This is a genomic window from Parabacteroides sp. KHUB-03, assembly GCF_056640975.1.
Genome location: NZ_CM153257.1, coordinates 1477843 through 1535513, shown reverse-complemented (window position 1 = coordinate 1535513; position 57671 = coordinate 1477843). Strand labels below are relative to the sequence as shown.

The 57671-nt window shown below is 39.3% G+C and carries 52 protein-coding genes (2 of these 52 only partly in view); 18 read left to right on the top strand and 34 right to left on the bottom strand.

Annotation, left to right across the window (positions count from 1 at the left end):
* On the top strand, nucleotides 1-478 hold the 3' end of the coding sequence (locus ACYIB7_RS06650; RefSeq protein WP_480338367.1) for an Lcl domain-containing protein. 1661 nt of this gene lie to the left of the window's left edge; 478 of the gene's 2139 nt are visible here — the last part of the coding sequence; the start codon falls outside the window, past its left edge; it ends in the stop codon at nucleotides 476-478.
* 272 nt (nucleotides 479-750) lie between these two features.
* Here the strand turns inward: ACYIB7_RS06650 and ACYIB7_RS06645 are convergent, their stop codons facing one another.
* Genes ACYIB7_RS06645 through ACYIB7_RS06630 form a run of 4 tightly spaced genes read right to left on the bottom strand, consistent with a single transcriptional unit; the run spans nucleotide 751 to nucleotide 4610 of the window.
* A complete protein-coding gene (locus tag ACYIB7_RS06645) occupies nucleotides 751-1701 on the bottom strand; it encodes a tRNA-dihydrouridine synthase family protein (protein WP_103984343.1) in 951 nt (316 codons plus the stop codon).
* Nucleotides 1701-2366, bottom strand: coding sequence for a lipoyl(octanoyl) transferase LipB (lipB, locus tag ACYIB7_RS06640; RefSeq protein ID WP_103984342.1), 666 nt, complete (start codon nucleotides 2364-2366; stop codon nucleotides 1701-1703). Before lipB ends, ACYIB7_RS06645 begins: the two co-directional genes overlap by 1 nt.
* Complete coding sequence (gene mtgA / locus ACYIB7_RS06635; protein ID WP_103984341.1) at nucleotides 2312-3106, bottom strand: monofunctional biosynthetic peptidoglycan transglycosylase; 795 nt, start codon at nucleotides 3104-3106, stop codon at nucleotides 2312-2314. The genes lipB and mtgA overlap by 55 nt, the downstream gene beginning before the upstream one ends.
* A gap of 13 nt (nucleotides 3107-3119) precedes the next feature.
* A complete protein-coding gene (locus tag ACYIB7_RS06630) occupies nucleotides 3120-4610 on the bottom strand; it encodes a xylulokinase (protein ID WP_103984340.1) in 1491 nt (496 codons plus the stop codon).
* 164 nt (nucleotides 4611-4774) lie between these two features.
* Here ACYIB7_RS06630 and ACYIB7_RS06625 point away from each other — a divergent pair, with 164 nt between their 5' ends.
* Together ACYIB7_RS06625 and ACYIB7_RS06620 are read left to right on the top strand one after the other, a co-directional pair.
* The gene (locus ACYIB7_RS06625; RefSeq protein WP_480338366.1) at nucleotides 4775-6595 is read left to right on the top strand and encodes a TrkH family potassium uptake protein; all 1821 of its coding nucleotides are present in this window, start codon (nucleotides 4775-4777) and stop codon (nucleotides 6593-6595) included.
* Between the two features lie 14 nt (nucleotides 6596-6609).
* The gene (locus tag ACYIB7_RS06620) at nucleotides 6610-7296 is read left to right on the top strand and encodes a potassium channel family protein (RefSeq protein WP_103984338.1); all 687 of its coding nucleotides are present in this window, start codon (nucleotides 6610-6612) and stop codon (nucleotides 7294-7296) included.
* Nucleotide 7297: 1 nt separating this feature from the next.
* Here ACYIB7_RS06620 and ACYIB7_RS06615 read toward each other — a convergent pair whose 3' ends face one another.
* Complete coding sequence (locus ACYIB7_RS06615) at nucleotides 7298-8581, bottom strand: hemolysin family protein (RefSeq protein ID WP_103984337.1); 1284 nt, start codon at nucleotides 8579-8581, stop codon at nucleotides 7298-7300.
* Nucleotides 8582-8906: 325 nt separating this feature from the next.
* Between ACYIB7_RS06615 and pheS the strand changes: the two genes are divergently transcribed.
* From pheS to ACYIB7_RS06595, 4 genes are all read left to right on the top strand, one after another.
* Nucleotides 8907-9926, top strand: coding sequence for a phenylalanine--tRNA ligase subunit alpha (gene pheS / locus ACYIB7_RS06610; protein ID WP_103984336.1), 1020 nt, complete (start codon nucleotides 8907-8909; stop codon nucleotides 9924-9926).
* Between the two features lie 68 nt (nucleotides 9927-9994).
* Nucleotides 9995-10381 carry a fluoride efflux transporter CrcB gene (crcB, locus tag ACYIB7_RS06605; RefSeq protein ID WP_103984350.1) on the top strand — a complete coding sequence of 129 codons (387 nt, stop codon included), beginning with the start codon at nucleotides 9995-9997 and terminating at the stop codon, nucleotides 10379-10381.
* Nucleotides 10382-10383: 2 nt separating this feature from the next.
* On the top strand, nucleotides 10384-11022 hold the full coding sequence (gene nth, locus ACYIB7_RS06600) for an endonuclease III (protein ID WP_103984335.1): 639 nt from the start codon (nucleotides 10384-10386) through the stop codon (nucleotides 11020-11022).
* 5 nt (nucleotides 11023-11027) lie between these two features.
* Nucleotides 11028-11918 (top strand): hypothetical protein, encoded by an 891-nt coding sequence (locus ACYIB7_RS06595; protein WP_103984334.1) that lies wholly within the window; start codon nucleotides 11028-11030, stop codon nucleotides 11916-11918.
* 5 nt (nucleotides 11919-11923) lie between these two features.
* Here the strand turns inward: ACYIB7_RS06595 and ACYIB7_RS06590 are convergent, their stop codons facing one another.
* Nucleotides 11924-12685, bottom strand: a complete 762-nt coding sequence (locus tag ACYIB7_RS06590; RefSeq protein WP_103984333.1) for an MBL fold metallo-hydrolase — start codon at nucleotides 12683-12685, stop codon at nucleotides 11924-11926.
* On the bottom strand, nucleotides 12685-13698 hold the full coding sequence (gene murB, locus ACYIB7_RS06585) for a UDP-N-acetylmuramate dehydrogenase (protein WP_103984332.1): 1014 nt from the start codon (nucleotides 13696-13698) through the stop codon (nucleotides 12685-12687). The genes ACYIB7_RS06590 and murB overlap by 1 nt, the downstream gene beginning before the upstream one ends.
* Before the next feature lie 218 nt (nucleotides 13699-13916).
* Between murB and ACYIB7_RS06580 the strand changes: the two genes are divergently transcribed.
* Nucleotides 13917-14207 carry an HU family DNA-binding protein gene (locus ACYIB7_RS06580; protein ID WP_099462968.1) on the top strand — a complete coding sequence of 97 codons (291 nt, stop codon included), beginning with the start codon at nucleotides 13917-13919 and terminating at the stop codon, nucleotides 14205-14207.
* Nucleotides 14208-14292: 85 nt separating this feature from the next.
* Nucleotides 14293-14946, top strand: coding sequence for a uracil phosphoribosyltransferase (gene upp, locus ACYIB7_RS06575; protein ID WP_103984349.1), 654 nt, complete (start codon nucleotides 14293-14295; stop codon nucleotides 14944-14946).
* Nucleotides 14947-15015: 69 nt separating this feature from the next.
* Here upp and ACYIB7_RS06570 read toward each other — a convergent pair whose 3' ends face one another.
* The 3 genes from ACYIB7_RS06570 to lpxZ all read right to left on the bottom strand — a co-directional run bounded on the left by ACYIB7_RS06570 (nucleotide 15016) and on the right by lpxZ (nucleotide 21522).
* Complete coding sequence (locus tag ACYIB7_RS06570) at nucleotides 15016-18474, bottom strand: 3-keto-alpha-glucoside-1,2-lyase-like domain-containing protein (protein WP_480338365.1); 3459 nt, start codon at nucleotides 18472-18474, stop codon at nucleotides 15016-15018.
* A 32-nt stretch (nucleotides 18475-18506) separates the two neighbouring features.
* A complete protein-coding gene (locus ACYIB7_RS06565; protein WP_099462971.1) occupies nucleotides 18507-19763 on the bottom strand; it encodes a Gfo/Idh/MocA family oxidoreductase in 1257 nt (418 codons plus the stop codon).
* 484 nt (nucleotides 19764-20247) lie between these two features.
* Entirely contained in the window at nucleotides 20248-21522 is a 1275-nt protein-coding gene (gene lpxZ, locus ACYIB7_RS06560; RefSeq protein ID WP_200817985.1) for an LpxZ family protein, read from the bottom strand.
* Between the two features lie 206 nt (nucleotides 21523-21728).
* Between lpxZ and ACYIB7_RS06555 the strand changes: the two genes are divergently transcribed.
* From ACYIB7_RS06555 to ACYIB7_RS06540, 4 genes are read left to right on the top strand one after another with little or no spacing between them, the layout of a single operon-like run.
* Nucleotides 21729-22427, top strand: coding sequence for a nucleotidyltransferase family protein (locus ACYIB7_RS06555; protein WP_103984330.1), 699 nt, complete (start codon nucleotides 21729-21731; stop codon nucleotides 22425-22427).
* A gap of 15 nt (nucleotides 22428-22442) precedes the next feature.
* Nucleotides 22443-23300, top strand: coding sequence for an ATP-grasp domain-containing protein (locus ACYIB7_RS06550; protein ID WP_480338364.1), 858 nt, complete (start codon nucleotides 22443-22445; stop codon nucleotides 23298-23300).
* A gap of 30 nt (nucleotides 23301-23330) precedes the next feature.
* On the top strand, nucleotides 23331-24248 hold the full coding sequence (locus tag ACYIB7_RS06545; protein ID WP_103984328.1) for a CDP-alcohol phosphatidyltransferase family protein: 918 nt from the start codon (nucleotides 23331-23333) through the stop codon (nucleotides 24246-24248).
* A 5-nt stretch (nucleotides 24249-24253) separates the two neighbouring features.
* On the top strand, nucleotides 24254-24973 hold the full coding sequence (locus ACYIB7_RS06540) for an HAD family hydrolase (RefSeq protein WP_480338363.1): 720 nt from the start codon (nucleotides 24254-24256) through the stop codon (nucleotides 24971-24973).
* 102 nt (nucleotides 24974-25075) lie between these two features.
* On the opposite strand, the gene ACYIB7_RS06535 is transcribed toward ACYIB7_RS06540, so the two are convergent.
* From ACYIB7_RS06535 to ACYIB7_RS06465, 15 genes are all read right to left on the bottom strand, one after another.
* Complete coding sequence (locus ACYIB7_RS06535) at nucleotides 25076-25705, bottom strand: outer membrane beta-barrel protein (protein ID WP_103984326.1); 630 nt, start codon at nucleotides 25703-25705, stop codon at nucleotides 25076-25078.
* Between the two features lie 31 nt (nucleotides 25706-25736).
* On the bottom strand, nucleotides 25737-26387 hold the full coding sequence (locus ACYIB7_RS06530; RefSeq protein ID WP_099462976.1) for a DUF4136 domain-containing protein: 651 nt from the start codon (nucleotides 26385-26387) through the stop codon (nucleotides 25737-25739).
* Between the two features lie 186 nt (nucleotides 26388-26573).
* Complete coding sequence (locus tag ACYIB7_RS06525) at nucleotides 26574-26948, bottom strand: endonuclease/exonuclease/phosphatase family protein (protein WP_234999421.1); 375 nt, start codon at nucleotides 26946-26948, stop codon at nucleotides 26574-26576.
* Between the two features lie 38 nt (nucleotides 26949-26986).
* On the bottom strand, nucleotides 26987-27190 hold the full coding sequence (locus tag ACYIB7_RS06520) for a hypothetical protein (protein ID WP_234999420.1): 204 nt from the start codon (nucleotides 27188-27190) through the stop codon (nucleotides 26987-26989).
* Between the two features lie 82 nt (nucleotides 27191-27272).
* Nucleotides 27273-27953: a YiaD family glycine zipper/OmpA-like lipoprotein gene (locus tag ACYIB7_RS06515; RefSeq protein ID WP_103984325.1), complete on the bottom strand. Its 681-nt coding sequence runs from the start codon at nucleotides 27951-27953 to the stop codon at nucleotides 27273-27275.
* Between the two features lie 46 nt (nucleotides 27954-27999).
* Nucleotides 28000-28326: a hypothetical protein gene (locus tag ACYIB7_RS06510; protein ID WP_099462979.1), complete on the bottom strand. Its 327-nt coding sequence runs from the start codon at nucleotides 28324-28326 to the stop codon at nucleotides 28000-28002.
* 77 nt (nucleotides 28327-28403) lie between these two features.
* The gene (locus ACYIB7_RS06505) at nucleotides 28404-29108 is read right to left on the bottom strand and encodes a DUF169 domain-containing protein (protein ID WP_103984324.1); all 705 of its coding nucleotides are present in this window, start codon (nucleotides 29106-29108) and stop codon (nucleotides 28404-28406) included.
* Nucleotides 29109-29232: 124 nt separating this feature from the next.
* Nucleotides 29233-31821, bottom strand: coding sequence for an ATP-dependent chaperone ClpB (gene clpB / locus ACYIB7_RS06500; RefSeq protein ID WP_103984323.1), 2589 nt, complete (start codon nucleotides 31819-31821; stop codon nucleotides 29233-29235).
* A 341-nt stretch (nucleotides 31822-32162) separates the two neighbouring features.
* Entirely contained in the window at nucleotides 32163-32432 is a 270-nt protein-coding gene (locus tag ACYIB7_RS06495) for a hypothetical protein (RefSeq protein ID WP_480338362.1), read from the bottom strand.
* 145 nt (nucleotides 32433-32577) lie between these two features.
* Nucleotides 32578-34209: a RagB/SusD family nutrient uptake outer membrane protein gene (locus ACYIB7_RS06490; protein WP_103984321.1), complete on the bottom strand. Its 1632-nt coding sequence runs from the start codon at nucleotides 34207-34209 to the stop codon at nucleotides 32578-32580.
* Between the two features lie 21 nt (nucleotides 34210-34230).
* Nucleotides 34231-37626: a SusC/RagA family TonB-linked outer membrane protein gene (locus ACYIB7_RS06485; protein WP_480338361.1), complete on the bottom strand. Its 3396-nt coding sequence runs from the start codon at nucleotides 37624-37626 to the stop codon at nucleotides 34231-34233.
* Nucleotides 37627-37800: 174 nt separating this feature from the next.
* A complete protein-coding gene (locus tag ACYIB7_RS06480) occupies nucleotides 37801-38790 on the bottom strand; it encodes a FecR family protein (RefSeq protein ID WP_103984320.1) in 990 nt (329 codons plus the stop codon).
* Between the two features lie 76 nt (nucleotides 38791-38866).
* Nucleotides 38867-39388, bottom strand: a complete 522-nt coding sequence (locus tag ACYIB7_RS06475; protein WP_234999419.1) for an RNA polymerase sigma-70 factor — start codon at nucleotides 39386-39388, stop codon at nucleotides 38867-38869.
* A 232-nt stretch (nucleotides 39389-39620) separates the two neighbouring features.
* Nucleotides 39621-40640: a linear amide C-N hydrolase gene (locus ACYIB7_RS06470; protein ID WP_234999423.1), complete on the bottom strand. Its 1020-nt coding sequence runs from the start codon at nucleotides 40638-40640 to the stop codon at nucleotides 39621-39623.
* A 108-nt stretch (nucleotides 40641-40748) separates the two neighbouring features.
* The gene (locus ACYIB7_RS06465; RefSeq protein ID WP_103984318.1) at nucleotides 40749-41351 is read right to left on the bottom strand and encodes an HU family DNA-binding protein; all 603 of its coding nucleotides are present in this window, start codon (nucleotides 41349-41351) and stop codon (nucleotides 40749-40751) included.
* A gap of 414 nt (nucleotides 41352-41765) precedes the next feature.
* Between ACYIB7_RS06465 and ACYIB7_RS06460 the strand changes: the two genes are divergently transcribed.
* Both ACYIB7_RS06460 and yaaA read left to right on the top strand, forming a co-directional pair.
* On the top strand, nucleotides 41766-42398 hold the full coding sequence (locus tag ACYIB7_RS06460) for a chloramphenicol acetyltransferase (protein WP_103984317.1): 633 nt from the start codon (nucleotides 41766-41768) through the stop codon (nucleotides 42396-42398).
* A gap of 94 nt (nucleotides 42399-42492) precedes the next feature.
* A complete protein-coding gene (gene yaaA, locus ACYIB7_RS06455) occupies nucleotides 42493-43257 on the top strand; it encodes a peroxide stress protein YaaA (protein ID WP_480338360.1) in 765 nt (254 codons plus the stop codon).
* 14 nt (nucleotides 43258-43271) lie between these two features.
* On the opposite strand, the gene ACYIB7_RS06450 is transcribed toward yaaA, so the two are convergent.
* On the bottom strand, nucleotides 43272-43562 hold the full coding sequence (locus tag ACYIB7_RS06450) for a nitrous oxide-stimulated promoter family protein (protein ID WP_394340858.1): 291 nt from the start codon (nucleotides 43560-43562) through the stop codon (nucleotides 43272-43274).
* A gap of 250 nt (nucleotides 43563-43812) precedes the next feature.
* Between ACYIB7_RS06450 and ACYIB7_RS06445 the strand changes: the two genes are divergently transcribed.
* Entirely contained in the window at nucleotides 43813-44874 is a 1062-nt protein-coding gene (locus ACYIB7_RS06445; protein ID WP_480338359.1) for a 6-bladed beta-propeller, read from the top strand.
* An 18-nt stretch (nucleotides 44875-44892) separates the two neighbouring features.
* Here ACYIB7_RS06445 and ACYIB7_RS06440 read toward each other — a convergent pair whose 3' ends face one another.
* From ACYIB7_RS06440 to pheT, 3 genes are all read right to left on the bottom strand, one after another.
* The gene (locus ACYIB7_RS06440; RefSeq protein WP_200817983.1) at nucleotides 44893-45645 is read right to left on the bottom strand and encodes a hypothetical protein; all 753 of its coding nucleotides are present in this window, start codon (nucleotides 45643-45645) and stop codon (nucleotides 44893-44895) included.
* Nucleotides 45646-45768: 123 nt separating this feature from the next.
* Entirely contained in the window at nucleotides 45769-46506 is a 738-nt protein-coding gene (locus tag ACYIB7_RS06435; protein WP_103984314.1) for a YebC/PmpR family DNA-binding transcriptional regulator, read from the bottom strand.
* A 34-nt stretch (nucleotides 46507-46540) separates the two neighbouring features.
* Nucleotides 46541-49003 carry a phenylalanine--tRNA ligase subunit beta gene (gene pheT / locus ACYIB7_RS06430; RefSeq protein WP_480338358.1) on the bottom strand — a complete coding sequence of 821 codons (2463 nt, stop codon included), beginning with the start codon at nucleotides 49001-49003 and terminating at the stop codon, nucleotides 46541-46543.
* A 483-nt stretch (nucleotides 49004-49486) separates the two neighbouring features.
* Between pheT and trmD the strand changes: the two genes are divergently transcribed.
* The gene (trmD, locus tag ACYIB7_RS06425) at nucleotides 49487-50161 is read left to right on the top strand and encodes a tRNA (guanosine(37)-N1)-methyltransferase TrmD (RefSeq protein WP_103984312.1); all 675 of its coding nucleotides are present in this window, start codon (nucleotides 49487-49489) and stop codon (nucleotides 50159-50161) included.
* Between the two features lie 4 nt (nucleotides 50162-50165).
* Here the strand turns inward: trmD and ACYIB7_RS06420 are convergent, their stop codons facing one another.
* A complete protein-coding gene (locus tag ACYIB7_RS06420) occupies nucleotides 50166-51005 on the bottom strand; it encodes a DUF5032 domain-containing protein (RefSeq protein WP_099462993.1) in 840 nt (279 codons plus the stop codon).
* A gap of 207 nt (nucleotides 51006-51212) precedes the next feature.
* Between ACYIB7_RS06420 and ACYIB7_RS06415 the strand changes: the two genes are divergently transcribed.
* Nucleotides 51213-51359: a hypothetical protein gene (locus ACYIB7_RS06415; RefSeq protein ID WP_160034752.1), complete on the top strand. Its 147-nt coding sequence runs from the start codon at nucleotides 51213-51215 to the stop codon at nucleotides 51357-51359.
* An 839-nt stretch (nucleotides 51360-52198) separates the two neighbouring features.
* Here the strand turns inward: ACYIB7_RS06415 and ACYIB7_RS06410 are convergent.
* The 4 genes from ACYIB7_RS06410 to ACYIB7_RS06395 all read right to left on the bottom strand — a co-directional run.
* Nucleotides 52199-53605 (bottom strand): Gfo/Idh/MocA family protein, encoded by a 1407-nt coding sequence (locus ACYIB7_RS06410; protein WP_103983685.1) that lies wholly within the window; start codon nucleotides 53603-53605, stop codon nucleotides 52199-52201.
* A gap of 94 nt (nucleotides 53606-53699) precedes the next feature.
* The gene (locus ACYIB7_RS06405) at nucleotides 53700-55226 is read right to left on the bottom strand and encodes a sulfatase-like hydrolase/transferase (RefSeq protein WP_480338357.1); all 1527 of its coding nucleotides are present in this window, start codon (nucleotides 55224-55226) and stop codon (nucleotides 53700-53702) included.
* A 10-nt stretch (nucleotides 55227-55236) separates the two neighbouring features.
* Entirely contained in the window at nucleotides 55237-56931 is a 1695-nt protein-coding gene (locus ACYIB7_RS06400) for a RagB/SusD family nutrient uptake outer membrane protein (RefSeq protein WP_480338355.1), read from the bottom strand.
* 15 nt (nucleotides 56932-56946) lie between these two features.
* A protein-coding gene (locus ACYIB7_RS06395) for a SusC/RagA family TonB-linked outer membrane protein (RefSeq protein ID WP_480338354.1) crosses the window boundary here: on the bottom strand, nucleotides 56947-57671 show its end. It continues 2590 nt past the right edge of the window; 725 of the gene's 3315 nt are visible here — the last part of the coding sequence; the start codon falls outside the window, past its right edge — the gene reads right to left on this strand; it ends in the stop codon at nucleotides 56947-56949.

Genomic DNA, 57671 nt, shown 5'->3' with positions numbered 1-57671 from the left:
CTTGCCTGCGGTACTCACCATCAACCAGGCCGTAGCCACGGCTTATAAAAATACAGGGAATGGCCTTACAGGTTTTCCTCCTTTCAATTATGATGGTGGTACAGTTACAGGCACAACCGGTTCTGATTATAAGGGTACTTCTTCTACCGCTACTATAAGTACTCCTTATTCCATCGAGGTGTCTAAGACTCAGCCTTCGGGTACTTATCGTTACGATACTGGTGCAGCTAAGGCAGAATGTACTAAGCTCGGTAGTGGTTGGCGTCTTCCTACTCAGATCGAGTTGTTCGCCATGTATCAGAATAAGGCGGCATTAGAATCCGTATCCGGCTTCGCTGCGTTCGGCAGCAGTTACTACTGGAGTAGTTCGGTCTACGGTGGTAATGCCAATTACCGCTGCGTACTGCGCTTCAGTGATGGCGGTTTCGGTGCCTACACGAGCTACAACTACTATGTTCGCTGTGTCCGGGATATCTGATCAATGGATAAAATATGGCTTTAGCCTGGTTTCAATTGCCGTCGGTTTTAACCGACGGAGGCTGTAGATTCTCCTCTTTCAAGGGCTTTAGCCCAACCGGAAAGAAATTTGGCTAAAGCCAACAGGAATGTACATCCCTTAATCCGTCCACTAAAGTAGACGGCAACCGAACTTAGGCTAAAGCCTACAAAGAGAACATACTTTAGGCCGTCCGCTTCAGCGGACGGTAACTAAAACCAGGCTATAGCCATTACATAGCAAGGGAGCTAAAACTATCCAATAAAAGGATAAGCCCTGAACAATTCTTTCACGGACTGGCAGTATACATCCAGGATATTACTTTTGAGAATCTTCTTCCGTAACTTCTTATCAGCTTCCGGCAATAAATAATCCCACACGGTTTTGAGTTTTGCCAGAACCTGATGTTCGCCGCCTTCCAACCGTTCCTGATACCCTGTCAATAATCGGGCGTGAAAAGTTTCCAGCATTTCTTTTCTTTCAACAGCAGAGAGCTCTTTTCCTTTTTCATACTCCACTGCAAGCCACGGGTGTGCCAGTAAGCCACGCCCTGACATTATACCTTTCAACAGAGGAAATTGCGACGTTATATCCCGTATGTCTTCCAACGTTTCAATATCCCCATTATAAAAAAGAGGATGTTTGCACGCCTGGTAAAAAGCAGTAAAACCGTCCATATCCACACTTCCTTTATATTGCTGTACACCCAATCGCGGATGCAACGTTATATGTTCCAAAGGAAGCCGGTTCAATACAGACAAAAGCACCCAGGATTCATCCACCGTCTCCCACCCCAGTCTTAGTTTAACAGAGAACTGTATTTGCGGAAATTCTTCTACCGTATTCAGTAGCGCTTCTGCTTCACCTATAAAAGGTAAAATACCTGCACCTCTGTGTAAACGGGCCTGCATCGGAAAAGGGCAGCCCAAGTTTATATCTGCCCGCCTGTAGCCGTTAGCATAAAACAAAGCAGCGATTTGCCTGAACTCTTCGGGAGTAGCTGCTATAAGCTGGGGAACAACTCTGCAACAGCCGGAACCGGAAGGTAAAATATCCCGGAGTTCCTTATTTCTGAATCCGCCTTTCTCAAGACGGACAAAAGGCGTATAATAAAACTCCACTCCCCCGAATACCTGCGCATGTGCTTCACGGTACACATTATCGGTGTATCCCTGCAAAGGAGCAAAATGTATTTTATATTCCATCAGACAAACAATTCCCTGAAGAGTGAAAGTAAGCGGGCTTTTGCCAGTTCGAAGTCTTGCGCAGTTCCGAGTTCCTTCTCCAGCGATGTTACACCCTTATCTTTGAAGCCACACGGATTAATGAGGGAGAAATATGTTAAATCGGTATTTATATTCAAGGCAAAACCATGCATGGTAACAAAACGGCTGCTCTTTACCCCGATAGCGCATATCTTCCGGGCACGTCCGGGTACGTCCGGATCGATCCAGACACCGGTAGCACCATCGAGCCGTTCCCCTTTGATTCCGTATAATGCCAGAAAACGGATAACAATCTCTTCCAGGCGATCAATATACTGTTTCAATCCCAAATCCCAGCATTCCAGATCAAACACGGGATAGCCTGTTATCTGCCCGGGACCATGATAGGTTATATCTCCTCCGCGGTTAATATGGAAGAAAGAGACTCCGCGCTGCTTCAACAAATCTTCCGTGACAAGCAGATTAGAATCTTTGCCGCTTTTGCCAATAGTCAGCACAGGAAGATGTTCGCAAAAGAATAATTCATTCACTCCTTCCGCTCCGTCTTTTTTGGCAGCCAGCAAGGTTTCAAAAGCTGAGGTCTGGCATTCTAATGCATCAGCGTAGGATATGCGTCCCAGGTCATGATAGATGAAGCTCTCCATTTTTTTCTTTTTTTAATTTTGCCTGTATCTATATTTTGCTCTCCTGCTCCATAGCCCATTTCTATTTTAAGCAACTTTCCCATAAGGGACATAATTTTTGTTTGCCGTTTGAGCATATAAGGAGAAGGTTTTCCGGAATTGAATTTACGGGGATTTGGCAAAGATGCGGCAATCAAAGCTGCCTCACCTTTCGTAAGTTTTGAGGCTTTCTTATGAAAATGTGCTTGCGCAACAGCTTCGGCACCATAAATACCGTCTCCCATTTCAATTGAGTTGAGATAAACCTCCATGATTCTCTCTTTTCCCCAAATCCATTCTATCAGTACGGTAAAATAGGCTTCTATGGCTTTACGTATATACGTTTTTCCCGGCCACAAGAAAACATTCTTTGCTGTCTGTTGAGAGATTGTACTTGCCCCTCTCAGCCGTTTACCTTTTTCCGCATCAGTGCGCGCCTTTTGTATCTGTTCAATATCAAAACCATGATGATCAAGAAACAAATTGTCTTCGGAAGCAACGACGGCCTGTACCAAAGGTTGTGCTATTTCGGATAAAGAAACCCACTTATGATCCAACTTCATCTTCTTTCCGTCATGAAACTGGTCATATAAACGAATAAACATCAATGGTGTATAATATACCGGAATATATTTATAGGCCACAACAGCCAATATACTGGACAAAAACAAGAATATCAAAATGTTCCGGCACCATATCAATATTCGTTTAACTATACGCATGTCGGATTTTGTTTTAAACAGTCAATTCTTTATTCAGCCGGTCTTTCCAAATATCAAAAGCACCGCAATATTTATCGGCCTTCAGTCCGTCTGGCTCTATGACATCGATCTTCTTTAAAGAGGCAAATGCTTCTTCCGCCGATTTATAAATACCAGCACCGATACCAGCACCTTTTGCAGCACCTGCAGCTCCGTTTGTATCATACAGTTCGATAACAGTGCCTGTTACTCCTGCCAAAGCATCCCGGAAAATAGGACTTAAAAACATATTTGTATTGCCCGCACGAATTATCTCGATTTCTATTCCCATTTCATTCATTATATCCATTCCGTATTTGAATGAAAAGACAATACCTTCCTGGGCTGCACGTGCAATATGTGCCTTATTGTGTATATTAAAGTTCAATCCGTGCATAGAACAATGGATCTGCTTATTTTGCAACATACGTTCGGCACCATTTCCAAAAGGCAATACGGAAAGCCCTTCGGAACCAATAGGCACAGTTGCAGCCAGCTCGTTCAGTTCATCATAATTAATTCCCTCGGGAGCCACATTCCGCTTTATCCACGAATTAAGTATGCCTACACCGTTTATGCACAGCAATACGCCCAAATGCGGATTGTTTAACGAATGGTTGACATGGGCAAACGTATTTACCCTGGAAGAAGTGTCAAAACTTACTTTTCCGTTTACTCCGTACACCACTCCCGAAGTTCCTGCCGTTGCAGCAATTTCCCCCGGGTTTAGCACGTTTAGTGATAATGCATTATTTATCTGGTCTCCGGCACGGTAAGTAACCGGTGTTCCTTTCTTCAGCCCCAGTTCCGCAGCTACCGAACCAAGCAGTTCGCCCTGCAAACCAAAGGTAGGACGTATATCAGGAATCAAATCTCTATCGAATCCGAAGTAATCCATCAAATCTTCAGACAATGCGTCTTTCTCAAAATCCCAGAATATTCCTTCCGATAAACCGGATACCGTAGTCACAATACTGCCAGTCATTCGCATGGCAATAAAGTCGCCGGGGAACATTATCTTATATATCGATTTATACAACTGCGGTTCATACTCTTTCACCCAAGCCAGTTTTGAAGCAGTAAAGTTTCCGGGAGAATTAAGCAAATGCGAAAAACATTGCTTTTCTCCAATAGTCCGCAAAGCTCTCTCACCATAAGGAACAGCACGACTATCGCACCAGATAATGGAAGGGCGCAATACTTCCATCTTTTTATCAACCACAACCAAACCATGCATCTGGTAAGAAATACCTATCGCTTTTATATCGCTTCCCGAAACCGGAGCTTTCTCTAATGCGCCTTTAACAGCAATCTTTAAATAATTCCACCAATCATCCGGATTTTGTTCTGCCCAACCCGGCCTTAAAGCTTTTATAGGAGCTTCCTCCTTCGGATAAAAATCCGAAGCGATAGTCTGTCCGCTTTCTTCATCTACAATAGATACTTTAACAGAAGAACTAGCAATGTCACATCCTAACAAATACATTTTTATATTGAATTAATTCTTGATTATACTTGAAAATCTTTCACTTGTGTTTTTCCTTGTTACCGATTTAAGAGGCGTGCAAATATAAACAATTCTCAACATTATTCGCGTAATAGCGGTTTTATTAATACTTTTGTTTTTAACAATAAAAAAAGATCATTTATATGGACTTAAGGCAGCTTTATTTTTCACTCCGGATTTTCTGGGCGAAAATAAAAGGGATAATCAACGGTTTGGCTGAAGGCATTATTTTATTAGCTTCCATAGCATCTTTTTTTGTTCTTATTTATCAATTCGGATTCGTACAGACTCCCGAAATCGCAAAACTCCTTTATACAGCCCGGCTCTCTATATTAATGGGCTTCTTTATAGGTATTACACTTCGTTATTTTACACGTTTCAAAGACGTGATACAGGAAAAGATGCTTTATCTGGATATCAGCATTTATTTCTTACTCTTTGCTGTCTTATCTGCCAAGATATTCTTCAGAGAAGCTATTGCGCAATCTTTGCCTTACCTGTCTTTTATGACAAGTCCGATATTCGTATATATCTTAATGGTTTTACTCGGCACAATACATTTGTCGAGACAGACTTTCACATTAATGCAAAGCCACATAAAGCCATCTTTACTGTTCTTGTTAAGCTTTGTATTTGTCATCTTAGTCGGAGCCGGGCTCCTTATGTTACCTAATGCAACACACCACGGCATTCACTTCTTAGATGCCTTGTTTACTGCTACAACATCAGTTTGTGTAACCGGACTGACAACCGTAAACGTAGGCACTACATTCACACAAACCGGGCTTATCATCATCATGCTGTTAATACAAATCGGAGGAATCGGGGTAATGACATTTACCAGTTTTTTTGCACTCTCATTCATGGGCAAATCTTCATTCATCAGCAAGATGATGTTAAAAGACATGCTGAATGAAGATCGTATAGGAGGTTTGTTTCAGGTTATTATCAATATCCTTTTCGTTACCCTTTTCATTGAGGGAATCGGAGCTTATCTGATTTATCTGGATATCAGGGGATCTATTCCGGGAGGCATAACACAGGAGATTTTCTTTTCAGTCTTTCATGCTATATCCGCCTTCTGTAACGCCGGGATTTCTACACTGAGTGATAACTTATACAATCCTTTGGTCGTCCACAAACCCAACCTTCATGTATGGATTGCACTGCTGATTGTTCTCGGCGGATTAGGTTTCCCTATCGTATTTAATTACTTAAAGTTATTGCATCATCAGCTACTCAACTGGATAAAAATTCTGCTTGGACAACAAAAACACTATATTCATACTCCCCGTATTATCAATATACACACGTATATCGTCGTAATATGTACCTTGGTGCTATTAATCGGAGGAACCGCCTTTTATTTGCTCTTTGAAATCAATAATACATTGAGCGGACTTCCCTGGAAAGAAAAGCTGGCTAATGCCTTTCTAGGAGCTGTTACCCCCAGAACTGCAGGGTTCAACGTTGCAGATATGACAACATTAGCACCTCCTACATTGATGCTCACGCTTATCCTGATGGTGATTGGTGCCGGCCCGATGTCTACAGCCGGCGGACTAAAAGTTACCACCGTTTTCGTTGCATTGGTTACGACCTACAATTCCGCCAGGGAAAAAGAAAAAGTAGAAGTCCGTAAACGGGAAATAGCTCCTTTTGCAATACGCAGGGCTTTTGCCATTATCGTTTTATACTTCATCTATTTGAGCGTTGCCGTATGGATATTGTCTTATACCGAAAAAGATGCTCCGATATTCACTTTAATATTCGAAACAACTTCGGCTTTAAGCACAGTAGGACTTAGTTTGGATTTCAGCCCGACACTTTCAGAATCCGGAAAGATTATCATTATCTGCACCATGCTGATCGGACGTATTGGTGTATTTACCTTCTTCTATAGTTTATGCAAAGAATATACAAAGAAGAATTATACGTATCCACAAGAAAATATACTCATGTAATAAATAATATACTTATGAAATATCTAGTTATCGGATTAGGAAACCTGGGGCGCTCCATTGCTGAGAACCTTACACGCATTGGCAACGAAGTTATCGGCGTGGATATAGACCTTCATCGGGTAGACTCGGTAAAGCAAGCCATATCCGGAGCCATTGCGCTAGACACGACCGACCGCGAAGCATTAAGTACGCTTCCATTGACAGAAATGGATGCTATTATTGTAACATACGGCAAAGATTTCGGAACCTCCGTACAAACTGTTTCCCTACTCAAAAGCTTGGATGCAGGCAAACTGATTGTACGTTCCATCTCATCTATCCACGAAACCGTAATACGTGCCATAGGTGTAGAAGAAATAATCACTCCCGAACAAGATTTTGCTGGTAATTATGCTTCGCAAGCATTATTGGGCAATCTGTTCAAACACTGGTATCAGGTTACCGAAACACATCATCTTTACCAGATAAAAACGCCTTCCGCATTAGTTGGGCAAAGTATCGGCACCATTAATTTTGAAGAGAACTTCGGCGTACGCTTAGTGGGAGTTGAACGCGCCAAAGAAATACGGAACCTGATCGGGCTTAAGCAAACGCAATACACCGTTATAGATCATCTTACCGACGAAATTGTCATTGAAGAAAACGACATCCTGATCTTGTTCGGCCGGATGGAAGTATTGCATAAGCTTTCGGAAATATAAATCAAGGTTTTGCTGGCGAATCCAATTGTTTCACCAGCACCTTATCTATACGTGCCCCGTCCATATCGATGATTTCAAATTCGAAGTTTAACCAGGAAAATGTTTCACCTGTTTTCGGAACATGTTCCAGTATTTCGAGTATAAGGCCGCTTAATGTATTATAATCATGCTCGGCATAAAGATCTTCCAAATCAAAATGTTCCAGAAAATCGTAAAACGACAGCTGGCCATCCATCAGCCATGTACCATCGGCACGCTGGACGATCTCCGGCTCTTCACCCAGCTCCGGCACTTGGCCTATAAGTCCTTCCATAATATCTTTTAATGTAACGATACCTTGAATACCTCCAAATTCATCCGTTACAATAGCATATTTCACACGTGCCTGTTTAAACTGTTCCAAAGCATTGTACACACTTTGATTTTCAGGAACAAATTGAGCCGGACGAATCACCTGTGACAAGGAAAAATCCGGTGCATCGATACGCCCAAACAAATCCTTGAGATAAACGACACCTAATACATTATCAAACTTTTCAGAGGAAACAGGATAAATATTGAACAAGTTTTCTTGAACTTTCTTACGAATCTCCTCTATACTATCGGTTATGTCCAACCAAACCAATTCGCTCCTGTAAGTCATAATGGAGCCTACATTCCGATCGCCCAAGTTAAATACGCGCTCAACAATATCTTGTTCTACCTCTTGAACTTCTCCTCCATCAAATCCTTCTTTCACTATAGCTTTGATTTCTTCCTCCGTCACCCTGTTTTCTTCATTTGTTTTTACTCCGGTTACCTTCATTGTAATAGCTGTACTCTTAGCAAGCAACCATACAAACGGAGAGGCTATTAAAGATAGTATATTCATCGGGCGGGCTATCAACATTGATACCCGCTCTGCATATCCCATACCGATACGTTTAGGCACTAGTTCGCCGAATATCAAAGTAAGGTAGGTTACAATAATAACAATTGTGGTTTTAGCAATTCCCAAAGCATACGGCTGCAAGACAAGGTTAACCGCAATCAGATCGGCAAAATCTTTTGCAAAAGCTTCACCCGAATACAAACCGGTCAATATACCTATTAACGTAATGCCGATTTGGATTGTGGATAAAAACTTATCCGGCTCATTAGATAACTGTAGTGCTTTCTTTGCCGATTTGTTTCCACGTTTTGCTTCCATCTCCAAACGGGCCTTGCGAGCGGATACCAGAGCAATTTCAGACATAGAAAGAACACCATTTAAAACGATAAGGCCAATAATTATGACTATTTCCATTTACTATAATTGAAATATTTGCTGGGGGCGAAGATAAAATAAATATCAATCCCTGCCAATCCTTTGAAATATTAAAGATTAATAAATATCAAGCTTGATATTCAATAGAACGGTGTCTGTATCTGTCCTGTCCTGAAATAAGTTGATAATTATCAACCGAGCGGCTGACAATTGTCAACCGTATGGCCGACGACTATCAACTAAGCGGCCGATAATTGTCAACTTAATAATAGACCGGCAATAAAAAAGAAAAAACATCTCATATCAATTGCACTATCCAAGAGAAAAAAGTACCTTTGCCCGCTGAATACAAAAAGGATTAGCAATGATCAATAAGATTAAGGATCTACTTCAGGAAGTAGAGAATATGAAAGCGGCAAATGCTGAAGAGATCGAAGCTTTGCGTATAAAATACCTCAGTAAAAAAGGTGAAATATCCTTGTTGATGAATGATTTCCGCAATGTAGCTGCCGACCAGAAGCGAGAGGTTGGTAAATTCCTTAATGAACTGAAGGAAACCACTCAGAACAAAATAAACGAACTTAAAGAACGATTTGAAAACGTACAGACTGTTGATGACGACATCGATCTGACCCGTACGGCTTATCCTATTGAATTGGGAACGCGCCACCCGCTTTCAATCGTTAAGAAAGAAATATGCGACATATTCGGAAGACTGGGATTCAGTATTGCCGAAGGTCCTGAAATTGAAGACGACTGGCATGTATTCTCATCCCTGAATTTTGCCGAAGATCATCCTGCACGCGATATGCAAGATACCTTCTTCATACAACATAATCCGGATGTATTATTACGTACGCATACTTCGTCGGTACAGACCCGCGTTATGGAAAAGCAGGAACCGCCTATCCGTATTATCTGCCCGGGACGTGTATATCGTAACGAAGCAATATCTTATCGCGCCCACTGTTTCTTCCACCAGGTAGAAGCATTATATGTGGACAAAGACGTTTCTTTTGCCGATCTGAAACAAGCTTTGTTGTTCTTTGCAAAAGAAATGTTCAGCCCGGATACGAAAATCCGCCTGCGTCCGTCTTATTTCCCATTTACCGAGCCATCTGCCGAAATGGATATTTCATGTAACATTTGCGGCGGAAAAGGTTGTCCGTTCTGCAAAGGAACCGGATGGGTAGAAATACTGGGATGCGGAATGGTAGACCCGAATGTGCTTGAAAACTGTGGCATCGACAGTAAAGTATATTCAGGTTATGCCTTAGGTATGGGTATAGAACGTATAACAAACCTAAAATACCAGGTTAAAGACCTACGTATGTTCTCGGAAAACGACGTTCGTTTCCTGAGAGAATTTGAATCAGCCAATTAAGTTGAAAACCTAAATCATTTACCATGCCCCGGGCTTTTAACCCGGCCCGGGGAAAACACACAGGGATTATGATAAAGGTTTTACTTTTAATTGCAGGAGGAGCTATCGGTTCGGCACTACGCTATGGAGTTTCCACGTGGGTACAAAAGGCGATGCTTTACTCCTTTCCTTTCGGAATCCTTTCCGTAAACGTAATCGGTTCTTTTCTGATAGGCTTTTGTTGGAGCCTTGCCGAAGCGTTCAGTTTTTCTCCTAACACACGTGCATTTCTTTTCACCGGATTATTCGGCGGATTCACCACATTTTCATCTTTTACATTAGATACCCTAACTTTAATGAGGACGGGGGAATATAAACTCGCATTAATTAATATCTTTGCAAGTAACATATTAGGTTTATTAGCAGTCTTCCTGGGATTATTACTGGGTAAGAATACATTGACTTTAATAAAATAATTATGCGTAAAGAAGAACGATATAAAGGAGTATTGAACTGGTTCAAAGAAAATGTTCCGGTTGCCGAAACAGAATTGCACTACAAAAATCCATACGAATTATTAATAGCAGTTATCCTTTCCGCACAATGTACAGACAAACGGGTAAACATGATTACTCCGGCATTGTACGAAGCATTTCCCGAACCGGAAGTAATGGCGGAATCTACGCCTGAAGTGGTTTATGAATACATAAAAAGTGTTTCCTATCCAAACAATAAAGCCAAGCATCTTGTCGGAATGGCCAAGATGTTAGTCAACGACTTCAAAAGCATCGTTCCTTCCGACATAGACGAACTGCAAAAGCTGCCCGGCGTCGGACGAAAAACTGCAAACGTAATAGCCTCTGTAGTCTATGAGAAACCGGCTATGGCTGTTGATACTCATGTATTCCGTGTATCTAACCGGATTGGGTTGACAGACAATAGCAAGACGCCTTTGGAAACTGAAAAGGAATTAGTAAAACATATACCACAAGAGCTCATTCCCATTGCCCATCACTGGCTGATTTTGCATGGCAGATATGTTTGTATTGCCAGAAAGCCAAAATGCGAAACATGCGGATTAAAGCCTTGGTGTAAATACTTTTTGAAGCAGCCATGAAATAAATGAAAGCTTACCAACAGGAAATAATCGTCTGCATTGTAGTAGTCATGGCTACAATACTGGCAGTCTGGTTCTTCTTCGGAACCATGGAAGAAGAAAAGACGGCTGTCCAGACGGATTTATACAGCCTGATTGCTCCTGAACCCAATGCGTTACTTGCTGTCAACAAACCAGCTGTACTGACGAACGTAATCCTTAAGCATCAACAGCTACACGATATTTTCTCTTCTTACCTGCCGGACATCTACCTATCCATTTTGCAAAAAACACCTTCCATGCCTTCTACTCTGTTTTCGTTTCATTCACAAGGTATTGTTATGTACACTCATGCAGACGGAGGATTCGATTTACTAATAGAAAAAGAAGTGTTGAAGCCTCTTTTAGGGATATACAGTCCGCAAAAAACAGTAAAAGACGGAATAACCTTCACTTATTACCCCGAATCCGGAAGACAGTTTTTCGGATATTACCAATACCAGGGAGTTTTCGTTGCCAGTTACAGTAAGAAACTATTGGAATCTGTAGCCCAACAACAAATAAAAAATAAAAGGTCAATTACAAAAGAGCTTGATAAAACACAGCAACTGGCCGATATACATGCGCCATTAAACCTTATTGTTCCGGCAAACAAACTGGATTTATATGTCAATTTCAACGATTCTCTTCAATGGCGTATACATGACAAATGGTTACTGGCAGATGTATTTACAAACGAAGGTAAAGTATGTTGCTTCGGAAGTCAGCCCTACTTCGCATCATTAGATACACTATACAACCAAATGGCCGATACACTATCTAAAAGAATCGAAACGGTCTTTCCCCAATTACATATCACACCGGAAATATATCATGACGACAACATGGTATATTATACCGGATGCAGCCCGATGTAATACCTTTACAACCCAACCTTTAGTCCGTCATAAGCAAGATGGACATGAGGAGGAAGCTCTTTTTCCACCACTGCATGCAACCCAATCCTGTGGCCCATGTGGATAAGGTATGACTCTTTAGGAGCAATACGGGCTATATTAACAAGCGCTTCTCCCAATGTCTCGTGCGTAGGATGAGGCTGATCTTCCTTTCGAAGCGCCGTTATAATCAACATATCCAATCCTTCCAACTTTGCATATTCTTCTTCCGGCAGATACTTCAAATCCGTAAGGTAAGCCATATTGCCTATACGATACCCTAAAATCGGAAGTCTGCCATGCATAACACGGATAGGAATAACAGAAAGACCCGCCGCTTCAAATGGTTCCATACCAATACGATGTAATTCCAAATTAGGAACACCCGGATATTTATGTATCCTGAAAGCATACGGAATACGTGTCTCTATTGCTTCAGCCACATAATCTTCGGCATAAATATCAACACCACGTACACGACAGAAAGGACGCAAGTCATCCAAACCGCCAACGTGATCATAATGTTCATGGGAAATAAGAACGGCATCCAGATGGTATGTTTTATTTGTAATCATCTGCCAACGGAAATCCGGGCCGCAATCCAATAATATCGTCTTCCCTCCGGTTTCAACCAAAACAGAAGTACGCAAACGCCAGTCGCGCGGATCTTTGCTGGTACAGACTTCACACTGGCAACCAATTTCAGGAACACCCGTGGAAGTGCCGGTTCCAAGAAAAGTTATTTTCATCATCCTACATATTTAACCTCAGGAACGAGTTCTATTCCGAAACGTTCATTCACAGCCGTGCGAATACTTTCGGCAACCAAAGCTATCTCATGCCCTCTTGCGTCACCTAAATTAACCAATACCAAAGCCTGTTTCTCATAAACCCCAACCGTACCGTGGGATTTACCTTTAAAACCACACTGTTCGATCAACCACCCTGCAGGAACCTTTATTTTACCATCCGAAGACGGATAAGAAGGAATAGAAGGATAGTTTACTTTTAATTTCTCGAAATGATCCGTAGTAATAACCGGGTTCATAAAGAAACTACCGGCATTACCCATTATTTCAGGATCAGGTAATTTCTCTTTACGTATAGTAATTATAGCCTCGCGTATCGTGGATAAAGTTATTCCGGGATATTTGGCAAGTTCTTCCTTCAAGTTCCCATAATTAATAGAAAACTGAGGATTTTTTTGTAAACGCAGATTCACATAGGTTATAATATGCGGATCATTATGCTCATTCTTAAAATAGCTTGTCCGATACGCATACTCGCATTCCTGGTTAGTAAAGATACGCTTTTGGAAAGATAGCTGGTTGTAAGCTTCTACTGTCTCTATAACATCCTTTGCTTCGGCCCCATATGCACCGATATTCTGAATGGCAGCGGCGCCTGTTTCACCAGGAATCAAAGACAAATTTTCTATTCCTCCCCAACCGTTAGATACGGCATAGGCAACAACATCGTCCCATTTTTCGGCAGCACCGACACGGAGCAGAACACTCTTCTCTGTCTCCCCTGCCAGATGGATTCCTTTTATATTAGAATGGAGGATTATGCCATTGTAATCATTTAAGAACAGAAGATTACTCCCACTCCCGATATGAAGCGATAGGCATTCCTGAAAATATTCATCACGCAATATGCGTTCCAGGTCGTCTTCACTATCATACTCCATAAACCAACGTGTTTTCACAGGTATATGAAATGTATTATGTTTTTCCAGCGAGTAATTCTGTTCTATTTTCATCTCTTATTATTTTTATAACCTGACAAAATTAAGACATTGTTTCGTATTCCGCAACTAAACATTACTTAACGTTTTTTGTTTCTCTAATCGTAACAAATACGCATAAGCCTTGTTTAATAAGAAACGCAAACAAAATCGTATATCCGGATAAAGGAACTGATAAATCCAGATCAGGATGTACCTTTGTAAATGTCAAATAATCAAAAACAAGAGCACACATGAACAAAGCAGAACTTATCGACGCATTGGCCAGCAAAGCCGGAATGCAAAAACAAGAAGCTAAAAAAGCATTAGATGCATACATTGAAATCGTTACAGAACAAATGTCGAAAAACGAAGAAATTGCACTTATAGGTTTTGGTACACTTACTCCAAGAGCACAAACGCAACGTTTAGCCAGAAATCCCAAAACAGGAACTCCTGTAATGATTCCGGCACGTACGACTGTAAAGTTCAAACCGGGTAAATTTTTATTGGAGGCAATGAACGCCCACCTCAAAAAGGCATAACCCCAATATACCTGCCAATAACTTAATTGAATTGTTGGCAGGTATTTCTATATTTACTATTTTTGAAACCGAGAAATTCAGAGGTATGAAAATAGTAAATCTCGGAGAATCAAATTCGATCCTCAACCGGTTTATAGCAGAGCTAAGGGATGTAAATATCCAGAAAGACAGCTTACGTTTCCGCAGGAACGTTGAACGAATTGGTGAAATAATGGCTTATGAAATAAGTAAGGATTTTACCTACAGTACAAAAAATATCCAATCGCCTTTAGGCATTGCGCCTACAAGTACACCGGACGACCAAATAGTAATCAGTACTATTTTGCGCGCCGGCCTTCCCTTCCACCAAGGTTTCCTAAGTTATTTGGATTATGCCGAAAACGCATTTGTTTCCGCATATCGTAAATATAAAGATCGTTTAAATTTCGATATTCATATCGAATATATCGCTTCTCCCGGAATAACAAATAAGACACTTATCATCACTGATCCGATGCTGGCTACCGGCAGTTCAATGGAACTGGCTTATGAGGCCTTGCTTACCAAAGGACATCCTGCACATATCCATGTTGCTTCTATCATAGCAAGCAGACAGGCGTTAGAATATATTCAACATAAAATGCCGGATGACAAAACCACTGTCTGGGTAGCTGCACTCGACGAAGAGCTGGATGAACATTCTTATATAGTTCCCGGATTGGGAGATGCCGGAGATTTAGCTTTCGGAGAAAAAGAATAACAACAAATATATAAAAAGAAAAGCGGCCTTAATCAGCCGCTTTTCTTTTTTATGTATATTACATAAGTACTATTTCAGTTCCTTTATACGGATATTACGGAATTTCACCGGAGAACCATGGCCTAAGAAACCGATATGTCCTTTCTTATTGAACAATCCCGGATGTTGCTTACCGTCAGGTGTACCATTCTTTACTGCATCACGGATATTACCGTCCAGAATCACAACACCATTAACTGTTACGCGGATATGATCGCCATCGGCAACAATTTCCTCCGTATTCCATTCGCCAACCGGCTTAATGACTTCGTGATGATTTGGTTGAGAAGGAATAATACCATATACGGAACCATGATGTTGTAATGGAGTAATATCCTTGTATATAGGATTCTCACAATCCAAAATCTGGATTTCCATACCATTATATGCTGCATCTACATTCATCGGTGTACGGATGCCAACGCCATTATTAGCACCGGGGGTCAACTGAAAATCAAAACGATAAACAAAGTTTCCGTATTCTTTTTTAGTATAAAGGTTACCACCGAAACTTTTACTCGGAATCATAGAAATACAACCATCTTCCAAAGTATAGTCAACTGTATTTCCTGTCCATTCGTGCATATTAGTTCCGTCAAACAAGACTTTGAAACCTTCTTTTGCTTCTTCTGCAGAAAGCTTATACGGTTCCTGACGTTCCAACTCCTTTACATAGATGTTACGATAGTAAACTTTGCTACCATGAGCCTGCAATTCGATCTGGTCGATTGCCGGAACAGGAAGTTTACGATCCCAGTAATTTTCCAGAATTACATTATCAACCACCTTTTCGCCATTTAAAACAACGGTTACACGGTCACCAACCATCTTTATATAGAATGTATTCCATTCTCCCAGTTTATTATCAGCAACCTTAGATGGTGTACTCGGGTTAACCTGATTGTTATACAAGCCGCCTGAACCCACCTGAGCTCCAACATTTACACGGGAAGTATCCCAAATCTGAACCTGAGGCGTACCACGCAAGTAAATACCCGCATCTGCTTCAGGACCTGCAGGATCAAGCATCCAATCTACATACATTTCGAAATCGCCATACTGTTTTTCCGAACATAAATTATCATAACCTGTACCTTCAAATACAAGTAATCCGTCTTCAACTTTCCAATCACGGCGCATCATTTCGTCTGCCTTTTCTTGTGCTTTGGCAAGCTGTGCCGGTTTCATTTTAGCACGAACTATCGGATTTTCAACCAAACCTTTCCAGCCTGTCAAATCTTTTCCATTGAAAAGAGAAACAAAGCCCTCAGTCTTCGTCATTTCAGACAAATGCTTCTTAATAGCCTCTTTCTGATAATGGGCATCCGGATTATCCAGCACTTGCATTACTTTATTCAGCAAAGCTTCTACATTTTGACCCGTATAATCCTTATTATTTAAAGCAATATTCATAACAGCATTGGCTGCTGCCTGTTGTAGAGGTTTCTGATCCAAAAACTCACCGGCATACAACAAAGCAAGGAATGTTCCGGTTTTTTCTATCTGTTTCAGAATTTCAACTTTCTGGGCATCTGTCTTTGCTATATCCATCGCCTTGCGTAAACTCAGCAAACGGTTTTCACCGGTAAATGCAGGATTTGAAACCAACTGCACATAACGGGCAAGGGCTTTATCGAATACCTGGCTTGAAGGATTTCCCTGACAAATTGCAAATAATTCGTCGGCAGCTTCAATGCCTTTCCAGCTCAGCAATGCTTCCAAAGCAGCATCTTTTGCTGTACTCCGGCCATTTTTAACTCCGGAAACAATCGTTGCCAAAGCATCTTTATCTCCTGTCGAAGCTAATACGATATAATACAAATACTTCTTGCTCTCACCAGCCTGTAGCATACGGCGGGTAACATTAGAAACCTGCCCGGATACAGGCAAATTAGCAATAGAAGCAATTACAGCTTGCTGAATCGGGGCAATTGCATTTGCATCTGCTGTTTCCAACATTCCGCACATCTGTGTAAAGTCTTTTTCAGAAACAACGTCTTTCAATGCTTTATATGCAGCCGTTTTTACTTCCGGAGAACCAGACTTTATTTGTTCTAACACTGCATTCAGAGTTCCGTCCGCTTTACGCATAGCCAACAACTCCAAACCTGCAATCTTTCCGGCATCTGTTGATGAAGAAATTGCTTTTGCAACCGCATTATCTATATCACCCGGAAAAGCAGCCAAAGCATCCTGGCCTAATAAGATAACTTGTTTGTCATTACTTGTAAGCAAATTGGACAAAACCGGTATATATGAATTATCTCCAATCTTAACCATAGTCCAAACAGCAGCTTCTTTCACATTATAATCAGCATTACCTGCCTGTTCAACCAACACCTGACGGAATGGTAAATCAAAACGCAAATCCAGGTTCTGTATTATATCATGTTGTGAAGGTCTTTTTGCTTCACGTCCTAACCAATTCAGAATATCTACCTTTACCTCCGGTTTGGCTTTTACCATATTTTTAGCCAGCTCAACATATAATTCTTTATTAGCATAATCGGAAGCATAACTCAAAGCAGCATTACGATATTCTTTATTAGCATCTTTTAAAGCAGCCTGAACGAGTTTTGCCACATCTGCATTCTGCAACGATAACAAAATTTGTAATGCGGCATCGCGGCTCTGCGTTTTATTAGCTTTTGTAGCTTTTTTCAATAAATCATTTGCTGCCTTTTCTGCATCTTTTATATCACCCTGCCCTGCTATTCGTTTTATCAAAGCGATATATGCCTCATTAGCACCGGTTTTTTCCATCGTGTAATTAGCCTTTGCAGCAGCTTCCGCCAAATCTTTCAGGGAAGCTTTTGTTCCTACACGGCTCAACGCATATAGCACCTCTTTCTGCATGTTTTCATCCGATGAACCCAATAAGGCTTTCAAAGCAGCTTCCGAACCATCTACCTGGGCAACGGCAATAGCCTGAACAATATCCTTCTGAGTTTTCGGTGTACCCGAACGACGCATCAATGCCGATAATAAAGTTTTTCCGGCATTTTCACTATTTATTGATGACAATGCACGTGCAGCCGGGCCACTCAAACTTTCATCATTCAAATAAGTAGCCAAGGTTTCAATACACTCATCTTTGCCAATTATCTGCAGTTGACGGATAATAAATGCTTTAGCCTCACGATCGCTCACTTTGTCAAGTGCCTTCAGATAAGCATTAGCCGTAACCAAACGGGAATTCTCATTTCCTTTTGCCATTACATAATGAGAAAGTCCGCTCAAAGCATAATCCACCTTTGCATTGCTTCCTTTACCCGGTGCATTAATCATATCAACCAAAGTCATAACCGCATCTTCTCCGGCAGCACTCAGGTCGCCAATTAACTTATTATATTCAGCTTGTTGTGCAGCAGGCATCTGAGCCAACACATCGGCCGCCACAGTCTTAGATGTGCGGTTTGCCGGCGATTGTGCCATCAGCATGCTTCCGCACAAAAGCAAAGTGCTGATTGATAAATATACTTTTTTCATAATTTACAATATTCAATTTACAATTTAATTCATCAGATATTCCACGGAGCACGCATTGGCTGATCCAATAAACGATTTGCAGCTTCGTCATCAATAAATTCCAATTTAACAGGATCGAAGTTCAAAGTGCGATTCAAACGAAGAGCAATACCACCCATGTTTACAATCGTCGCAGAGCGGAAACCATTCCGTTCGTTCAAAGCAAACGGTTGGCGTGTCTTAACGCATTCTATAAAGTCCGTAACCTGAGGTTCCGGCTCCGGATAATCGGATAATTTCTTTTCCCAATTAGGAATATCGCAAACAAAGTTTTTATAAACATTGCCATTAGGACCTGATATATAAGGTGTGTCAGGATTTCCGTAATCACCACCCCATAATACAATCTGGCAGCCATCATCATAAGTATAAGTTATAGAACGCCAAGTTCCAACCGCATCCGGATGTTGTTGCGGAGCATCAACCTCTACTTTAACAGGGCTGGTATTATCTTTACCTAATATATATTGTACAGGATCGATATAATGTTGTCCCATATCACCCAAACCACCTGCATCATAATCCCAATAACCACGGAATGTCTGGTGTACACGATGTGCATTATATGGTTTATATGGCGCCGGCCCTAACCACATATCATAATCCAATTCTGCAGGAACAGATTCCGGTTCAAGATATTCTTTTCCTACCCAGAAGAATTTCCAGTCAAAACCGGTATGCTTGCTGATCGTTACCTTCAAAGGCCAGCCTAACATACCACTCTGAACTAATTTTTTCAATGGTTTAACCGGAGTTCCCAATCCATAGAACGGATCGGCAAAACGAAACCAGGTATTCAAACGGAACATATTTCCGTATTGCTTTACGGCTTCCATAACACGCTTACCTTCACCTATGGTACGGGTCATCGGCTTTTCACACCAAATATCCTTCCCTGCTTTCGCAGCTTCTACAGACATTAAGCCATGCCAATGAGGTGGCGTTGCTATATGTACGATATCTACATTCGGATCGGTAATTAAATCACGAAAATCATGATAAGCTGCAATTTTATCGCTTACCAGATGTTTTCCTGTTTCCAAGTGGTTCTTATCTACATCACAAACGGCAACCAAACGTGTTCCTGCATAATTTACGTGGCCGCATCCCATACCGCCTGTACCAATAATACCTTTTGTCAACTGATCACTCGGGGCAATAAACCCGTTTCCCAGCACGTGACGTGGCACAATGGTAAAAGCCGCAACTCCTCCCAATGTTTTTAGAAAGTCTCTTCTATTTGTCCTCATGGTAATAAATCTAATATTATACCGATTAATTGATTAATTATTTTATTATTTTAAATGAATTGTAGCAAAGATATTAATTATCCTACAAATTCTGCAGATATTCGCGCGTTTTAATAATCTATTCGCGCTGTTTTCTTTCTAACTCACACTCAATAGTAAGTGAACCCTGAAAATTCTGTTTCTTCAGTTCAGTTATTACTGCAGATAAATTCACGGTTGCAAGAATCCATATCCGCTTAAAGTATTTACTCATATACAAACAAGTCGCAAATTTAAAAATAACTGTATTAAATTAGCAAATTATTAGCAAACAAAAATTCTTAATAACAAAAGAACAGAATTAAGCTCCCATCCGAAAGAAAAATCAATTTCTCTCGGAAGAAATCAAAATCCCTTCCGGATACAATTAAAAACAGGTCCCCGATGATTTAAGAAAAACATCCTGATGATTTATAAAAATGATCGGGATCATTTTGAAAAAGGATCAGAACTTCTTCAACAAAAAAGAAGGGTTTATACGTAAATATATTCCAGCCGAGAAACTAGTACTGGGACCATCATCCTTTGGATATTCATATTCTCCGCCAATTTTATTACAAAACAGTCTTCTATATATATCCAAATCTATACCCAAAGAAAAACCTTTTCCAAAACTATGTGCATATTCTATTCCCCAGTAAAGCATCTTTGGGTTTTCGTAGGTAACATCTTTTTCTTTTGTAGAAACAGCTCCATAAAAAGGAAGACCAAACATTGAAATAAAATTATGGCACGCAAAATAGGATGTCTTTACACGAAAATCATAGATATCGGCGGAAGCACGTGCATAAAGTCCTGCACCGCTGTTAAATGGCCATAACTCTCCGGCTTGCTGATAATATCCCGTACCATCCAATTCCACATTTACATTCTTAAAGACCGGATGATTGATATTCCACACTGCCCCTACTCCGGCGGCACCGTTCATCAGAGTTTGAACCGAATTTGTAAATAATGTATCGATTTCCCCCCCTCTATGCTGGGCTAACCCTTGTATCGGAATATAGAAATGAAAACGGGATTCGGGACGATTCAGCTTAAAACGCGTGGATAGCCCAACAGTAAATGCTTCCTGATGTACATCTTCACGAAAAATAAAGCTTTCCCAATTCACCCATATGTCCAAATCCAGCAAACGGGAATTATATAATAGTTGAAGACCGGTTTCAGGATCAGCGGTTAAATTCAACTCAGGGCTGTATAAAGGCTCGATTAAATTATGATTTGCGCCTCCGTACAAAGTCCCCAAAACGATATTAACATGTTTAGACAAAGCTACCTGTGCACGAAAAAGCAAGTACACATGGAATCCTTTCTGATACTGGTCTCCCTTCCAGTTCGCAATATCCTGATATGCCATATTCGGATATTTATTTGCGCCCCAATAACGAAGAAGGTGAGCTCCTAATTCCAGTTTTATATTTTTAAGCGGATAATAAACTAATTTAGGCTGCACCCAAAGCCCAGGAAGAGAATATCCTTTCATCAAAGATGTCGAATACTCATTATCCTTGAAGAAATTTATATTATCTAACTGAAATAACAATTCTCCTTTTTTATCCGGATTTATTTTATAATCTGATTTGAAAACCAAATTGTTGATGCCTGAAGAATCCACAGAAGATTGATCCTGCAAATTATTCCCGGCCTTAGCAGAGAAACAAGCTAAAATTGATAATACAGCCAACCTGGAACAGAGAACAAAAATGGAAGTCTTCATTTGTCTTTTATAAATTTCATGCAAACGTAAGAAAAATACAGTAACAAATATAAATATGGAAATGGAACTTTTGCCATCACACCTTTTTTATTACTATTTTTAGATGAATAATAACAGTTTTGACCAATTATATTACATATATGGCCTAATTCATTCACCAAAATATTGTAATTTTGCGCGATTATTCAAATTTTGGAAGGTTACAAATGGATTATGCAATTATTGCTGCAGGCGAGGGTTCTCGATTAGCGCAAGAAGGTGTGAAATGGCCAAAACCGTTGGTCAAACTAAATGGTGTCACTTTGATTGATCGTTTAATAGACGTATTCTTGAAGAATAACGCTTCATCTATAAACATCATCGTAAATGAAGAGATGACAGAAGTACAAGAATATCTAAATAAACTACAATTACCTGTTCCGTTCTATCTGCTAGTAAAATCTACACCTAGCTCTATGCACAGTTTTTACGAGTTAAGTCATTTTCTGGATGGAAACAACGTGTGTCTCACAACTGTAGATACAATCTTTAAAGAAGAAGAATTCAGCAAATATATACAAGCTTTCCAGGAAAACGACCAGTTGGACGGACTTATGGCCGTAACAGATTTTATCGATGATGAAAAGCCGCTTTATGTTGAAACAGATAAGGATCTTATGATCCGTAATTTTCTGGACAAAAACAATAACAACTGCCGGTACATATCGGGAGGTATATATTGTTTAAAACGCACCGGTCTGGCTGTACTAAATAATTCGATAAGTCAAGGTATGTCGCGCATGCGCAACTATCAGCGTCAACTAATTGCCGAAGGTTTAAAACTAAAGGCATATCCTTTCAGCAAGATTGTTGATGTAGACCATGCGGAAGACATTCAAAAGGCCGAACAATTTCTTAAGTCATAACATATACAGCATAACATGAACGAATTAGTTATTGCAGGTATTCGCAGAGGAAACCAATTTTCGCCGAACCATATAGGCAATGACGCCGCTATTTTCTCATTGGCAGCAGAACATTTACGCCGGTTAGGTTGCACCGTAAACGAATACATCGAATCTGATTTAATTACAAAAGACATCCGCGAAAAAGCCATCTTCAACATGGTTCGCGACTGGCAATCTATCCATAAGTTGCAACAAATGGAAAACAATGGTTACTTCATTGTTAACTCCGGTTATGGTATAGAGAACTGCACTCGTGAAAAAATGACACGATTATTGATGTCCAATCATATTTCACACCCTAACAGTCTGATTTTACCTACAAATGAAGACCCAACCGAAGCATTGGAAAATGCAGGATTTTATAATTGTTGGATAAAAAGAGGCGACTTCCATGCCATTCACCGCGAAGACGTAACATACGTCCGTAATCCGGAGGAAGCAAAAAGTATTTTAAAAGAATATGCAATACGCGGAATACCTACGGCAGTAATTAACGAACATCTGGTTGGAGATTTAATCAAATTTTATGGTGTAACAGGAACCGATTTCTTTTACTGGTTCTATCCGTCAAATTTACACCATAGCAAATTCGGATTAGAAGTTATTAATGGAACAGCAAAGGGTATACCCTTTGCTGAAGCGCAGCTTCAGCAAATGTGCAATGATGCGGCAAAAGTATTGAACATTCACATTTACGGCGGAGATTGCATTGTGTCGGAAGGCGGAGATATCCGGTTAATAGACTTTAATGACTGGCCTAGCTTCGCCCCCTGCAGGGATGATGCTGCTCCCCATATTGCAAAACGTATTCTGGATTTAATAACGGAATAACACAGCTTTTCGAATTAAAATCATCTGTTTATGAATAAAAAAAACATATCTCCGGAGTTGGCATCGACCTTAAAATCGATGGATACCGAAGAGTTTATAGATATACATTTTTATCGCCCAATCGGTTATCAATGGGCACTCTTTTTTAATAAATTCGGAGTTTCCCCTAACAGTATAACCATAGCAAGTATATTCATCGGCATTGCCGCCGGCATTTGTTTTTACTATCAGAGCTTAGTTATCAATATCATTGGTATGTTACTGCTGGTATGGGCAAATTCGTACGACAGTGCAGACGGCCAACTGGCTCGTATGACTGGCAAAAAGACACCTTTGGGACGTATTTTAGATGGAACTGCCGGCGATTTTTGGTTTATCTCTATTTATGCTGCCATTTGTTTACGATTAACACCTACATGGGGTATTTGGATATGGATATTAGCAGCCGTTACCGGATTTTTCCACAGTAAACAAGCTGCCATGGCAGATTATTACAGAAATATTCATCTGTTATTCCTAAAGGGAAAGTCTGGCAGCGAATTATCATATTCTCCGATTTTAAAAGAAAATTATACGAAGCTAAGTTGGAAGAAGGATTTCATCTATAAATTATTCGAGACTTTCTACATTAATTATACGGTCGGACAAGAAAAGTTGACTCCCAAATTCCAGCAAATGATGAATCTTATCCGTACAAAATATAAAGATGAAGCACCGGAATGGTTCCGTATTTCTTTCAGGAAAAAAAGTCTTCCTTTAATGAAGTATACAAATATGCTATCGTTCAATACACGCGTGATAGCTTTATTTGTAAGTTTATTTATCAATATGCCATGGTTATATTTTGTATTCGAGCTAACAGTCCTGAACATCATGTTGGTTTATATGATTGCAACACATGAGCGCTTCTGCAGTATATTCAGTAAAGAACTCCAATCCCAATCTTAAATAATATGTTTAATCCGGAACAAGTAAAAGGTATCATATTCGATTATGGTGGAACAATCGACAGCAATGGAATGCATTGGGCTGAAGTAATATGGATGGCTTATGAAGCTTTTCAAATACCAGTCTCCAAAGATGTATTCCGCGAAGCTTATGTTTTTGGCGAGAGAACAATGGGTAAAAATCCATTGGTTCAACCACACCATAATTTTCTGGATATGCTTCATATAAAAGCAGGCCTGCAAATTAAATGGCTTGAACAAGAAGGATATTTATCTAACGAATGGGCTACAATAGAAGTGAAAAATAAAATTGCAGATTGGTGCTATTCGTATGCGCAAAAAGCAATTGATGCTGCACGCCCTATTCTTAACGAATTATCCGGACAATATCCATTAGTGTTAGTATCTAACTTTTACGGTAACATAGAATCGGTACTAGTAGATTTTAAATTGGATCATCTTTTCAAATCAATTATAGAATCGGCAGTTGTTGGAATTAGAAAACCCGATCCGGCCATTTTTAATTTAGGAATAAAAAAATTAAATTTACCGGCAAAAAACATTGTCGTTATCGGAGATTCTTATGATAAAGACATCATACCTTCGACACATATTGGTTGCCAGACAATCTGGTTAAAAAGTACCGGATGGAGTGCTTATAAAGGAGATGAAACGGCAGATGCCATTATATCCGACTTTTCACAAATCAAGATTTTTTTTCACTAGTTGAAAAACTATACCTATCCACAAACAAAAAACGGGAGGCTTATAACCAAGCCTTCCGTTTCCCTAAACTACATAAAACACTTAAAAGAACAAACTTTCCATTTAGAAGGCAACACCTAAGCGAATACCCCAGTTATTCAGTCCGTCAACCGAATAATTCAAGACTTCACCTTTGTTTGTTGCATAATTATAATAGGCTGCGATATGTACGCCGAATTGTTTCTGAGGTGTAAAGTAAATATTCATACCGACTTCGGGAGAAAGATAGAAACCCCAGTTACGATCGTAAACCTTCAAAACATTCATATAGGAAGACATCTCACTATAGCTTGCACCTAATCCGGCACCTAAATAAGGTTGGAATTGGCCTTCCGGGGCAAAGTTATAACGGAACACAGCACCAAAAGGTAACTGGAAGATAGAATGCTGCTGATCGGCAGTAATTACAGAAGTAGAACTTACCGGCAAAGTCTGACGGTCAATATACTTATTATTTGTATGATATGACAGGAATAATCCTCCTGAAATATTCGGTGTAAAATAATAACCACCTTCAAAGTGTGCTCCCCAGCCACTGGTCTTATCGGAGAAATCTTGACCGAACGGAGAATTCACCTGCCAGTCAATATTAAAATATGCATTCTTTACAACCTGGGCGCCAGCCAGAGACGGAATCGCTAAACAGGCTACAAGTAAAGCGACTAATTTTATTGATTTACTTATCTTTTTCATAGAACTCAAACTTTTACTAATTCGCATTTATTTATTTCTTGATGTACGGAGATTGTACAAATGCCTGTTCGATTGCACGAACACTCAACTGAATATCAAGTTTATTTGAACCGGATAACAAACCGCTCATATAAGCAGTCCATAATACAGGCAATTTAGAATTGGTTGCCGTTGGAGCCGGAACTTTCAAATCCAGCATTTCAACAAGTAATGAACCTACACTATAGCTGTAAACTACAGGATACGGATAATACCAGTCGCCCCAGCTTGGTCCCCAGTAACCAGGTCTCCAATATCCAGGATAATTCCACCACCAGTACGGATAGTTATAATTATCATTATAGTCCGCAAAATAATGCGTGTTTTCTACATAAGAAGCCTGCAAACCAAGATCTGCATCATCCTTTTCCATTGTACGTGTAAAACCACGGGCTTCCATACTTTTCACGAGTGTCGTGATAATATCGTCTGCTTCATTGGCTGTCCAGTACTGAGGCTTTTCATTATCACCTATTACCAATACGCTATCAGGAACATAAAATGTACTAAATGATGCAAAATTCGCGTCCTTGTCATAATTTGTAAATACAAGGAAGTCGTTGTCTAGTTTTGACATATCCGGGTCTTTCTGGCAAGAAGCCAGTAAAAGAACCAACAGAAATAAAGGAAAAATCTTTTTCATCTCATTCAACGTTTAAAACAGTTTATACTATTATTTGTGCTTATATATAAGTCACTATTGAAACAAGAAGAGATAAAAAAAGGTTGTGAAGGTTTTCTCGAGCTTATGTTAATTAACAAGGAAGAACAATTTACAAGATTCTTAAACCCTTGTTAAATAGAAATCAAACAACTATAAATCAATTTATTACAAAACATTCTTACGAATCATACAAACAACAGGTTTATGGTCGCTCCACGGCAAATTTGGAGAATCATAACGTAAACCTTCAAAGCTTCCGGAATAAAAAATATAATCAATTCTAAAGATTCGTTTCAATTCACGAAATGTATATCCAAATCCGGAACCTGAATCACGAAAACCATCCGTCAGGTTTCCTTTTATATGATTATATACATAAGAAGCCGGAGTATCGTTAAAATCGCCACATACAATAATATCTCCCGTACTATTATCTATCTGTTGACGAACAAAATCGGCCTGCATAGCACGTAATACGAAATTTTTTTTCATTTGAAAAGCCAGTTGGAATGCGGCTTCCGTACCTTCTTGAGAATTCATGCTTTCTTTAGCCTGATATAAACGAGGTTTAATTGAATTTACACTGGTTGTTTGCAAATGATTTGTAAATATCCCCAACGTCCATCCATTATCCACCATATCAGTCCTATAATCAAATTAACCACTAATACAGGCAAAAGTATCAACCCGGGAAATGCTATCCATTCCTGCCCTTCCGGATGAATATACCCTGATGCAAAACCTGCTATAGCCAGCAATGCTGCAAACAATGTCACTATCAATAATTCATATTATAAACAAACGGCCTCTGTCTCTAAATAACTAGAAACAGAGGCCATTTGTTAAAACGCAACATACAAAGAATTATTGCAGTGTTCCTTGTTTTGCCTCTTGTATCATTTTTTCATTAGCCATAATTACAATTTCCACACGGCGGTTTAATGCACGGCCTTCAGGAGTGTCATTTGAAGCAACCGGATCATGTACACCTTTTCCTTCATAAATCATACGGTCGCTACTAACGCCTTGCAGCATCAGATAGTCATAAACACTCTTTGCCCGCTTTTCTGATAAAAGCTGATTATAATCAACCTTTCCTGTATTATCCGTATAACCTACAATTTTAATATTCGTATCCGGATTCGCTTTCAGGCTTGTTGCAAAATTGCGTAATGCGCTTTTAGAAGCATCGCTTAACGTACTTGAATTGGTTGCAAACAATATACCCGAATCAAAAGTAACTTTCAATGCTTCTCCATTATTAATGGTTTCAATAGTTGTACTTTCCGGTAATGTTGCCTCCAGTTCTTTCTTTTGTTTATCCATCTTTTTCCCTATCAAAGCTCCAGCCGTACCACCTACTGCAGCTCCAATAATTGCACCTAAGGCGGTATTACCGGCTAATGCCCCGATACCAGCCCCAACAGCAGTTCCGCCACCAACACCAATAGCCGTACCTTTAGCTGTATTATTCCATGTACTGCAACTAGAAAAAACAACAGCCATACTCAACAACAAAACAGATAATAATTTAATACTTCTCATTTCTTATTCCTTTTAGTGAACTAATTTTTCTATATACAACAGTTTATCAATCGAACATGTTGATAGAATCACAGTATTCTAATTCACCTTGAACAATAAAAGTAATTTCGTCTGCATTATATTTTCCTACTCCGTCTTTCTGAGCATTCTTAATCACAAAATCAACTAATTCATCTTCATCGATATCTATTTCTTTATCGTCGCCGTCATTTTCATTCAGATATCCTTTTGACTCATAAAACTCATAGATTAAGTCTACAATATAATTGATATCGTCATTACTGAACTTGCCTTTCAGTTCTTGCGGAAGATAATTCTGAATAAACTTTACAGAATCGTCTTCATCATAGATAAAATCGTTTTTTTCGCTCATAACTCTTCATTTTATTGGTTATTAATATTTACAAAGATACTACTTTTACTTGTATAATATAACTAACATTTATTTGGCTACAATCTATCTTTAATCTTTTTCCAGGCATGCGTATCGTATAAACATGACTGACGCATCGTGTGATACATTTCCTTAAAACGGGACATAGGGATTGTAAAGCTCAAAATATCCGGTTCAAAATAAGGACGGACAGAAGGATCAAAAAAACCCAAAATGCAGCTCCTCCCCTTCTTTCTATTCTCCAGAACAGCACGGGTTATCGTACTGCAACAGCCCGAACCAAAAGGCACAGCAACAGAATCGGCTGCTCCATTATCAAAAAAAGCCCAGGTTGAAAGACCGGAAAGCACATCGGGTTTAGCAAAAAACAGCAAGGCTTCCAGATTATCAAAACTATCAATCTTATCCAAACGGGCAAAATTAAGAAAAGCCATCCGTGCCCTGGGCACTCTTAAAGAATCTAGTTGTTCCCTTACCATTTCGGGAGTCTTGCGGTATTTTTCTTTCACAGAAACAAATTCGGGTACATAGTCCGGCATATCAGCAAAACCCGTATAAAATTTACCGCCACCGCAACCTATATTATCAGCATTAAGGCTAACAAATTCACCATTCCTGACTTCCTGTATATATTTAAACAAACATCCGCCTACCTTTTCCACGATCCTAACCGGCGTATCAGAATACCAAAAAACAAGAGGCAGTTCGGTTTCTGCACCAAACGCCTCTTTATAATTTTCAATAAAGGCCTTTACTTCCATAGCAATCAAATTTAATATTTATCCTTATCTCCTGTTTTCGAGCATGGAGATATTCAAAAATAAATAATTAAATCCATAAAACTATTCAACTATTCAAAAACATTACTAAGGCTTTCGCTTTTAATCAATTTTTGAATACCAGTCCATCACCTTCGCTATCAATTGTGATCGGATGGTCTTTATTTACTTTCTGTCCCAGAATTTCTTTTGATAATTCATTAAGAACATATTTCTGGATCACACGCTTAACCGGACGGGCACCAAACTGAGGATCAAAACCTTTCTCAGAAATAAATGCCAATGCAGCATCAGTGAAATTCAGAGCAATGCCATTTTGTGCCAGCATTTTCTTCACGCCATCTAATTGCAACGTTACAATCTGACGAATTTCTTCCTCATTCAACGGCGTAAACATAATGATCTCATCAATACGATTCAAGAATTCAGGGCGGATCGTTTTCTTCAATAATTCCAATACCTGAATTTTTGTTTCATCCACAACTTTCTCATGGTTTTCAGGTGTTATCTTTTCAAAGTTCTCACGAATCAAAGACGAACCCATATTACTGGTCATAATGATAATCGTGTTCTTGAAATTAACTACGCGTCCCTTATTATCAGTCAGACGTCCATCATCCAACACCTGAAGCAGTATATTGAAAACATCCGGATGTGCTTTTTCTATTTCATCAAACAAGACTACAGAATAAGGTTTACGGCGAATAGCTTCAGAAAGCTGGCCACCTTCTTCATAACCTACATATCCCGGAGGTGCACCGATCAAGCGAGTAGCACTAAACTTTTCCTGATACTCACTCATATCTATACGTGTCATCATATTCTCGTCGTCAAACAGATATTCAGCCAACGCTTTTGCCAATTCTGTTTTACCTACCCCGGTTGTTCCTAAGAAGATAAATGAACCAATCGGACGCTTTGGATCTTGCAACCCGGCACGACTACGCCGCACCGCATCCGCTATAGCACCAATAGCTTCTTCCTGTCCGATAACACGCGTATGAAGTTCCGATTCCAGACGCAATAGTTTATCTTTTTCACTTTGCATCATCTTACTTACCGGAATACCTGTCCAACGCGAAACAACATCGGCAATATCTTCGCTGTCTACCTCTTCTTTAATCATAGCAGCGGCACCCTGCATTGTTTTCAGCTTTGCTTCTACTTCGGCTATCTCTTCTTCTTTTTGCTTAACCTTACCATAACGGATCTCTGCAACTTTACCATAATCGCCTTCACGTTCGGCTTTTTCAGCTTCGAACTTAAGATTCTCGATATCAATTTTGTTTTGCTGTATCTTATTGATCTGCTCCTTCTCGCTTTGCCATTGGGCTTTTTGTTTCTTTTCTTCATCTTTCAGATCAGCAATCTCTTTATTAAGTTGTTCCAGCTTTGCCTTATCATTTTCGCGCTTGATTGCCTCACGTTCAATCTCCAATTGTTTGATACGACGTGAAACTTCGTCCAGCGATTCCGGCACCGAGTCAATCTGCAAACGTAAACGGGCAGCTGCCTCATCCATCAGGTCGATAGCTTTATCCGGCAAAAAACGATCCGTAATATAACGCGTTGACAACTGTACTGCCGCAATAATCGCATCGTCTTTGATACGTACCTTATGATGGTTTTCATATTTTTCCTTCAATCCTCGAAGTATGGAAATGGCATCCAATTCATCCGGTTCTTCCACCATAACTATCTGGAAACGGCGTTCCAAAGCCTTATCCTTTTCAAAATACTTCTGATATTCATCCAGCGTAGTAGCGCCTATAGACCGCAGTTCTCCACGAGCCAAAGCCGGTTTCAGGATATTAGCTGCATCCATTGCTCCTTCGCCTTTGCCAGCTCCAACCAATGTATGAATTTCATCGATAAAGAGAATTATTTCTCCTTCCGATTTAGTAACTTCATTCACCACCGCTTTCAGGCGTTCTTCAAATTCACCTTTATATTTTGCACCGGCAATCAGAGCACCCATATCCAATGAGAATATCTGCTTGGACTTCAGATTTTCCGGTACGTCACCACGGATAATACGGTGTGCAAGACCTTCGGCAATAGCAGTCTTACCAACCCCCGGCTCACCTATAAGGATCGGATTATTCTTGGTACGACGGCTTAAAATCTGTAACACGCGACGAATTTCGTCATCACGTCCGATAACAGGATCCAGTTTACCACTACGTGCACGTTCATTCAAATTAATAGCATATTTGCCTAGTGCATCATATGTATCTTCTGCAGACTGGCTGGTTACGTTATTACCCTTACGCAATTCTTCAATTGCCTTACGCAGTTCATTTTCAGAAACACCGGCATCTTTCAATATCTGGGAAGCAGTACTTTTTTCCGTTAACAGGGCCAGAATAATAGGTTCCAGCGAAACATACTGGTCGCCCATTTTGGAAGAATAGCTAATTGCTTTCTGTAATACAGCATTTGCTTCACCAGATAAATAAGGTTCTCCTCCCGAAACTTTAGGCAACGAATCGATCTGGCTATCTAAAACACGATTCAAATTCTGAATATTTACACCCAGTTTCTGAAAAATAAAATTGGTCACGCTTTCGCCCGTCATAATGACACCTTTCAACAAATGAACAGCTTCTATAGCCTGTTGCCCATGTTGGGTAGCAAGCTGTACAGCTTGTTGAACAGCCTCTTGCGCCTTAATTGTAAAATTGTTTAAATTCATATAGTTATCTCCTTTCTTTTATTCTTTTTCAATTGCTAACCGCACTTACATATCTACAAAACAAATACCAAAGCCCAAAACTGACATTTTGTCTTAATATTATAAAAACAAAGGAAAAGCCACTGCCTGTCCGTCTTAACTAAACGTCAAACTGATGGTTTTTCGGTTTGAAAACAAAAGAAAAAGGGAAAAGGTTTTATATACGGTTTGGTTTCTTCAGCTACCTTTTATAGTTTAGCGGCTGGTGCATTCATCCATAAAGAATCCCGCCGGTTTGAACTTTTCAGTTTCAACCAACGGGATTCCATATTTCTAAAAAGAAGGAACTAACTATTCCTTAATTAATTTCCTTTCTTCTTATTTGCCGGCTTGCCTTTGCAACATGCTTTAGCATCTTTCTGGCAAACTGATTTATCTTTTATACAATTTCCAGCTAGGCAACCTTCTGCTTTACAAGTTGCGTTGTCACAAAATTTATCACACTCCTCTCCACACTTCTTATTGCACTGCTCAATCTTTGCAGCTTTCTTTGCATTCGAATCCTGGGCATTTACAACTGTGAAAGAAGCCATTGCTATCATAAAGGCAGCGCACATAATCATCTTTTTCATTTACAAACTAAATTATGGGTTTGAGTAATTAATAATTACGATAGCAAAATAAATAATTACCGGCATATAACACCTATTTATTTTCTTATTAAAATTTAATGCTGACAATCTTTAAGGCTTATAATGCTTCTTTCGCAAAAACCAATTACTTATAATTATCGTTCTGCAATAAAGCCCCTCCCACTTTATCTATTTCAGATTGAGGAATCGGATATGGCCACGTTTTATCAGAAATATACATTCCTTTCTCGGAAGCAACCCCCTCCGGTGTAGAAGCAAATTGTTTTATCTTATCAACAAAGATATTCCATCGTATCAAATCATAAAAACGTTGTCCTTCGGCAGCCAGTTCTATCCTGCGTTCATGACGAACAGCCTTTCGCAAATCATCCCCTTGTTTTATCTTATAATTGGCTTCAAATTCAGCCTTCGTAACAGGATCTTTAATATTAAACTCACGATAAACAGCATAGTTGTCTACAGGTGAAGTTGTAAGGAATGCTCTTTCCCGGATCTTATTCAAGACATCTATAGCTTCTTGTTGATTTCCCTTTGATTCAATTAATGCTTCCGCATACATTAGTAAAACATCTGCATACCTGATATTATAAAATGACCAGTCTGTTTTCTGCAAACCGGCATCCGGTCTTCTAAAATGATCTACATAATGTTTGCGACTTTGCAATTTGGTATAGTTATCATAGCCCGTATAATCATGAATTTCCTGATTGCCATCTTTTTTTAAGAAAATATCTCCATGAGACAAAATCGTATGTACTTTACGGGGATCTTTTGCTTCATACTCATTCAACAAATCGTACGTCGGAACTTCGCCGCCCCAACCGCCTGTCGGACCTCTGCCTACAAAGAAAATAAGAGACGGACTTCCCTTCGAATAAGGAGGATTATAACTATTATAAGTCATAAATATACACTCTTTGGATTTATATCCTTTCTCCACACTATTAAATAAGTCTTCATAATTCGGCACCAGCTCATAGGCTCCCGAATCAATCACTTTTTTGCAATCGGCTATTGTTAATTCATAGTCTTTATTGAATAATGCAACCCTGGCTCTAAATGCATGTATTGCTTCGCGCGTTACACGTCCCAGTTCCGATACCGGCAGATTTTTTGCAGAAGGTATATTCGATTCAGCCAAAGCTATTTCCAAATCTTTCATTATAAAACTATAGACTTCAGACATTGGAGCACGGGTTATGGATGATTTATCAATTGCATTCAACGGTTTTTCTACAATAGGGACATTCGCAAATATCATCATCAGATCAAAATAATAGTAAGCTCTCAGAAAATGGGCTTCTGCAATCCAACGCGCTTTTTCTTCTTTTGACACATACGCACCGCCGCTTTGGATAAGAGGCGTTTCTAAAGTAACATTTTCTAATAAAACATTACACCGGGATATGGCTACCTGAAAACGATGATTCCATACTCTCTCCAAAAGCAAGGCCGATGTCAACGGATTTCCTCTGGCTATATCCGTAATCCTTATTTTATCCGCAGCATCCGATCCTCCTTTATGCATATCATCCGTTATGCAATCAAAAAATTCATACTTAAATCCTTGATATTCATTCCCTGCCAACATAGGCGTATAGCACATCGATAACATTTTACTTCCGGCATCTTCCGTATTCAACCAGGTATCTTTATCCAATGAACCCAAAGTAGGTCTGTCCAGAAACGCATCCGAACAACTAATAGTGAGCAATAAGCTACACACAGCCAGACAAATATATTTTAATGTTTTCATATCGTATCTATTAATTTAAGGTTATAACTTCATACTCAAACCAAACATAAATGAACGTGCTTGAGGATACCACCCCATATCTATTCCCATAAACTGAGGATTCGTATTACCCAATTCAGGATCTAAGCCCGAATAACCGGTAATAGTAAACAGATTCTGAGCTGCAACAAAAACACGTAAATTCTTAATTGTAATTTTCTTTGTCAAAGATTCAGGAATCGTATACCCAACAGTCAAGTTCTTCAAACGAACATAAGAACCATCTTCTATAAACCATTCAGACATTGTAAGATTATCGCGGCTATTCGCACTAATTGCAAAGTTTTCATTCGTACTGCCTGGTCCCGACCAGAATTTATCAAAGATATCCTTAGGCGCATTATACCATCCTGTTCCTGAATAAATATCATATTTAAGAATATTCAAGATATCGTTACCTACCGATCCCTGGAAAAATACAGAAAAGTCGAATCCCTTATAATCAGCTCCCAATGTAAGGCCAAAAGTAAAATCGGGATGAGGATTACCTATCATCGTGCGGTCTTCTTCGCCTAATTTCCCATCATTATTCAAATCCAGGAACTTCAAATCACCCGGTTCTGCTTTCGGCATAATAACCGTATTGTCAGGGCCACCTCTGTAATTATCTATTTCTTGCTGTGTCTGAAACACTCCATCCATCTTATACCCATAAAAATAACCGATAGGTTTACCCGGTTCAATCATTGTATTTACCTGATTGCCCAGATGGGTTTTACCAGGAATGTTAGTACCGCCGCCAAGACTGATAACCTTGTTTTTATAGGTGGAGATATTTCCATTTACATTATAGTTGAACTCCCGTCCGATATGCCCTTGATAGTCTACTACAAATTCAAAACCTTTATTACTTACACTGCCGGCATTGCTCCACGGAGTATTAGGCAAACCTACAGAAGCAGGAATCGGGACCTGCACCAGCATATCCGAAGTCTCCCTGTCAAAATAGTCTATATTTACTTTTAAGGCATTATTAAAAAAAGCCAAATCCAAACCAAAGTCCAGCTGGCGGGTTGTCTCCCATCTCAAATCAGGATTACCAACATTTGAGCGTCCACCACTTAGCCAGGGATTCAATGGCTCACCTACCATATAATAAGAGCTATTGGCAAACTTCGTCAAATAAGCGCCGGAAGTTACATCCTGATTACCTATCTCTCCCCACGCAACCCTTAATTTACCTTGTGAAAACCAATCGCCTATAGCTTCTTTTATAAACGACTCTTCGCTAAAATACCAACCTCCCGACACGGAAGGGAATACGCCCCACTTATTACCCGCTGCAAAGTTGGAAGAACCATCCCATCGTATATTTGCCGTAAGCATATATTTATCCGCATACGAATAAAACAAACGACCGAAATACGAATTTAAAGAGCTGATAGTTATCGCTCCCGATGAAGTTGGATTCTTTGTTGCAGCATTCAGTATTTGCTGACTTTTATCATTATTTACCAAACCCTGTTTAGAAGTTACTGTCGTTTCATACCGGTTCTTCTCGGCAGACATACCTGCCATTGCAGAAACAGTATGCTTACCAAACTTATCATTATAAGAAAAATAATTATCAAAAACCCAATAATCAGTCTGGCCTATATTACGTCCAACTGTTGCATCCGACACCTGATCCGTTGCATTCAAATAATATTTAGGAGAAAAACTATCACTTGCCGTACGGGATAAATCCAATCCGATACTGGATTTAAACGACAGGAAACGGAATAACTTTATCTCTGCCGACACATTTGCTTTTAATTGCAACCCTTTCCAGACATTCTGCCCCAGCCGATCAGTCTGCGCCAAAGGATTAGGCTTATTTGAATACAAAATTCCGGCATATTGCGAAAAAGGATTAGTCGGTTCATAACCATCCATGATACGGCTCTCAAGAAAATCAGGTATTCCCGTCAGGTTATTACGGTAAGCAGGGGTAATAGGATCTGCCGTTAATGCCGAAAACACGGTACTGCTATAAGCATCATTTTCTCTTGTATTACGGCGCATTTCATATATTACATTCGTATTTGATGAAACCTTCAGCCATTTGAAGACATCGGAATCCAAGTTTACACGTCCGGTCAGACGCTCATAATCCGTTGCCTTAACAATACCATCTTGCTTCATATATCCAAAACTGGAACGATAACGCATTTTATCAATCCCTCCCGACAAAGAGAGATTATACGTCTGAGATATAGCATTCGGATTCTCAATCTCATTCCACCAGTTTGTTCCGGCACGACCGCCATTATTTTCCAGAAATGCCAGAATAGCTTCCCTTTTTTCCGGTGTCGAGAAATCATCCAGTAACGGTTTGTTTGATGCCTCATAAGCCATATTCTTATATTTCATGAATCCTTCCGCATCCAACATATCATATGTCTTTTCTGCATTCTGAAAACCTACCAGCATGTCAAATTCCAATGTAGTTTTATAAGTAGTGCCAGCCGTTCCTTTCTTTGTCGTAATCAGAATAACGCCGTTAGCGGCACGTGCTCCGTAAATAGCCTGAGCCGAAGCATCTTTCAGCACTTCCATACTTTCAATATCCCGAGGATTCAACCAGCCGATACCTGTTTGAGGCAATCCGTCTACAACATAAAGCGGATCATTGTTATTAATCGTACCTACACCACGAATACGTACTGTTCCCATAGAGCCCGGACTTCCCGAAGTAGATGTAATAGTTACACCGGCTGCTTTTCCTTGCAATGCATCCGAAGCACTCCTAAGAGGCAGATCTGCAATATCATCGCCTTTTAATTGGGAAACGGCTCCTGTCAGATCTCTCTTTTTCATAGAGCCATAACCAACAACAACAACTTCTTCCAGTTTCTGAGTATCTTCCGTTAACCAGACATCCACCGTATTATCTGTCCCTATCTTTACATCTTGCGTATTATAACCGATATAAGAAACCTGTATAATGCCACTTTCCGGCATATCAAGTACAAATTCGCCGTTTATGTCTGTTATCGTGCCATTAGTCGTACCCTTTTCTACAACATTTGCACCAATAACAGGTATACCTTGATCGTCCCTAATAATTCCAGTTAGCTTCTTAGACGTATTTGCCGGTTTTTTCTTTAATATAATCTGTTTGTTGGTGATTTCATATATTATTCCCATCGGAGAAAATATCTTGTTCAGGACGGTTCCTAATTTTTCTTTCTTTACTTGTACAGAAACAGATTGTTCCCGGTCTATATCATTGTGATACATAAATGTATAGTCTGTCTGCTTCTCAATCTCCGATATAACCGTTTTCAGTGTGGCATTCCGAAAGGATAAATCCACAGTAACAGTCTGTGCAAAACTCACCGCCGATATCCATGTCAATATACAGACAATGAATAATATTCTTCTAGATTTAAACATTGTAAATAGATTTAAGTTAATCAAAAAAATAATTATACCTTTGCACAAATACAAAACTCCTTCATTTACTGTATTAAAACACAGTAACACATAACGCGTATGGAGTATTTATTATGCTTTAAGGTATGAGAAATGGCCGTTTCTCATACCTTTTTTTATCCACTTTCCAAATAATCATTTATAAGTCAATGTCACCTCCTCTCCTTCTATTTTATACTCTATAGGGGTAATCTTATTTATTAATTGGAGCAATTCGGTTAACGATTCCGTCTTTAAGGTAAACCAATAACGATACTCTTTATTCTCATTCAGTATATTAAACTTCACCCCATACCAACGTTCCACTTTCTGAAATACGTCGTGAACATAAGCACCCTCAAAACACAGTTTATTTAATCTCCACGAACTTTCGGTATCCACATCACAAGACAGAACAGAACAATGCAGCCCAGACCTCTTAACCTCGGCTTTCTCTCCAGGCTTAAGCATTGCCAATAAAGAAGCATTGTGAGCAGATTCCAATTTTACACTTCCCCGTACCAGAGCTACCTGAATTATATCATTCGTAGAATAAGCCGACACATTAAATTCTGTTCCCAATACTTTTACATCCACAATCCCGGTCTTCACGATAAAAGAAAGTTTTTCATTTCTCACTACATCAAAATAAGCTTCACCCTCCAGATAAACCAATCTTTCTTTCGTATTATATGAGGTAGAATAAGTCAGCTTTGAATCTGAATTTAACCATACCTTTGTGCCGTCCGGCAACAACGTATATGATTTCTGTCCGGAAGGCGCAACCACAACAGTTTGAGCTGCAATTGGCACCGTATTTTCAGACATAGATTTTGTTAAATAAGGAATCGACAAACCCAGCAGAAAAGCAACGGAAGCTGCAGCAACAATCCATCTGAGATGGAAACTCTTCTTTCCCAGATTAATCTCTTTTGTTATCTTCTCCCATGTATTAAATTTACCTTTTTGAAAAGCAGATTCCGGCAAAGGAAGCAATCCGTTCCATTGATATTGCAAATCTTTCAGGACATTTTCATTTTCAGGAGAAGCAGCCCTCCACTTTTCGAATAAGATGCGCTCTTCATCATTCAACTCATCTGCAAGATATTTCGCTATTATAGAATATGGGATTATGTTATTATTCATTCTGTTTTTCTTATTTATATTTATGACACTTAAACAGAATGAAAACCCCTAAAAGCTTTTATCTTTTTTTAAAATATTATTTCGAAGTATAATGCATGGCCACAAATTCTTTAATCCGATGTATGGCTATGCCCATTTGTGTCTCTACTGTTTTTATGGAAACTCGCAGCAATTCGGCTATTTGTTTATAAGACAGTTTCTCTTCGCGGCTCAACAAATAAATTTTCTGGCACTTGGGAGGAAGATTGTTTATGGCCTGAAGCATCAACAAACCCAACTCTTTTTCGTCAACACAATTAATGGCCTTAGATACTTCATTCGTATTTTTAGCCCACGTATTCAATAAGTTTTTCCGGGTTTGCTCGTCGCGCAGATAATTCAGCATTTTATTTTTAGCACAGACAGATAGATAGGTTTTCAAATTATCAATCTCATATAAATCCCGTTCATTCCATAACTTGACAAATATTTCCTGAACAATATCTTCTATTGCCCCTATATCATGTGTGTAGAAGCTCAAGTTACGGCATAAATACCCATAGTACTCGTCATAAATTCCACGGAAAGTATTTTCATTAATAACCGGTCTGATTTTCATAGCTTCATGCCTCATTATTAATAAAAGTACGACTAACTACCAAACTCTTGATATTCACCATTTATTAATCTGAGCTGTTACAAATTCATGCATAAGCCCTATCTCTGTATTAGATTTATTCATTAATATTTACAAATATATCAGATATAAAAAGCACGTAAGTCTAAAAAACGCTTTTTTCCCTTCAAAAAACGTCTTTTAGACTTACCAGTTAAAACCCTCGAAAAAGTATTTATATCCCGAACAAGAATGTCAACCCTTTATTATCCTGAAATTTACCGGCTGCATTACCTGCATAAATTTCACCATTGACCAGCGTCAGTTTTCGTACCGGAGCACCGGAGTTAAAGTTCAGGTCTTTAAAGTTAATCCAGAATATATCAGGGCTCATTGTTGACTCAAAATAATAAACTTTATTCTTCTGATCCGACACTGTACGCCAACGTGTCGAAGCAATATTAGGCTGATCGGGAACAGATATGCCCAAAGGTACCGATACATTACGCATCACACTAAACACTCCGGCTACCGCCTGATGAAAGTTGCTTGTTTGCGGAAGAGCCTGAATATAAAATGATGCACGCACAAAACGGTCGGATGCACGGTTTGTACCGGGCAACATAACCAAACCGCCAATCTGTTTCCAATAATCATTCAGTGTAAGTTGTTTGTCGTATGTAGGAGAATTTGTCATAATCTGACATTCCCTACCTTCATGGATAATCAGATTTCCATTGATATATTCAAAAATAGCACTATTTCCGGTCGCATCCGAGATAGAAAGATGCAATGTGGATTTCGCACCATTAGGCAAATCCGGAGCATCCATACGAAAGATTTGTTTTGACAATTCGGCAACCGCCTCATCTACCGTAGCAAAATTATCCAACACATATTGTGTCCAGATACTTATACCCATAACGGGGCGGGTATCATTAGAACGAACATAAGAAGATTCCGTCAGGAAAAGTAAATTGGCAACCAAGCCTTTTTCATTCATTCCGTCACATACACCAATATCATAGCCCGCAGTTACTACACTTCCATACTTAGATGTCCAGGACACGGTATTGTCCGAAATAGCCCCCTTCTTCTGTATTCCTCTCGGATAAAGATACAGATTTGACAGCGGGTCTTCGCGCCAATCCATAGTACGTCCGGTAACAACCATATTATCAGGCCCCAAATACACGGCTCTCGTACATGCATCAATTCGTCCCGGTAGTATCGTCCCAAAGGCTACACTAACCATCAGTGCAGCAAAAACTCTTCTCTTTTTCATAAATATACTTTTTAACGATTCATTAAGTATATCTATAACAGAATGTTTTTCAGATAGGTTCTGAAGCTACAAGGAAAATCATATCTTCTTCATACCGTAATACCGCTGTTTTCCACGTCCTATCCGCATAATTTGTCCTTGTTCCAACAGATGGTTTAAGTCTTTCAATGCCTGATAACGGCTGCATTGGTTAATTATCATACAATCCGTACTTGATAGAAATTGCTTTTCTTTAATCTCGGAAAGAATATGCTCCCGGCGTATTTCATCAGGAAATTGTTCGCGTTTAGGCAAGTTGTCGGCACGTTCCAGAGGTAATGCCTTTAATTTATTTTTTAATTGTTTTGAGCAACGAAAGCTCACATTATTAAAAGCAATAGACTCTGCCCGTATCTGCTTCGGGTTGACTACACCTTTAGGGCATTTCAACGTTACACCAAAATGGCCTATTCCTTCCAATTCCACATTCTCTCCATATTTTAAATGGAAGATCAAACGTTCGGACAAAGCAGACAGTATGCCTTTTACATCGGCAGAAGAGAAAGAACTATTAGCACTTATTTCCTGAGCAAGCCGGTCGGTACCAACCGATTTGCAACCTACTACTTTTGCATATAATTCTGATGATTCGGGATTTTCTTTTCTGGGAGGTTTCTTATAAAATGAATACTTTGCACACATATATCTATAATTTTAAGTTTTGACATCGTAATATTTAATCCCGAATATAGGAACTTTTTTCCATTTTAGCAAGCTGAAAATTAATTTCATCCCTGGTAAAAATCAATTTTGTCCCAGCTAAAAATTAATTTTGCCCTAGGTCAAAAGAATAAAAGATCAGGAAAACAAAACTAATTTATCCTGTCATTTAAAATAAACGGTTCCACAAAATGTAAAAAAGAGTTATGCGTTCGACATTCAAAATTTTAATGTAATCCAAAGGATGGCTGTAAAAAAGTGCTGCTTATAATCATATTAAAAAGTACACTTTTCATACATTTGTACCGATATATTCTATCTTTAAAGCACCTCTCAACATTAAGTTAAACATTCAGAAAAGAGCCGAGTAAATACGATAGCACAAAAATATAAGAAATGAAACAAGTTATAAATCTGGACGACTGGAATAGAAAAGAGCATTTTAACTTCTTCTCAGCGTTTGACGATCCTTTCTTTGGGGTTACCACTACTGTTGATTTTACTAATGTATACCAGCAGAGTAAAAAAAGGGGAATATCTTTTTTCCTCTATTCCGTGCATTTCCTGTTAAAATGCATAAATGATACAACCGCTTTCAAATTACGCATAGAGAAAAGACAAGTGGTACAATATGATAAAATCAATATTTCGCCCACCATAGGGCGAGAAGACGGAACTTTTGGTTTTGGATTTTTTGAATATGATGCAAACCTCGACTTATTTATTGAAAATGCCGGAAAAGAAATAAACAGAGTTAAGAATAGTACCGGCTTGTCTTTTTCTGAAAATACAGGAAGAGAAGATGTTATTCGTTACTCGGCTTTGCCTTGGTTCGCTTTCTCTGAAATGAAACATGCGGGCTCAATTAAAACAGGAGACTCTGTGCCCAGAATTTCTACCGGGAAACTGATACAGGATGAAGAGAAACTTTTACTTCCTATATCCATAAGTGTTCATCACGGTCTTATGGACGGACGGAATGTAGCCGAATTTATACAGAGATTAAAAGACGGTCAAACTACATTATGATATCGATTGAATCTTTTTTATAGTAGAAAAGAACGGACTATGAATAAATTATCATTATCTTCACTTCATAAACGAGTAAACAAAAGGAAACGATATGCTTATTCTTATCTCGCCGGCTAAAACAATGACCGGCACGTCTAAACTGAAAGCTCCCGCAGAGACATTGCCCCGTTTTTCAAAAGAGGCAAACGAAATAGCGCTTAACATGACGCAATTTTCTAAGGATGAATTAGCCCGAATACTGAAATTGAGTCCAAAACTGGCTACGGAAAATTATCTGCGTTTTCAGGAGTTTCATTCGGAAGATAATAAGCCTCTACAAGCAATACTAGCCTATACAGGTGTGGTTTTCAAGAATATAAACCCAAAAGATTTTAGCAAGGAAGACTTTTTATTCGCACAAGAACACATGCGTTTTGCATCCTTTTGCTACGGACTCCTGCGCCCGCTTGACCTGATTAAGCCTTATCGCATGGAATTTGATGTAAAACTACCCGAATTAGGTTACGGAAACATGTATAATTACTGGCGCCCACGTCAGACCCAGTTACTTATTGATGATATCAAAAAAGCAGGCAACACACTTATCTATTTGGCTAGCATGGATATACAACCATCGTTCGATTGGAAAAAAGTAGAACAATCCGTACGCGTCATCACACCGGAATTCAGGGTTTGGAAGAATGGAAAAGCCAACACGATTGTTATCTATGCTAAGATGGCCAGAGGACAGATGAGCCGCTTTATCATAAAAAACCGCATTTCCGATCCGGAAGAACTTAAATCATTCTCATGGGAAGGTTTCTGTTACAACGAAAAGATGAGTGAAGGCGATAAATGGGTTTTCTTACAATCCTGACATAACTGGCAGAATCATTTAAACCAATGCCGTATTGTAATCCAGGGAGTATATATTAACATTCTCGGACCTGAATAACGCATAACGGTCTTTATACGCTCCCGCATTTCGGGTTTATAACAGTGTATCTTACATTTCCGGCACGAACCCTTTTTGTCTCCAAACGAACAACGGTCTAAGCGGGTGTGTGCGTATTGCAACAACTCCATGCAATCTGCACACAAGGTTGCATTCCCCTCCTTATGCCTGCAATAAAGACGGATCATTTTTTCGATAACTATCTTTTCTTTAGCAACCAGAGACATAGCAATTGTAGAATTCAACAACCAAGATATAAAACATACGATGACAACAAGAAAAATAAATGCCCATTCTCATATACCAGCCACCTATCAGTTACAGTCTTCATATTATCACTGAAATATATTAGTGGCAAAGATACATTTTATTTCATCCTACTACAAAAAGCTCACAAGAACCGCATAATATTTCATATTATTTTCAATAAAATGCTTAATCCCCCGTTATTAATACAAGTCACAAATCACATAACACATGAAACGGGCTTTTCTGATATTACTGGCAATTATAGCAATTGTTTGTATCAAGCAAGGATACGAATTATTTACAACAAACGAACTGACAGAAAATCATCTGGTTGGTTCGTTATCCGATATTGCCGATGAAGTGGTTGCCATTCCATTACAAACAGCAGGAAAACACTCCATCGAGAAGGTGAAAAATGTACGTAAGGAAGGTAATAATCTGTTTCTTATAAGCGAAGGAACATTGTATCGTTTCAGCCGAAAGGGAGAATTTATTTGTCGTATTACGGATCCAAATACTATTAAAGTAGCCGGTTACGTAGTGAATCCGGTAAGTCGCCAGCTTATTGTATTAGGAAATGTTGACGATATTCATTATTACTCGTACGACGGTCAGTTAATCGATAAAAAGAAACTAAAGAGTGACTTGCCCGGACATCGCATGTCTTCTATTTCTTTATACAATAATCATATCTGGACTACGGAAGAATGTATAAAAAACGATTCCTCTACCAAGGTTTCGTACCTGGAAAAACAAGTTGTAGAATATGACTCTTCTTTTCAGAAAATGAAAACACACAAATTGGTCCAGGCAAACCTGGGACGCAAGGATTGCGGAATTTCCTGTTTACCTCCAACTCTTTCCGTTTCCGGAGATACAGGGATAATCTATGCTTATTCTCCTTCCACTGAGACAAATAAGCTACTACGTGATACATTATTTTTAAAAAAGCAACAAGACAAAGAAGAACAGAATTATTCTGCAGACGGCATATTGTTGTATCCTATACGCTTCGGCAGCCGTTTCTGGGTTTCTACCTACCATAATAAGCATAATGAAAAAGGCAGCTACACATTCTGTTATGACACACTTAACAACCAATCCAGGCAAGTACAAGGCGGATTTAAAGACAACTTTTACCATACCGGAGCTGTACCAGAGTTACAGGCTATGGATTTGTATAATCAATCGTATTGTTTCTGTAAATCCGGACAGGAAATAAAAAAGGCTTTTCCCGAATATGCTAACGAGAAAAGCCCTGTATTGTTTATTGTAAAATTAAAAGCCTGAATTATTACATCCGGTTTATTATAATAACCGACCGCATATACGGAATTTCATAACCGGATAAACAGTTAGTTTATCAATAATTTTCGTAAAGCTATCGTCGGTTACTTCAAATGCCGTACCCAAGTCTCCATAATCGGTATACACCTTTGGAGTTCCGTGGAACTGAACACCCAGCTCAAACATAAAGCCTACTCGTTTTTGGGGAACAGCATGTCCGAATCCAAGGCCAACATAAGGACGAACACCAAATACCTTAAGACCACCAGAGACATTTCCATCTTTATCTACCGGAATCGTATAATCGCCAACAACAACTCCTGCTGCACCGGTTTTATCTATATATTCTTCCAGTTCATCACTATGCCCTTTTATCTTTATCATTTTGGAACCTGCAAAGTAAGCTCCGGCAGTAATAAAGAAAGTACCTTTCTTAAAGGGATAATAATTAACCAGCAGATTGCCGCTGGCACGACCAAGGCCTCCTTCCAAATCAATTGTCGGATCCGGATAAAGTTCAGCGAATTCTCCACTAAGTTCCACATCTACATCCGTATTAAACTTAATACCAGGCATAAAATCCACACCTCCACGTAAAGCAAAGTGAGGCGTTATAGGCGTAGCAACATCTACACCAATACCATTTGTACTGGCACTCAAGCCTATAGCCATCGTATTAAAAACACCCAGTTCCTTCTGAGCCAACCCAGTGTTGCTTACAGTAAACATCAATGCAACAAAGCAAATAAGTAAAGTTTGTCTAATCATTTTCATATTAGTAGTATTTGAGAGTTCTTTAATTGTCAAATTAAAACAAAAAATATCAAAAAAACAAACAGTGGTAAAGAAATTAAATTCCTTACCACTGCCTAATATCTATTCCATTATGATTAAATATTACTCATCTTCATGGTCGTCTTCCTTCATATTATGGAAAACATTTTGAACATCATCGTCTTCTTCCAGCTTTTCTATTAACTTCTCTATTCCTTCACGTTGCTCAGGAGTTACTTCTTTCAAATCGTTCGGAATACGAACAAATTCGCTGCTCGTAATTTCGAAACCATTTTCTTCCAAATATTTCTGAATAGCCGAATTTTGCGCAAACTCACCATAAATCACAATTTCGTTACTTTCTTCATCTGCGTCCAGTTCATCTACTCCGTAATCAATCAGTTCCAATTCCAGATCTTCCAAAGAAACACCATCCTTCATTGCAATATGAAATACGCATTTATGATCGAACAAAAATTCAAGACTTCCGCTTGTTCCTAATGATCCACCATGCTTATTGAAATAACTACGTACATTTGCAACAGTACGAGTAGTATTATCTGTTGCTGTTTCTACAAAGATTGCAATTCCATAAGGGCCGTAGCCTTCATAGTTCATCTCTTTATATCCGGAAAAGTCTTTTTCTACGGCACGTTTGATTGCACGTTCCACATTTTCCTTCGGCATATTTTCCTTCTTGGCATTTTGCATCAATGCACGCAAGTGAGGATTGTTTTCAGGATCCGGTCCGCCAGCTTTTGCTGCAATTGTAATTTCTTTACCCAACTTAGTAAATACGCGGGCCATATTGCCCCAACGTTTAAATTTTCTTGCTTTACGGAACTCAAACGCTCTTCCCATATCTGTTATTTTGTTATATTTTGTATAATGTTTATTATCTCAATTGTGCACCAAGTTTCTGTTCCAGATTTGTCTGAATCTTCTTCATGATAGCATCGATCTGTTTATCGTTTAAAGTTTTGCCTTCATCCTGAAGGAAGAAGCTGACAGCATACGATTTTTTACCGGCAGGAAGGTTCTTTCCTTCATATACATCGAATAAAGAAACTTCTTTCAGCAACTTACGATCACTTTCCACTGCTATCTTTTCTATCTCGGCAAATTGTACATGCTTATCAAGCAGCAGTGCCAAGTCACGTTTAACAGCAGGGAATTTAGAAATTTCGCTGAATGTAACTTTATTCTTCTTGACTTCCTTCATAAGTAATGTCCATGATAATTCAGCATAATATACTTCGATGTCAATATCCAAAGCCTTGCAAACCTTCCTGTTTACAATACCCATTGTTCCTAACTGACGGCCCGAAGCAGTCGTAATAGTCAAACCAGCCGAATAAATATCATTTGTCAGGTTACCGAAGATTACTTTATTCAGATTGACACCTAAGCGAACCAATATATTTTCCACATAAGCCTTTAATTCATAAACAGAAGATTTTTCGTTCGGATGCGCCCAGCTATTTTCAACCCGGTTACCACAAACCCAAAGCCCCAAACGGTAATCTTCACTGAACTGAGCCAATGTCTGATCTTCCTTTTTATTGTCAATATTGTAATCGTAGCAATTACCAAATTCAAAGAAACGGATATTACCATTCTTACGGTTTGTATTATGTTCGATGCTTTCCAAACCACCAAACAACAAAGTTTGACGCATGCTGTTCAGATCGGCACTCAACGGATTCATCAGCATTACACAATGGGCCACCGGATATGTAGACAACTCTTCATAGTAAGCTGAACGCGTAAGCGAATTATTCATAATTTCGTTGAAACCGCAACCGCAAAGTTGTTCAGATATCAGATTTTGCAAGTCATAGCTACGATCCGTCGGAGTCTTATAACTCAGATTAGATTTTACACTATCGCTGAACTCTATATTATTATATCCGTAGATACGGAGGATATCTTCAATTACATCCACATCACGTTGCACATCAATACGATATACAGGAACATGTATGGTTAAACCTTCTGCCGTTTCCGAAACAATCTCCATTTCCAGACTTGCAAGAATACTTTTAACTGTTTCTACAGGAATTTCCTTACCAATAAGAGAATTTACCTTCTTATAAGAAAGTTCTACAACATATGGCTTTGCCGGTTCCGGATAAATATCCTGAACAGAGCCTGTAATCTTACCTCCTGCCAATTCCTTAATCAGCAAAGCAGCACGCTTCAATACATAAATTGTATTATTTGGATCCAGACCACGTTCGAAACGGAAAGAAGCATCTGTATTCAAACCGAAACGGCGAGCAGTTTTACGAATCCACGTAGGATGGAAACAAGCCGATTCAAGGAACACATCGGTTGTTTGCTCCGTAACTCCCGAATCCAAACCACCAAATACACCACCGATACACATTGGTTCTTCCGTATTGCAAATCATCAGATCACGATCAGTCAAAGTGCGCTCCACGCCATCCAACGTTACAAACTTTATTCCGTTCGGATAAGTCTTTACAACTACTTTATTGCCTTTCACCTTTCCGGCATCAAATGAATGCAATGGCTGACCTAACTCATGCAAAATGAAATTTGTTACGTCTACTACATTATTAATAGGACGCAAACCTATTACCTTCAAACGATTCTGTAACCATTCCGGGCTTTCCTTCACAGTCACTCCTTTTATCGTTATACCGGAATACCGAAGGCAAGCCTCTTTATTTTCGACAACAACTTCAATAGCCGGAGTGTCGTCATCTATTTTGAAAGCATCTACTGCCGGACGTTTCAATTCAGCAGGTTTACCCATTTGTTTCAAATAAGCAGCTAAATCACGGGCAACACCAAAATGGGAAGTTGCATCTACACGGTTTGGTGTGATATCCACTTCCAGCACATAGTCGCTCTTTACATTATAATATTCTTTAGCAGGAGTACCCACAACCGCATCAGCCGGAAGAACTATAATTCCCGCATGGTTTGTGCCAATACCAATCTCATCTTCGGCACAAATCATGCCGTTCGATTCTACGCCACGAATTTTAGACCGTTTGATAGTAAAGACTTCATCACCACTATACAGCTTCGTACCGTTCACTGCCACCACGACTTTCTGTCCGGCTGAAACATTCGGCGCTCCACACACAATCTGCAAAGGTTCTCCACCGCCTACATTTACGGTTGTAATATGTAAATGGTCTGAATTAGGATGTTCTTCACAAGTAAGAACTTCACCGATAACTAATCCTTCCAGCCCGCCTTTAATCGTTTGAACTTCCTCTACCCCGCCGGTTTCCAAGCCGATAGATGTTAGTGCTGCTGCAACTTCTTCAGGCTGCAAATCGAAATCAAGATACTCTTTCAGCCAATTATAAGATATATTCATCGCTATAAAATTTATTCAATCAAGCAAATATGCACCTGCGGCATTCTCCGCCAACGGCAAATTGACTCGCAAAGGTACAAATAATAGAATAATTATTCAAAATGAGTATAGACTTTATTCTGCAATGTTTTAAAAACCTCATAAATCAAAGCTTTTTATAATATTTCATTCGAACTATTTTTATTCAATAAAAAAACTCTATTAAAACCCGGAAAAAACAGCATTTCCCTGAGTAGATGATGATGTACCTCCCCACCCGTGATGACTTGGGAAGATCACTCAAGATAGCCGGCATCCCTGCCCTTTGTTCAGTGTTTTTTTATGCCCGATTCGAAAAAAACTTCTTCCCGGTCCAGTCAAATTTATAGTAATAGGTTTGATACTGAGCCGATGCATACAGCACCGAAATCAAAATCCGGCAAGTTCTTGACAACTATAAAATAATGCCGTACTTTTGCAACAAATATACTTATACAAATCCATATGCGTATCGACATACTTACCGTATTACCCGAAATGATTGACGGAATGATCAATTGTTCCATAGTAAAAAGAGCTCAGGATAACGGATTAGCAGAAATTCATTTACATAATCTGCGAGATTATACAACCAATAAATGGAGGCGTGTGGATGATTATCCTTTTGGTGGTGAAGCCGGTATGGTAATGCAAATAGAGCCGATTGACCGTGCTATTTCTTTTCTGAAGAACGAACGTAAATACGATGAAGTAATCTATACCTCTCCCGACGGAGAAGTATTTAACCAGCCAATGGCTAACAGTATGTCTCTACTTGACAACATCATTATCTTATGCGGACATTATAAAGGTATTGACTATCGTATCCGCGAACACCTCATTACAAAAGAAATTTCGGTAGGTGATTATGTACTTACAGGAGGAGAACTTGCCGCAGCTATTATTACCGATGCGGTGGTCCGTCTTATCCCGGGAGCAATTGGTGATGAACAAAGCGCCCTATCGGACTCTTTCCAAGATAACTTATTAGCTCCTCCCGTTTATACACGTCCGGCAGACTACAAGGGATGGAAAGTACCGGATGTATTACTTTCCGGACATCAGCGTAAAATTGAAGAATGGCGCTTACAGCAGGCACAAGAACGTACTGCCCAACTTCGTCCCGATTTATTGAAATAGTTATTCAATTTGCATATTCAAAAGAATATGTATAGGTATTATCGGCGCCAGGAGTCCCATTTATTGCATATATCTTTTCTTGTATAGTCATACCGGTAATGTAATCTCCCATAGAAGAGAAGTTGTAAGTATACTCTGCACATTTTGTATTTGTATCAGGAAAATTATACCAATAAGCATAGGTTGGCAAATTCCTGTTTTGAGCACCGTAAGCCAGGTTTAAAGGTGTTACAACATCCATCCCCACAGGGGCAAAAGATGCTATTACGCGAAACGGGAAATTATGAGGACGAAGATTATTATTTCCATATTCATAAACCATCTCACTCTTATCCTCGGTAAAACGTACTACATTATCATCCTGCCATGTATATTTTTCAGCATCCTTATACGTCCGGGTTTCATATTTGCCGTCTATGGTCGGACTAGTAGCTATCCATGATGTTTGCACCAATGCACTTCTATTATATCCATAGTCATATTCATCACGTACATATATCTCATTCTTATAAGGATTTTTATCGGATACCTTTTTCTTTACAATAGTCTTACCGCTTAATATGTATTCCGTAGAAGTAGCATCTGCAGCATTGGTCGCAGCTACAACAATCGTATTACCCGAATACAAAAATTGCTTTTTATCTGTATTATTTTCAATAATATATGATATTTCCCCATCACTATTATATGTAATCTCTTTCACAAACTCAGGAGTTGTGCTGCCATTTTTATAGCAAGTTATTTTCGTTAGTTTATTCAGTTCCGGAAGAGACGGTTTATCATCATCACCACAAGATACCAAACCGGCGATTCCTGCAAACAATAAGAATATATACTTTTTCATTTCTGTTTGGAATTAGTCATTTGATTGTACAAAAATAGGACATTTAAAAGAATAACTGACAATATAACCATATTTAAGTATTAATATTTGAACAAACATCCTGAAAACTTTCGATTTGTATTATGTTAATCATATATTAAATATCTAACAACAAACTCATTAGTCACGGTTCTAATAAACAAAAGATAACAGCTAAAATTTAATAACATGGAGACGAATTTATTAACGGTTATAAGCATCATACTACTATTCGCCACATCTTGCAACAAACAACAATATGAAATACAAATTACTGACTTTGGGAATGCCCCCACTTTGTCACCTTCTGTCGCCATCTTCGGGGCTTATTCCTAAATTGCAAAACGATCTGATATTGGCTGTATATTATTGATTTATATATTATTGTATCGTTGTTTCGGAATCATGCTTGTAACGCTTTAGTGCTTCCCGCGAACATTTTTCACTACTTTTCTGTCAAGAGAAAAATAGTGAAAAGATACAAAGTTGTTTCTGTCACTTTTGGCTTGACCCAAAAGTAACCAAAAGGTCAAGGCTACTCCGTCCGGGCTACTCCGGAAAAAGACTTCGCTGAACCAGCGGAACTCGCTACGCTCAAACAGCCGCTGGTTTTAACGCTGCGTCTTTTACCTGCGTTTAACGCCCAGCCGCTGATGCCACAAGTGAGAAAGCAGAGCTTTCTTTTGGGATGGCCGATACAGTCTGCTCTTTTATGGCTTTAGCCTGGTTTCAATTGCCGTCTGCTTCAGCTGACAGACTAAAGGGAGATTTATTTTTATTGGCTTTAGCCAAATTTCTTCTTGGAAATTCTATATTGTCTGTATGCAATAAATTGCTTATTCAAGCATCAGGGAAAGTGTTCGCGGAAGTATTAAAACGAAATCCGATCCGGTTTGTTTTTTAACTTTTAAAATAGCGATATTATGTTGTAATATTGTCTATAATAGCATATTGTATGCTTACATGGAATGTCTGTAGATAATTTTTCAGATTTTAAAACACCCCCCGAAGAAAGTGACAGAAGGTGACAAAGTGAGCCCTTAAACGACCCTTTATTAAGACCCATATAGACAGTATTTGAGTAGACAACTAAATTGAATAAGGTAAGCAACAAAAAAAGGGACTATCCAACCTTTTGTTGTTAGATAGTCCCTCTTTAGATATCTATATATGAATTATAAAGCAAATGCAGGTTGACGATGAATCCATTGTCCACGGGTAAAATCAGGGAAATCTACCAATGCACCACCACGGGCAATAGACATTTCCGATAAACCGGAAATAGCACTCCAAGCTGCAGCATCGTAACAATCCATAGGAGCAGGCTTCTTATTCCGAATAGCATTAATCAAATCATACATCATAATATAGTCCATTCCGCCATGACCTGCTTCGGCAGCTTCAGCAGCATATTTAGCCCATAAATTATGATCATATTGTTTAAACCATTCTTCCGAATCATCCCAACGGTGAGGTTTGGATTTACCCTGGACATATACATGATTTCCATCATTCATCCACAAACCTTCAGTACCCTGAATACGGAAACCTAATGAGTAAGGACGCGGAGAGTTCGTATCATGTGTTACAATTACAGTCTGTCCGTTTGCACATTTAATCATAGAAGTGACAATATCGCCTAAGTTAAATTGTATTTTTGCCAACGGATGGTTTTCTCCACCATTATCCACAATAAACTTATGTAATCCGCGAGATTGGGTAGCCATCGCCGACAAAGAAAGAAAACGATTACCGCGATTTATATCCAAGCAATTTGCAACCGGCCCGATACCATGAGTAGGATATACATCACCATTACGATGAACAGAATGGTTTGTACGCCATTGTGCTTCGGAAAATGCGGTTGGACCCATACGAAGATCGCCACTACCCGGTTGGTATGTATAATGTTTACCATCATTGAACTTCACTTCGCGCAAATCATGCTCATAACCACAAGCTCCATGCAATAACTCTCCGAATAATCCTTCACGAACCATTCTTAATGCAGCCATGCAGTCACGACGATAGCATACATTTTCCATAATATTCAAATGGCTGCCTGTAGCCTCCGAAACATTAACCAGATCCCAGCATTCTTCCAATGTATTTGCAGCAGAAACTTCTACACCTACATAAGGAACGCCAGCCTTCATTGCAGCAACAGACATCGGTACATGCCATTCCCACGGACTGGCAATAATTACGCAGTCAAATTCTTCATTATTCAACATTTTCTCAAATTCACGTTCGCTGCCTGTATATACTTTAGGAGCCGGAACATTAAATTTTGCGATATGTTTCAATGTTGCTTCAATCGGTCCTTGCTGAATATCACAAATTGCAACAATTTTATTACCGGGAATTGCCAAGACATTATTAATATGTTCATGACATCTTGAACCTGTTCCGATAAAACCGAAACGAAGCTTACCATCATCTTTACCTACCGGTTTCTTTTTATCTTTCGCCCCCGGAGTTACTACTGTTGTAGCTGATGCCTCACCAGCTATTGCCAGACCTGCAGCACCTAAGCCTGCTACCGACATTTGTTTTAAAAATGAACGACGAGTGTTTTCCATGTTCGTATCTTTTTATTATTTCTTCAAGTTGGCAAATTTAGTTTTTTATATCTAAATTACAAATTACATTTCTAACCGAAACATTTATCGGGAATCAGAAATTCGTAATCTTACCAGTTTCTCTTTTCAATTTTTCAAACAACATCATCATTCGATGAAGTTGTTTAGGTTCCTTCTTCGCTAAATTAATTTGCTGTCCCGGATCATTTTCCACATTATATAGTTGATAACAATTACTGCGGCCGCAAAAAGAAGCATCCTCCGGATCGTTTGAAAAGTCGGGATATGGAGGTATCATTACCCAGTCCCCGTCACGCAAAGCATAATTAAAATAGCCTTCCAAAACAAGCTCTTTACGCCCATTACTGCTCCGTCCTAAAAATACAGGGAGCGTATTTTGGCTGTCAACTTTATCCGAATAAGTTTGTCCAACCAGAGACGCCAAAGATGCCAATAAATCCATCTGGCAAACCAAAGCATTAGAAACACCCGGCTTTACCACTGCCGGCCAACGAAGCAAAAACGGAATACAGGTTCCACCATTATACAAGCTTGTTTTGCCACCACGAAGAGGGCCTGCCACTTTATGGTCTCCAACAAGTTCCACGGCCTGATCCTGATAGCCGTCATCTAGCACAGGGCCATTGTCGCTGGTAAAGATAATTAAGGTGTTTTCGGTAAGCCCTAATCGATCCAGTTCCTTCAAAAATTCAGAAACGCACCAATCAGCTTCTAAAATCACATCACCTCTTGCCCCCATTCCAGACTTTCCCACAAATTTCTGATTTGGAACACGTGGCACATGAGGCTGATGTAAGCCATAATACAAAAAGAAAGGGGTATCTTTATTATCTTTCAGAAAATCTTTGGCCTTTTCCAGAAATAATTCTGCCATATCCTCATCTTTCCACTGAGCAGCTTTGCCTCCCTTTTGAAAACCAATACGGGGAACTCCGTTGACAATAGAACCGCCATGTCCCACGCTCGGATGCATCCGAAGCATTTCCGGATTATCTTTTCCTGTAGGTTCGCCCTGAAAATTTTCTTTATAACTTACAAAAAGCGGATCATCAGAATCCAAATTAACTCCTTTACCATTTTCTATAAAAATACAAGGTACCCGGTCATTAGTTGCAGCCTGAATAAAAGAATAGTCATACCCAACTTCCTTCGCTCCGGGATATACAGTCTTATTCCAATCTACAGCACCATCACCTAATCCCAAATGCCATTTACCTACAGAACCGGTTACATATCCAGCCTGTTTCATAATTTTAGGTAATGTTATCTGCTGATTGTCTATGATTAAAGCGGCATTGCCCGGTAAAATTTTTGCATCTTTATTTGTCCATGGATACAAACCGGTCAAAAGAGAGTATCTACTAGGGGTAGAAGTTGCTGCCGTACAATAACCTTGAGTAAAACGTATTCCTTCGTTGGCAATACGATCCATTCCCGGAGTATGAATACGATGTGCACCATAACAACTTAAATCGCCATATCCCAAATCGTCAGCAACTATAATAATAATGTTCGGTTGCTTAGGCTGGGTTTGAGCCAATAAAGAGACCGGCAGGGTTACCCCTGCCAGTATACTTATTATTGATGAACTTCTTTTCATTACTCAATATTTACGGATTCTGAGTCAAAGTTCCAGGATAAGCGTCAATTTCAGACTTCGGTATATACTGGACTACTAACGGGCTTGTTGCCAAAAATTCAATTGTTCCGTCATGATAACCGGGATAATGCCGGGTCATGGTATCACCAACACGATAAACATCAAAACCGCGGTCAGCCTCAAACGCAAGTTCCAACTGGCGCTCTTTCATAATCAATTGATGGGCATTCGACGCATTTAATGTCTGATAGCCCCCATTTACAATAGAGCGTTCACGTACCGTATTCAAATCTTTCAGTGCATCTGCATAATTTCCTAATTTGGCATTTGCTTCTGCACGTATTAAATAGACTTCCCCCAGACGAGATATAATAGGTGAATACAAATGCGAAACACCTTCCTGCATAGAGCATTTATAATTAAAGAATTTAGGATGTCCCTGGCTGGTATTCATAAAATAATCATCATATCCGTAGTATGTCGTACCCTCATATACAATCGAATATTTACGGCTAGCCTCATCCAGTAATGTCAGCGGATACTCTTTTGAATCCAAAACGGCAGCAACTAATTTACCATCACTTCCCACTTTCACATCACATTGCTTATAAGTATATCCGCTCACTTTACCATTTGCAACAACATTAGCAACAAAACGGAAATTACGGGTTTTATTACCTTTGTCATCAAGTTTATAGTCCGGATGTATAAATGCTTCGCGGGCATCATTACCACGGCCTGTTTCATACAAAATATCCAGATATTTGGCACTGGCATAAATCTCACCCCAACCTACCTCATTAATAGTAGCATACATACTGCCGATAGCACTCGTATAACTCGTAATGTCCGAACTGATAAATTTAACAGCAAAAATTGTCTCTGTCTGCGAAGCATCATCCGGAGCCAGTTCGTTATATCTCATAAAGCTGGAACGACTCAGCAAGCTAAACTTTCCGCTATTGATTACATCGTCAGCATATTTCAAAGATTCTTTTGCATAATCGGTATTCGGATTTTCAAAAGTACCGCTCATATACATATAGATTTTAGCCAACATAGCTTGTGCAGCATACTTCGAAGCGTAAGAAGCCGATGTATAAGTAGTCATCAACGATTCTGCCTTTTTCAAGTCATTAATTGCCTGTGCATATGTATCTTTTACAGAAGAACGGTCTGGCAATTGCAAATTGGCAATATCATCCGGCATACCATTTACAATAGGTACTCCCATATTCTTTTCCGGCTCCTGATAATAGGGACGGCCAAACACACGGCAAAGGTAGAAATACATCAAACCTCTCATATAATATGCCTCACCTAGCTTCTGGTCGATTTCTGGCGATTCGCCTTCATTAGCCATCTTCATCAAATCACTTGTCTGCGAAATTATATTATACGCATTATTCCAGGTTGAAGACAACTGTGAGTTATTTACCGTATGCTGATAAGTAATATATGTACCAAACGGATTGGTAGTAGGTTTATCTTTGCAGATATTATCACCCGGGTATTCGCCGGTACGATGGAATACATCTGATGCACTTTTCAACTTTGCATAGCACCCGTTTAATAATATGTCGAATGCAGCAACTTTGTCGGCATCAATCTTATCTTTAGAATATTTATCATATGGAAAACGATCCAGATCGCAGCTTGTCATTAATGTAACAGCGGCAAGCGCCCATATAGCTATTTTCTTCATTTGTTTTCTCTTTAATTAAAATGAAACATTCAAACCAAACATAAACTTACGAGCCATTGGATAAGGAGAAGAAGCTACTCCCGATGCTCCTGCTACTTTTTTTCCTGTAGCTATATCCGTATTAGACGGAAGTTCCGGATCTATACCGGAAAAGCCTGATATCACAAACAAATTCTCGCCAGAGAAGAATAAGCGGAAATTGCTTATATACGGAATTTTACAAGGTAGAGTATACCCAATCGTTAAATTACGCAGACGCAGATAGTCAGCGTCTTCCAAATAACGGGAAGAAGGTTTGTTTGACTGTGATAAGTTTCCATATTCTGCTTTCGGGTGCGTAGCAATATCTCCCGGTTTTTCCCAACGACTCCAACCGCTTAACAGTTTCTGCTGGTTGTAACTGGTATAACCACCATCCGAATCATAGACAGTTCTGTCGTAGTTGAAAATCTGTCCACCAACAGAATAACCGAACACAGCCGACAAGTCTATATTTTTCCATGACAAGTCGGTTGAGAAACCTCCGTAAAAGTCCGGCGTTTGTTTGCCAACTATTACCTGATGCTTAGAAGCGTCGCTATAGTTTGAAGTAGTTACGCGTTCTCCGGCTTCATTTGTTGTATACCAAAGAGGTGATCCGGTTTCAGGATCAACACCTGCCCATTCTGTAGCATACCAGGTATCCACATCTTCACCCGGCTTCAATATCTTATCGATCGGGCCTAAAATACCTGAGTTTG

Coding starts and splice junctions, on each gene's coding strand:
- ACYIB7_RS06645 (WP_103984343.1), bottom strand. CDS start 1,701: ATGGAATATAAAATACATTTTGCTCCTTTGCAGGGATACACCGATAAT.
- lipB (WP_103984342.1), bottom strand. CDS start 2,366: ATGGAGAGCTTCATCTATCATGACCTGGGACGCATATCCTACGCTGAT.
- mtgA (WP_103984341.1), bottom strand. CDS start 3,106: ATGCGTATAGTTAAACGAATATTGATATGGTGCCGGAACATTTTGATA.
- ACYIB7_RS06630 (WP_103984340.1), bottom strand. CDS start 4,610: ATGTATTTGTTAGGATGTGACATTGCTAGTTCTTCTGTTAAAGTATCT.
- ACYIB7_RS06625 (WP_480338366.1), top strand. CDS start 4,775: ATGGACTTAAGGCAGCTTTATTTTTCACTCCGGATTTTCTGGGCGAAA.
- ACYIB7_RS06620 (WP_103984338.1), top strand. CDS start 6,610: ATGAAATATCTAGTTATCGGATTAGGAAACCTGGGGCGCTCCATTGCT.
- ACYIB7_RS06615 (WP_103984337.1), bottom strand. CDS start 8,581: ATGGAAATAGTCATAATTATTGGCCTTATCGTTTTAAATGGTGTTCTT.
- pheS (WP_103984336.1), top strand. CDS start 8,907: ATGATCAATAAGATTAAGGATCTACTTCAGGAAGTAGAGAATATGAAA.
- crcB (WP_103984350.1), top strand. CDS start 9,995: ATGATAAAGGTTTTACTTTTAATTGCAGGAGGAGCTATCGGTTCGGCA.
- nth (WP_103984335.1), top strand. CDS start 10,384: ATGCGTAAAGAAGAACGATATAAAGGAGTATTGAACTGGTTCAAAGAA.
- ACYIB7_RS06595 (WP_103984334.1), top strand. CDS start 11,028: ATGAAAGCTTACCAACAGGAAATAATCGTCTGCATTGTAGTAGTCATG.
- ACYIB7_RS06590 (WP_103984333.1), bottom strand. CDS start 12,685: ATGAAAATAACTTTTCTTGGAACCGGCACTTCCACGGGTGTTCCTGAA.
- murB (WP_103984332.1), bottom strand. CDS start 13,698: ATGAAAATAGAACAGAATTACTCGCTGGAAAAACATAATACATTTCAT.
- ACYIB7_RS06580 (WP_099462968.1), top strand. CDS start 13,917: ATGAACAAAGCAGAACTTATCGACGCATTGGCCAGCAAAGCCGGAATG.
- upp (WP_103984349.1), top strand. CDS start 14,293: ATGAAAATAGTAAATCTCGGAGAATCAAATTCGATCCTCAACCGGTTT.
- ACYIB7_RS06570 (WP_480338365.1), bottom strand. CDS start 18,474: ATGAAAAAAGTATATTTATCAATCAGCACTTTGCTTTTGTGCGGAAGC.
- ACYIB7_RS06565 (WP_099462971.1), bottom strand. CDS start 19,763: ATGAGGACAAATAGAAGAGACTTTCTAAAAACATTGGGAGGAGTTGCG.
- lpxZ (WP_200817985.1), bottom strand. CDS start 21,522: ATGAAGACTTCCATTTTTGTTCTCTGTTCCAGGTTGGCTGTATTATCA.
- ACYIB7_RS06555 (WP_103984330.1), top strand. CDS start 21,729: ATGGATTATGCAATTATTGCTGCAGGCGAGGGTTCTCGATTAGCGCAA.
- ACYIB7_RS06550 (WP_480338364.1), top strand. CDS start 22,443: ATGAACGAATTAGTTATTGCAGGTATTCGCAGAGGAAACCAATTTTCG.
- ACYIB7_RS06545 (WP_103984328.1), top strand. CDS start 23,331: ATGAATAAAAAAAACATATCTCCGGAGTTGGCATCGACCTTAAAATCG.
- ACYIB7_RS06540 (WP_480338363.1), top strand. CDS start 24,254: ATGTTTAATCCGGAACAAGTAAAAGGTATCATATTCGATTATGGTGGA.
- ACYIB7_RS06535 (WP_103984326.1), bottom strand. CDS start 25,705: ATGAAAAAGATAAGTAAATCAATAAAATTAGTCGCTTTACTTGTAGCC.
- ACYIB7_RS06530 (WP_099462976.1), bottom strand. CDS start 26,387: ATGAAAAAGATTTTTCCTTTATTTCTGTTGGTTCTTTTACTGGCTTCT.
- ACYIB7_RS06525 (WP_234999421.1), bottom strand. CDS start 26,948: ATGAATTCTCAAGAAGGTACGGAAGCCGCATTCCAACTGGCTTTTCAA.
- ACYIB7_RS06515 (WP_103984325.1), bottom strand. CDS start 27,953: ATGAGAAGTATTAAATTATTATCTGTTTTGTTGTTGAGTATGGCTGTT.
- ACYIB7_RS06510 (WP_099462979.1), bottom strand. CDS start 28,326: ATGAGCGAAAAAAACGATTTTATCTATGATGAAGACGATTCTGTAAAG.
- ACYIB7_RS06505 (WP_103984324.1), bottom strand. CDS start 29,108: ATGGAAGTAAAGGCCTTTATTGAAAATTATAAAGAGGCGTTTGGTGCA.
- clpB (WP_103984323.1), bottom strand. CDS start 31,821: ATGAATTTAAACAATTTTACAATTAAGGCGCAAGAGGCTGTTCAACAA.
- ACYIB7_RS06495 (WP_480338362.1), bottom strand. CDS start 32,432: ATGAAAAAGATGATTATGTGCGCTGCCTTTATGATAGCAATGGCTTCT.
- ACYIB7_RS06490 (WP_103984321.1), bottom strand. CDS start 34,209: ATGAAAACATTAAAATATATTTGTCTGGCTGTGTGTAGCTTATTGCTC.
- ACYIB7_RS06485 (WP_480338361.1), bottom strand. CDS start 37,626: ATGTTTAAATCTAGAAGAATATTATTCATTGTCTGTATATTGACATGG.
- ACYIB7_RS06480 (WP_103984320.1), bottom strand. CDS start 38,790: ATGAATAATAACATAATCCCATATTCTATAATAGCGAAATATCTTGCA.
- ACYIB7_RS06475 (WP_234999419.1), bottom strand. CDS start 39,388: ATGAAAATCAGACCGGTTATTAATGAAAATACTTTCCGTGGAATTTAT.
- ACYIB7_RS06470 (WP_234999423.1), bottom strand. CDS start 40,640: ATGGTTAGTGTAGCCTTTGGGACGATACTACCGGGACGAATTGATGCA.
- ACYIB7_RS06465 (WP_103984318.1), bottom strand. CDS start 41,351: ATGTGTGCAAAGTATTCATTTTATAAGAAACCTCCCAGAAAAGAAAAT.
- ACYIB7_RS06460 (WP_103984317.1), top strand. CDS start 41,766: ATGAAACAAGTTATAAATCTGGACGACTGGAATAGAAAAGAGCATTTT.
- yaaA (WP_480338360.1), top strand. CDS start 42,493: ATGCTTATTCTTATCTCGCCGGCTAAAACAATGACCGGCACGTCTAAA.
- ACYIB7_RS06450 (WP_394340858.1), bottom strand. CDS start 43,562: ATGTCTCTGGTTGCTAAAGAAAAGATAGTTATCGAAAAAATGATCCGT.
- ACYIB7_RS06445 (WP_480338359.1), top strand. CDS start 43,813: ATGAAACGGGCTTTTCTGATATTACTGGCAATTATAGCAATTGTTTGT.
- ACYIB7_RS06440 (WP_200817983.1), bottom strand. CDS start 45,645: ATGAAAATGATTAGACAAACTTTACTTATTTGCTTTGTTGCATTGATG.
- ACYIB7_RS06435 (WP_103984314.1), bottom strand. CDS start 46,506: ATGGGAAGAGCGTTTGAGTTCCGTAAAGCAAGAAAATTTAAACGTTGG.
- pheT (WP_480338358.1), bottom strand. CDS start 49,003: ATGAATATATCTTATAATTGGCTGAAAGAGTATCTTGATTTCGATTTG.
- trmD (WP_103984312.1), top strand. CDS start 49,487: ATGCGTATCGACATACTTACCGTATTACCCGAAATGATTGACGGAATG.
- ACYIB7_RS06420 (WP_099462993.1), bottom strand. CDS start 51,005: ATGAAAAAGTATATATTCTTATTGTTTGCAGGAATCGCCGGTTTGGTA.
- ACYIB7_RS06415 (WP_160034752.1), top strand. CDS start 51,213: ATGGAGACGAATTTATTAACGGTTATAAGCATCATACTACTATTCGCC.
- ACYIB7_RS06410 (WP_103983685.1), bottom strand. CDS start 53,605: ATGGAAAACACTCGTCGTTCATTTTTAAAACAAATGTCGGTAGCAGGC.
- ACYIB7_RS06405 (WP_480338357.1), bottom strand. CDS start 55,226: ATGAAAAGAAGTTCATCAATAATAAGTATACTGGCAGGGGTAACCCTG.
- ACYIB7_RS06400 (WP_480338355.1), bottom strand. CDS start 56,931: ATGAAGAAAATAGCTATATGGGCGCTTGCCGCTGTTACATTAATGACA.